This is a genomic window from Vibrio aquaticus, assembly GCF_003970385.1.
In the GTDB taxonomy this organism is placed as follows: Bacteria; Pseudomonadota; Gammaproteobacteria; order Enterobacterales; family Vibrionaceae; genus Vibrio; species Vibrio aquaticus.
Genome location: NZ_RXZH01000002.1, coordinates 461,371 through 519,041, shown reverse-complemented (window position 1 = coordinate 519,041; position 57,671 = coordinate 461,371). Strand labels below are relative to the sequence as shown.

Here is a 57,671-nt window from a genome sequence, read left to right as displayed (position 1 = left end):
TCAATAAGCAGCTTAATTGTTGGGATTGCTTGTCGCCACTGCTCTAACTGAAGCTGAGACGCTAACTTAAGCGATAACGGCTGTAATCGCTCTATCGATTGGTCACCTAAGGCTTTGTTTGCCGCTGCAATCACTTTTGACCACTCGCTAAGTTGGTAATGAGCTTGAGCAATACGCAACCAAAGGTCTTTCGACTTTTCTTTTGCCAATGAGTTTGAGCTTAATGCATAGTAATGCTTCAGCGCTGATTTGAACTGTTGCTGATTGAGGTAGAGGTCCGCCAACATTCTCTGAGTAAGCCAAGCTTGCTCATCTTGCAGTAATCCGCTCGACACCGCTTGCTCTAAATGACGAATCGCAAGCGCCTCTTGCCCATTCTGCCAATGAAAAACGCCTAACATTCTGGCGATAAACGCTTGGTCATAACTGCGACTGGTTTCGGTTTCTTTGAGTAAAGCGATCGCTTGTTTTACCTGTTCATTTTGCGCCATTTCATTCGCTTTCTGAACGCGTATCGCTGTGTATTGACTCAATTGTTCAGCGTGTACTGTTGCAGAAACAAACAGCACTGCCAACGTCATTAATCGTTTGATCATTGTGCTAATTTAAACTCCAGTTTCACCGTTTGACCCAGTTGAGCCATTGCCTTCCCATCCACAACTTGTGGTTGGTACTTCCACTTCTTCAATGCGCGTACGGCTTCACGTTCAAACATGCGTTTAGGCTTCGCTTCCAACACTTCAATATCGGTTGGTTTACCCGTAGGACCAATCGTAAACTTCATCACTACATAGCCCTCTGCCCCGCGTTTTAGCGCCTTAGCCGGATAACGAGGTTCAACTCGGTACAGCGGCATAGCCTGTTGGCTACCACCAAAATCACTGAATGTCGGTGCATTAATCGCAATTCCTGAGATCGCGGTATCCAAGCTTAGTGGAGAATGCGACATTGAGGTAACTTGCGTCAAGGCGGTTTCAACACTTTGCGTTGGCGCTTGATCTGGAACTTGAGGAGGTTCTGGCTGTTCTGGTACAGAGCGCTGCCTTCTTTGCACGTCTTGCTCGTTCTCAACCATCACCATATTGAAGCTCAGTGGCGCTTGCGATTCGGGCGCTCGGCGATGACCGGCATCCACCATCCAAGCCATCAAGCTGAATGTAGCGACTGCCAATAACACCGCTATTGGCATTGCGATCAATAAACGACGCACTAGATCTTCTCCGCTGCGAGCGCGATGTTCTTAACACCAGCGCCTTTGGCCGCATCCATGACTTTTACCACGGTACCGCTGTAAGCGTGCTCATCAGCTTGGATAACTAGTGAGGCATCAGGCTTATCCAGTAGGAGGTGTTCCAACGTGGCTTGAACACGCTCAACATCGACCATGCGTTTATCAATGTAGATATCGTTTGATGATGTTACCGCAACGAAAATACCGGCTTCTTTTTGGCTAACCACATTGCTGGCTGTTGGTCGATTGACCTCAACGCCAGATTCACGAACAAAAGAACTGGTTACGATAAAAAAGATCAACATGATAAAGACGATATCTAGCATCGAGGTAAGATCAATTTGCGCTTCGTCTTGTTTAGAATGACGTCGACCGAGTCTCATCGTTGACTCCTTAAAGATTTTTCTAATTTAACTTCTTGTCTTTGGCACACTTTCACCAAGCGTGCATGACAAAACATACCGGTAAGCGCTGCAACCATGCCCGCCATTGTCGGCAGCGTCGCTAACGAAATGCCAGAGGCCATTAACTTGGGATTGCTGCTGCCTTGGGCGGCCATCACATCAAACACGCTGATCATTCCCGTTACCGTGCCGAGTAGACCGAGCATTGGGCAGATCGCAACCAGTACCTTGATGATATTTAGGTTCTGAGTCAGCAACAGATTCGCTTCACTTAACCAGCCATCACGAATGGAAAGTGCATACCACGAGTGCTGTTCTTCACGCTGCTGCCAGGCTTGCACCCACTGACGTCGGTGGTTTGGGAACGAAAAGCACAGAAAGACGATACGTTCTATGATGAGTAACCAGCACAAACAGACAACCGCCAACAACCACCAAAGAACTGGTCCTCCTTGCTGCATAAATGCTTGAAGTGACAGAGCCCACGAACTGGCTGCAATCACTTCAGGCAATAAGGAGAGTACAGAATCCATTACGCTGCATTCCCAAGTGGTGCTTTTTCAGAATCCATCGCTTTTTCTGCTTGCTGCGCCACTAAAGCAATGCCCTGCTTTTCAAGAATGTTGCGAATAGACTCCGCTTGAGAGCTAAGAATGTTGTGTGCTAATAGGAGTGGCATTGCTGCAATCAAACCGAGAACCGTAGTAACAAGTGCCATCGAGATACCACCAGCCATCACTTTCGGGTCACCATTACCAAACTGAGTAATCACTTGGAAGGTTTCGATCATGCCTGTCACCGTACCCAACAAGCCAAGCATTGGCGCTAACGCAGCAAGAAGCTTCAGCATTGATAAGCCTTTTTCAAGTTTCGATTGCTCATCAACCACAGCTTCCAAGAGTCGCAGCTCGAGTGCTTCAACGGTTTGTGACTTATCTTTCGAGTACACAGATAACACACGACCTAATGGATTGTCGGTTGGGGTCTGTGGTGATTTAAGTTGACGACTGATCTTTTGACGCGCAGACATCAAGCTCAAACCGCGAACCAGTGAAATGGCTAAACCAATCAATAGAAGCGCAATGATGACTTTACCCACTGCGCCGCCCGCTTGGAGTCTATCCCAAGCACTTGGTGTTAAAGCAAGTTGTTCCAACATGATGCCGCGAGATGGGTCAACAACAACATTCTGTGTAGCGCCTTGAGTTAGAGACGTTAACTCGGTACTAACCGGTCCATTTTCTGGCTGTTTTGGGTATAGCGTCGCGATCTCTTTCGAACCATTCCATTTTAGGTAGCCCGCCTCTCCCACGAGTGCGAATGAACCTAATCTAACCGCTGATACCGTTTCTCTTTTACCGTCACCATTGAGCTGAACGATCTCTGTCTGTTCAAACTCACCAGAGGCATCAATTTGCTCTTGCATTGCTTGCCAAAGCGCCGTCAGTTGGCTCATTGATGGCAAGTGAGTAGCCGCGACAATTTGCTCAAGATCTTGACGGAAACTTTGTTTTCCAGCGCCAGTCACAGAGTCATGCAGCTCTGAATCTAACTCTTTCGCATTTTGACGAACAACGCCAAAGACTTCACCTAAGCTACCCGTTTCTAAACGAAGATCTTCTTCAAGACGAGCCAATCTGTCTTCATTTTCACTGAATGTTGCTGCGAGTTTTTCATTCTCGGCTTGTAAGGTACTACGTTGTCTTACCAGCTCCGCTTTAAGTGCTAACAGCTCTTTTTCTGTCTGCTTAAAGCCTGACTCACGAACTTGGTTATGTTGGCGTTGCTGTTTCGACTCTTGCTGCGATAACGACACGAGATCATCAGCAAAGACAGGTTGCGCTAACATCGATAGAGCGATTGCCGTGGAGATCATCAATTTTTTCATTAATTGCTCTCCGCTTGAGTAAGAGAAACTGGCAACGTAATTAGGCTTGGAGCACTTTGTTTGGTGGCAATGCTGAACGCTTTATCGATATCTGTCTTCATCGATGCATCAAGCTCTTGCCAAGCGTTACTCGCTTGATTCCACGACCAAAAATGCGTGCCGTTTAGGCTTCGTGCAACCAACGAAAGACGTCCTAGGTAAAGAACGTCCGTTTCCAAAGACTCGCCATTCACAACAATTTGACCTTGGTAGTGGCCAAGTTTCGTACCGTAATCCAGTTCAATTTGGTAAGCCTCGAGAATACGGCGATATTTCTCTGCGTCACTGACATCAGCTCGAGTCATCATTTGCTCTAGCTTTTCGACTCGTTGCTGACGCTGTTCGGCTTTAATCGGCATGTCTTGTTCAACATGCTCTATTAACCCATCAATCATTTGGTACATCAAAGGTACAATGCCTTGACGGGTTTCTTTAATCTGGTCGATTTGACGATCAAGACTGTCCACTTCCGCATTTTGGCTGTTCACCAATGCCGTTAAGTGATCTCGGTAAACAGAGAGGTTTTTCACTTCTTCCTGGAGTTGTTCAATTTCAGCTTGCAGTGCTAACGTTTTTTCTGCACTTGCATCAATACGTTTTTGGCTAGATGCAGAAGATGAGTGAGTCTGACTTTGAATTTTCTGCGCTTGGTCTAGGCTTGTTGCCATCAGCGTTGAGGAATACGTTGCGACAATAAGTGCAAAGCTGGATTTAACTAATTTCATAACTTAAGTATTCGTTTAATGAATGCAAGTGAGAACAACTCTCATTGCGAATATCACCATGATAAGATGGTTTTCTAGAATTGCAATTGTACTTACAATTTATACAAAATAGGGAGAAAAGCTAAGCTATTCTCCCTTCATCTATACTAATTGTTTATTGATAGGGTCTGTTGACCTTTCGAGATGATTTTTGCAGCAGTTTGTGGGCTTTTTATGCAAGGCAGAGGCTTTGAAGTGTAGTCGCCCTACCTGATAAGCCGATAACGCAGCAGAAAGAATCCACAAACGCTGCCCGAAGGGTTCGGCCAAAAGCATTTTATACTTTGTTGAGTGTTTTTTACTTAGACCCACTAGGCTTCAAACCACTCGCCGCGTCTAAAATGCTTTTTGCTCGAACAAAATTTAACCACGAAAAATCAACAGACCCTAGTATTTAATCTGTACTGTTGCCATGTAGTTGCGGCCCTCACCGACTACAACATCTTCAGCATACTGGTGCTTGCTTGACGTTGAACCACCACCTGCTAGGTAGTCGGTATCAAACAGGTTTTCAACGGTGAAGCGTGCAATCATGTCTAGGTCAGCATCGTACTTATATGTGTATGCTAGGCCCATATCAACACGAGTGTAAGCGTCTTTCTTGAACGTATTTGCTTCATCGCCGTAGCGAGAACCTTCGTAAATTACACCTAGGTTAACATCAACATCGTTTGTTGCTGCATAGGTAGACCAAACTGTTGCTGCAAACTCAGGTACGTCAACTGGGCGATTGCCTGCGTAAGTCTCATGGTTTTTGATTTCTGCATCAATGTACATCGCAGAACCTGACAGTGACCATTTGTCTGTCAAGAAACCTTGTGCGGCAAGCTCTGCACCACGGTGTTCTTGTTGACCGCCTTGTGTGACAACGTAATCACCTGATGCTGGATCTTCTACATCAAGCTCAATGTTCTCTTGGGTAATATCAAATAGCGCACCAGAAACAAACAAGCGTTCGTCTAGTAGCTCCCACTTTGTACCCACTTCGTAGGCTTTACCAATTGCGGCATCCAGTAGCTCACCGTCATTAATGTAAGTACGGCTGCCGCTTGATACTTGGCCTTGCGGCTCAAAGCTTTCAGAATAAGAAGCGTAAATGCTGCCGTTATCCGCAGGGTGGAAAATCACACCAAGTTTCGGCGCTACGTTCTCTTCAGCTACGCCATCTTGAACTTTACGGTCAAAACGTACACCCGCTAGAAGCTGCCACTGATCGTTCAATGTCATCATGTCTTGAGCATAGAAGCCCCAAGTGTCGTAACGGCCTTTTGGTGCTAGGTTTGTTTCGCCTGGAACTTGTACAGGTACGGTAGCACCTGGGGCGTACTCACCGCTATTAAAGCTATGCATGCCACGCTCGTAGCTATAACCTAACCAGTTGCCACCGAACAGAACCTTATGATCCATACCTGCAAAATTAGTATCTGCAACTAAGTCTAGGTAACCGGTTCTAAAACGCCATTTATCATGACGGTAGTTACCACCTTGCGTGACAGTTCCGCTGCCATCAGGGTTTAGATTGGCAAAGCTTGGGTAACTTTCAACGTCAATTCGCTCAAAGTCTTGATAGTTGAAGCCTGTGTTTAGTGTCCAAACGTCAGAAAGGTTGGCATTAACATTGAAGCCGACGTTTTCTACATCATTCTCGATCTTCGACCACTGTGCGTCCCAGATGTGCTCTTTGCTACCCACACGCTGACCATCGAGCGTGTAAAGCGCGCCTGAGTCTACGCTGCCTTCATCGTTAGTCTTATCATAATGAACAGACACAGTGACATCGTCAGTGAGGTCGTAATCAACAAACAGACCCGCAACTAGGCGTTCCGTTTGTGGTTTAGAGCCATCACCATAGGTGCGCCATGAGCTGTAGCTCTCTTTTGAGATTATAGTACGAGCACGAAGCGTCTCGTCATCGTTCAGTGCCCCACTCACATCTACTGTAGTACGCGAATGGTCATTTGAACCAATGTCTTGGCTAACGGTAACTTGTGTGTCGTATGTGGGTTTCTTAGTGACCATATTGATCAGACCGCCCGGCGCTGACACGCCGTACAGAAGACCAGATGGACCTTTTACCACCTCAACACGTTCAAGCAATTCAACCGGTTGACGGTAATGAGACCAATGTTGATGACCGTCACGCAGGAAACCAGAAGAGCTTTGAACTTCAAAACCACGCAATGAGAAACGCTCGCGATTTCGGCTTGTACCACCCGCGCTCACACTCGCGTCGTTCTTTAGTACATCACCAAGCGTACTTGCTCGCTGTTCGTCAATTAGCTGCTCGTCGATAATAGCGATTTGCCCAGGGGTCTCTAACTGAGTCGCCTCCATACGCATAGCACCGGTATTCGTATCAGCCTTGTAACCATAATCACGGCCTTCAACCACCATGTGCTCATCAGTTTTCATCGTCTCAGCAACCACTGCTGGAGTCGCGAGTACCGCACCAATAACAAGTGCTAACTGACTCTTAGTGAACATATTTCTCTCCATTTTTTTAATGGCAGCATTTATCTTCGCTGCTTCATTTTTTCAACGGATCGGAATATAAGTGATAACCAATATCATTTGCATTAAATTTACAAACTTTACGGTTTATAGAATTGTAAAGATAAGAGATGGGTTTAAGGAAAAGCCACTCGCTAACAGTCAGTATTGGAGTCATTCGGTACCATGCCTAGGCTTTCACTGGGGATGGTCGTTTCGAAACTTGGCATATCAATCACTCCACTCTCACCAATGAACGAAAGCAAAGCAACGAATCGGTAATCCATATCTTTGGCTCTTGCTCGGACAAAACGAACGTCTTCTGAATCAGGCGCGACGAGCACAGTCCCACTCCCATCCAAGTATTCTATTTCTATGTTTTCTGCGACCATGGAAGAAATATAGGCATTGTCAGAGATGAAAGTGTTGATATCGGAATCGTGCATTTGGCATACCGAAGCCATTCTAGCGGCAGCTCTGACTGACTCACTCACCGCTTGCATTGAAAACATAAAGTAACCAATCGACGCAATCGCAAGCAAAATTAGCATCAAAAACGACGACATCAAGGTAAATTCCACAATGGTAATACCACGCTCGTTTTTCATGGGTCCAACCTCATTACAGTCGTCGCATTCATTGGTAGAGCCAAAGAAAGCTCACTATTGGGTAGCGTATCTCTGAAGAGCGGTACAAAGGTGTGGGACGCGGTCACCGTAACGAATTGGTTGTTTTCGCAACTGACCGTGACATCGTTCGTCGTTAGGCTATCTATTCGCGCCGCAGCACCTGCCTCTAATGTGCCATAAACGACCAATTGTTTGATGTCACCTTGTTCGTTCATCACCGGGCCACAACCAGACATTTCACTGACGCTCATCGCATATCGAGCGCCTACTCTCACGGCCTTATTAAGCGTGTTCATTTCGACATAGATACGCGCGATTTCAATCACCGCCACTAGAAATAGCATCAGGACGGGTAATCCAATGATCAGCTCAACGGCGGCTAGTCCTTTCTGCTTATTCTTCACGTTCACGGCTAAGATCCTCCTCCTACTGACGACGGATCTTTATAAAGGACAATTCGAGTTACCCCGGTATTGGCGTCTGACGAACCGCCTTCGACCACAGAGCAATTCTCAATAAACTCACCGAAAATACTTTGTTGACCTTTTTTTCCTGATTCTTGAGATGAATCGTAACGCTGAATCATGAAAAAGCAGCCAATACTCGTTACGGTAAACTCGATTTTACCGCCAGATTTAGAGGCTGAATCACAATCCAAAATGGGAACAGGAAGGACTCGTCGCCAAGCCGAACCACCAGCGGAGTTACAGTCGCTGTCAGTCATGCAGGCATTAGTTTGGGTGACATATTCCTCGTAAGTCCACTTATCGACAGCGCTCGAGTCATTGTGATCGGCGATATTGTCGGTGGTTATGGCTGGACTCGGCTCCGTTGTCACCAAATCAGGTGGATAATAAACGCTATCTACCGTGCCACCATCAAAACGAGTATCAATATCTTCTGTCGCCCCAACTGCATTACCAGTTTCAGAATCAATATCGTCACCAATTGAAACGACCACGGTATTTTTCCCAACCAATGCATCACTTACCGCTGATTTACCACTACCTACATCCAAAAGGTGGTAGTTACCTGCACCTAATCCATCAGGATCATCCGACTGGCTGCCCGTTTTGATCTCATAGGCCTTACCGACCTCGTACCCCGACGGGCCGACATCGCTCCCTTCGCACATCCCTATCGGAAGAATGTTCGCTGTCCCATCGATATACACCGGGCCTGCGACAGCACTTGCTGAAACGGTTTTACTGATCCCAAACAGGTCGAGGAAAAAATCGTTAAGCGCGACATCAGAGACTTCTACCCTGACATAAACCATGTCAGCAGAAGCTGGGAATGTAGAAGAAAACCCACTATTAGGGGTATCGGAGTATTCAATGGAGAGGGAATTGAGGGTATCGCCCGAAGCCGTCAGTTTTATTTCATCGTTACCGTCAGAATCCGTCACTTTATTATAGGATTCAACGATCGCTGCTTGTGTTGTCGAGGCTTGCTGACTTCGATTGGCGACGGATGCACCCGCTATCGCAATCGTATCTACGGCATTCTGGAGACGAGTTTGGTTAACAACAAAGTGAGAGACATCAATCGAAAGCGCCGCAATACCAACAAACGCAATCATACTCATAGACATAAGGACTAATGTTAAGCCCTTCTGTTTCCCTTTAGGTTTTGGGTAGTCGCATGATTCCATTGCTCCCCCTCTACCGCTTATGCGGTCAATTTACTAGCCTTACACGGTAGCAATCATCACAAAGGCTGAGGTTGTTGATACTCCTCATTCTATATAATGAAAAAGCCACTCTCACTAGGTAAACTATAGTTCAAACCAATGATAGTGACTAAATTATAATCAACGGAAAATGGTAGAAAGTCACACCGCTTAATTCATAAAGACAAGCTGTATTCTCAGGCCACCTTCACTGCGGTTCGAGGCCCTTACTTCCCCTTTCATTAACTTCATCGACTCTTTGACAATCGCAAGCCCTAATCCATAGCCGCCACTCTGTTTATCTCGTGCCGATTCAAGTCGAGTAAAAGGTAGGAAGATCGTATCGAGTTGATGTTGAGGAATGCCACCACCGTTGTCCGAGACTTCAATCACTACCTTATCCATTGGGTGTTCACTCAATGGGTACATCGATACATCGATTTGGGCAGTATCACCTGCATATTTGATGGCGTTAGAAAGCAAGTTGCTCAAACACCGTAATACCAATCGTTCATCCGCCATCACTAATGGTATAGGCTCACTTCGGTTGACATTAATTTGTTGCGACTCTTTCAATTGAAGGCGACTTTGCGCGACTTGGTTCGAGATGATTCCTTCCAAGCTGACCGGATGACACTGCGACGCATAACGAGAGTTCTCTAAGCGGCTAAACTCCAATATTTCTCCCACTAACTCATCCATTTGATCGACCTCTCTCTCTAGCCTGTCGACAATGGCGTGACTAGACGAGGGGGACTTGGCTCTCAACAGGTGAAGTGCTAGGTTCTGACGTGCCAATGGTGTTCGAAGTTCATGTGAAACATCGCGTATTAAACGTTTTTGTCTTTCAGACAGAGCATGAATCTCTTTCGTCATATCATCGAAGTCACGCGCTAAATCATTAAATTCTGTGGTTTTAGAATTGAGTTCAGTAACGACATTCACGCTAAAGTCACCAGACGCTAATCGGCGGCTGGCCTCTCTAAGTCTATCGAGTGGGGTTTGTAATTTTCGCGCTAAGATCAGTGAAAAGAGCGACAACATCGCCACGACGATCACGACCTTGATGATCGCAAAATAGATAATAAACTGATGGGCTGGGTGCTGCTCACTGGGCAGTTGAACCACCAGTGTATTGCCTTTCACCAACCTGACACCAATTAGCGGCTTACTGACTCTATCGTTAAGCGGGCCATTGAGCTCTCGGAGAAAACGTAGCTTGAACTCAAAGTGAGGGTGCATTTTTCGGTGCGAGAGTGGCTGATTATGATCATTAAGTACAAATAGATAAAAAGGCTGAGCATTGCCCCAATCCGCAAGTTCATCCATGTCACCTTCTTCAATCAAGATATTGGCTTGCTGAGCAAGTGATTCGATTTGATGTTTTAGCTCGGAAGGCACTTTCAAGACTGCGCTAACCAACGCTTTTTCCGCTAGAGCTTGCAAAAGAATAATGCTGATGATCACCGCTGACATATAGCTAAAAAGCTGAAAAAACAGCGAGTCTTTGCGCTTTGATATGCTCAATGGGCACTTCAAGGTCATCATTGATCGTTAACCTACATTGCCAACAAAGCTATATCCTTTACCACGAACCGTTTTAATGTGCTGCTTGGATAGCCCAGCTTCAATAAACTTACGGCGCAAGTTGCTGACATGCATATCTAAGTTTCGGTCGAATGGGCTTAACTCTTTTTTGAGCACTTCTATTTGAAGTTCTGCTTTCGAGATGACCATCCCCTCTCTATTCACAAGATAGTGAAGCAAATCCGCTTCTGTTCCTGTTAGAGGGAGATTTGGGATCTCCGCTTGCACACCATCGCTAAAACTGAAGGAATGACGCTGCTTTTCAAGACCCACTCGGCGAAATATAGCTTTAATTCGAGTCAGCAGTTCTGGCACTTTGAAAGGCTTGGTGATGTACTGGTCGGCACCGGACTGATAACCATCTAACGTCGATGCCTCGTCACTGAGCGCGGTTAGCATTAAAATGGGGGTTGCGAAACGTTGGCAAATTTTTCGCGCGACTTGCATGCCATTGAGCTTAGGTAGCATCACGTCCAGTAGTACAAGATCGACTGGGGTCTTCTCGATGAACCTCAGAGCACTCTCTCCACAATGGACACTCTCGACTTGATAACCTTCTACTTCCAATACATCGGTAAGTAGTTCACACAGCTCGACATCATCGTCAACAACTAACACTCTAGACATGAGAATAACAGTACAATTGAAAAAGGTTCGCATTCTAATCTTGAAGCACGATAAACACAATCAAGAAACGATAGAATACCCCGCTAACTGACCGTTATTTGTTTTTGATCATAAGCTTTCATCGTGTTACTGCCGCTAGCAGGCGACTGACAGCGTTTATTTCGTTGGTGTGCGTTTAATGAATTTCAGCAGTTTACCGTCAGTGCGGTAAAAAATCAGCGCCAATAAGATCAAGCTACAGCCAATCAATTTATTTCTAGAGAGCTGCTCGCCATACCAAAGGATACTTAAGATGACGGTCCAAATCGGTTCAAGCAGCATGATAAGCGCTGCATTGCCTGGATTACATCCCTTCTGTCCTAGCGTTTGCATCACATATCTCAAACTGGTTGCGAGCAAAGCACTCAGAGCAAACCAACCCCATATTGAGGTCTCAACATGACTTGGGATGGTTTCAAAAAATGCTGACGCTATTAATGCAATCACACCAGTCACACATAGCTGAATGGCCGTTAACAAAAGTACTGGGATCTTTTGGGCAAGTTTACTGTTCACATTAAAATGCAGCGCAAGTAGACAAGCATTTGCTAAAAACCAAACTTGGCCAGTAGAGTTATTCCAACCATCGGTTAACGACAGCATGGCCAAGCCACTGACGGCGATAGGCATTGAAATCCAAAATGCCCGTTTAGGTCTTTCCTTATAGAGTACCCATGCAATGATTGGCACAATGATCATCGATAAGCTCACAATGAATGCCCCCTCACCCAAGGTTTTACTTATCGAAATCGCGTATACCCAACTGAGTAGCGCAAGCGCAAGGATCATTCCGCCCCCAACGGCTTGCGAGAGCAGTTCAAGTGTCAGTTGAGGCACTTGCTTAAAACATAGGGGGAATAGACACATAGCGGCCACTAAGAAGCGCAACCCTACGAAACCAAACGGTGGTAATCCTTGAATGGCTTCCTTAGAAAAAATCCACCCAAGCCCTGCTAATGCAGTGGTGGCGACGAGTATCCAAGCAGCTTTATTTTCAGCGTTCAAAGTCGAGTCTCTTTATTGTAATAATTTTATAATTTATGAGCCGATAGTGTCAGATTCATCAACGAATAGCTACGACATATCTACTCAAAATTTTCATTTAGAGTTACTCTATGTAGCACGACTATTCTATCGAATTTCACTATGATTATTGTTGGGCACCGAGGCGTAGCAGGACGCTTTCCTGAAAACACGTTAGCCAGCATTCAAGAGGCTGTAACACTGGGTTTAGATTGGGTTGAAGTCGACGTTCAGCCCACACTAGACAATCACTTGGTCGTTTGTCATGACCATACCGTTGACCGCTGTTCCAATGGCAGCGGAAGAGTCGATGAGCTCACCCTTGACGAGTTAAAGACCTATGACTTTGGTTCTTGGTTCAACTCATCCCATAATAATGAGGAAATACTGACTCTGCCTGAACTCCTCTCTATCGCCAAATCACACAATCTTTCCCTCAATATAGAAGTCAAAATCGATCACCACGATCCGAGTAAGGTGTGCGATTTAGTTCAGGAAGTGATTGTCCAATCCGATGTGAGCCTCGATAAACTTATTTTTTCGAGCTTTGATCATGAGGTAGTGCGTCAGTTACGAATTCGTCTGCCACAAGCACGTTTAGGCGTATTGAGCGAACGGCTCAAGTCAGCAGACAAAGCATTGCTAAGAGAAGTCGCGGCATTTAGTTGTAACTTAAACTACAAATCAGTGACCCAGCGCCAGATCGCACAGCTAAAAAAAGAGGGCTATCAGGTGTGGTGCTATACCGTGAATAACCCCAACTCTTTGCGATATAAACACGGGCTAGATGCAATCTTTAGCGACTATCCCGAACGTTTCCTCTAATTTAATTACTCCTTTCTTTTATCCAGTGTTATACAGCACTACTGTATAACACTGTATAAAACCACGTGCGCTTTATCACATTTCTACTTTTCAAATTGAATACTCCCCATCACAAGAAAATCCTCATAACTATTTACAATCAATAACTTAAATAAAAACCCATGCTTATTTTCACTTTTTTACGCTGAAAAAATACACAAAAAAACTTGATCATAAAGCCAAAAATAACTACTGTATAAGCATACAGCATGTACAAAGGAACAGTTATTATGATTCAGGCACAACAGACAGCTCGCGCATTCTCTAAGTTTAATGCTCTTGCTCAACCAACTCAGCCAATGAATATTGACCATTCTACGTTACATCGTCTTGCAGGCCTGTCCGATCAGAGCCAGTGGATTTTATTTACCTCTGAATGCCCTCGCCCTAATTACGACCAGTTTGCTGCGTCTCATATTAGCTGCCAAAAGATCATTCAGATGAAACCTTCTCATACTCAGAGCGAGTTTGAGATTGTAAAAAAAGCGATTCAATCTGGTAATGCGAGTGCTGTAGTCGCATCGACCAATATTCCAGCTGTCGAGCAGAGTTTGCTAGTCTCACTTGCTCATCAGTTTCAGTGTGAAGTCTTTTTCGTTGAGGGCAGAGTTAACCAGTACCATTAACAAGCTCAACGATAGTCACTGCCTTTTGCCCCCTCCCTACGAGGGGGTTTTCTTTTTTGGCTAATCATCAAGCGAACTTTAAGCGATAAGTAAAAAATTAAGCAAACGTTTGCTTTTTCTCTGGTAGCCACAAATAGTTCTGGTATCATGCGACTCAAATCCATTATCTCTAATGATAATTTCCACGTTGCTTTAAGATAGGAATGTCTAGATGAGTCTCGCTGACCAAGTTCTTGCCGTAAATGATGATCTTCCAATTCGTACTGATAAACCGGTTCACAGTGGCAAAGTTCGCTCTGTATATTGGCTAACAGAAGAAGACAGCAAACGTCTGATTAAAGAGAAAGGCTACGACGTAGCACCAGATGCCCCACTTGCTATCATGGTGATCAGTGATCGCATCTCTGCATTCGATTGTATTTGGCACGCTGAAGGTGGCTTACAAGGCGTACCGGGTAAAGGCGCTGCACTCAATGCTATCTCTAACCACTGGTTTAAGCTGTTTAAAGATAATGGCCTTGCTGACAGTCACATTCTAGATATCCCTCACCCGTTCGTTTGGATTGTTCAAAAAGCCAAACCGATCATGATTGAGGCAATTTGTCGCCAATATATCACTGGTTCAATGTGGCGTGCATACGATAAAGGCGAGCGTGAATTCTGTGGTATTCAACTTCCAGAAAATCTACAAAAAGATAAAGCTCTGCCAGAACTGCTCATGACACCATCAACGAAAGGCATTTTAAAAGGGATTCCGGGCGTACCTGAAGCCGATGATGTCAACATTACTCGCCAGAACATTGAAGATAACTTTGCAGCCTTTAACTTTTCAAAAGCCGAAGATATCGCATTATACGAAAAGCTACTTCGCGAAGGGTTTGTCGTGATTAGCGATGCACTCGCGCAAGTTGACCAAATCTTTGTAGATACCAAGTTTGAGTTTGGCTACGTGCATGACGCAGCTGGTAATGAAAAGCTTATCTATATGGATGAAGTCGGTACCCCTGATTCCTCTCGTATTTGGGACGAGAAAGAGTATGAAGCTGGTAACATTGTCGAAAACTCAAAAGAAGGGTTTCGTCAGTTCTTACTTAACCACTTCCCTGACCCAGATATCCTGCTAAACAAAGAGCGCATGGATGAGCGCGAAGCGCTTGCTCGCGAGAATGCCCTTCCTCTTGACGCACTACAGGCAATTTCTAAGACATACATTGGGCTCGCAGAAAAGATTACCGATGAGAAGATCACGTTAAGTGAGAACCCTAAACAAGAAATCATCGACGTTCTTGCTCGTGACTATGGCTTGATTGATTAAGCTTTACTCGCTGAGAGTATTTTAAAACGCGCTCTTTTTTTGAGCGCGTTTTTGTATTCACTATTTATCTTTGCCGCCTTTATTACTGCTCCCTCCCCCTTTATTACCACTATTCCCTTTATTACCACTATTCCCTTTATTCCCGCTGTTTCCTCTATTACCTTGGCTACTGCTTTTATTTTGCCCTTTAGACTCCGCACGATTCGAGTTCGTTTGAGCCTCTTGCTTAAGGGCTTTCAACTCCCCTGTGCCATTGCCTGGATTAGAATATTTGGGGTGGGCGGCTAGCTCTGCTTCAGTCACGACGCCGTCTCGATCCCTATCGAATGACGCAAAGGCGCTAAGGCCACCATCTTCGTCTTCCTCTTCTTCCTCACCACTTCCACGGAATAGGTTAAACTCTTCTTCTGACACGACCCCATCGCCATCAGTATCAAGTTCACCAATCGCAGGTGGTGATTTAGTTACGTCAGATTCGTCTTCGGTTTCTTCTTCTGCATAGCTGCTCAACGAAACTGCCATTACCCCAATCATCAACACTCGTAATAATCGTTCCATCATTCATTCTCCTTGCTCTTACTCTAAAAGTTTAGACCACGGATTAGCTGCTGAGGCTAATGACAGACATAAAAAAGCCCCGAGGAACGGGGCTTGGAAGTCTGTGAGTAAGAGTTACAACTTAAAGCGTTGAATCTCTTGCTCTAGCTCATGAGAAAGTTCTGAGAGCTGGGCAGCTTGTGATGCTGCATCGTGTGCTTCATCAGCCAGTTCATTTGACACATCACGAATACCAACCGTATTGCGTGTAATCTCTGACGTTACAGATGCTTGTTCTTCCGCTGCAGACGCAATTTGTGTCGCCATATCGCTAATTCGTTCAACAGCTGTCTGAATTTGAGTCAGGCTAACCGCCGCTGAATCTGCGTCAGCCACGCTCGTATCGGCAAGCTGACGGCTATCGCCCATAATGCTTACTGCTTTACCAGTCGTACCTTGCAGCGTTTCAATCATCTGTTGAATCTCTTGCGTTGAAGCATGAGTGCGTTGGCTTAGAACACGAACTTCATCGGCTACTACTGCGAAGCCGCGACCTTGTTCACCCGCACGAGCCGCTTCAATGGCTGCGTTAAGTGCAAGCAAGTTTGTTTGCTCAGCGATGTCTTGGATTGTCGACAAGATCGTGTTGATGCTGTTGCCGTGAACTTCAAGCTCTTGAATAACTTCCGTCGCCACTTGAACTTCAGTCGCTAGGTTCTGGATCGAGCCTTGAGTTTGAACAACTTGCTCACCACCATGCACACACGCAGTCACGGCTTCAGAAGAATTTTGCGCCGTGTTGTCAGCATTACCGGCAATCTCTTGGGTAGCTGCTGCCATCTCGTTGATCGCGGTAGCTACCATGTTAATCTCGTCTTGTTGTAGACGGATACGTGCACTACGTTCTTCCGCTTGTTGCGCGGTCTGCTTTGACTGCTCGGAAAGAGAAGCAGAAACCACACTCAGTTTGGTTACCATCGCATGCATATTGCCTACAAAGATGTTGAAGTTGTTTGCCAATTGGCCGACTTCATCATCACTGCGTGGTTCTAGACGTTGAGTAAGGTCACCTTCACCAGAGGCAATTTCTTCCAGTGCGTCAGAAACTCGAACTAAATCTCGGAATAGGAAGTTAACCAACCAAGAAACCACTGCGATTACAATAAGCGTAATAACGATTGCTGTGATGATTAGGCTTTGTAGTAGCTCGGTATGGGCAGCTTCTTCAGTCGCACGGTCCATTTCGATAGCAAAAATCCAATCGGTACCTTCCACTTTAGTGAAGTAATACAGTTTTTCTACACCGCCACGTTTCACAATCTCTATCGAACCAGAATTCGCTGCGTCTTCTATCGCACGTAAGCTTAATTCTTTAGACAATGCTGTAACCGGTTGTAGTGAAAGTGCTTTATCCGGGTGAGCGAGGAACGTGCCGTCTTGAGTACCGATCAGCATTGCGTAAGCATTATCACCCGCGTCTAGGTTAATAACGTCATTGATCAACTGGTCAATCAAAACATCGGCACCCACAACACCAACAAATTGTCCATTGCGACGAATCGGCTCTGCGATCGTGACAAGGAGTGCATTGGTGATCGCATCTTTATACGCGGTCGTTACGATTTGTTTGCCCGCATTGTTTGCATCGATATACCAAGGACGTACGCGAGGGTCATAGTCAGCTCGATTACGCTCAGGGTGTGAACGGTACATACCGCCTTCCGGTGTACCTAAGAAAATATCATCGAACCCACCCGCTTTGCGAGCTTGCTGTAAATAGGGAACAACATCAGCTTCTTGGCTGTAATCGTTAAATGCAGTCGCGATGTCTTTTCGAATTTCAATCCAATCAGAGATGCCTTCTGATGCCGCGGTCGCTAGGCTGTCAGCACGAGCATAAACGCCGTTTCGTGTTTGTTTATATAGCTGGTCCGCAGACAGCCAAGTCAGTGCACTTGCCATTAGCACAACAGCCAATAGGCTAGCGCCAATCAGTTTCTGTTTTAAAGAAAGTTTCATAGTGTCAATAAAAGGTTTGGGAACAGTTAGGGAGCGCTGAGTTTACAAGTAAGAAAACACTTACGCACGAAATTTCGACTATTTTTAATAAATTTAATAGATGCTTGTATTTACGGCATTTTTATGGCGTCAAGAGCCTGACAAATACTCAAAGTTGACACTTAGCCATGAAGAAATATGAATAAAAAATTCAGCTCGGTTACCGTTTGAGTAACGATTCGAATTCGTTAGGTAAGATTGGTTTTGAGAAAAGGTAACCTTGAAACTGATGGCAGTTTTCTGCTTTTAATAGCACGAGCTGCTCATTCGACTCGACACCTTCAGCAATGGCTGTTTTACCTAGGTTATGCGCCATTTGGATGATGGTACGCACAATCATGTGGTCAGTCTTATCCTGAACGCATTCATCAATGAATGACTTGTCTATTTTCACCACATCGATAGGCAGTTTCTTGAGGTAATTGAGTGAAGAGTACTCGACACCAAAGTCATCGATCGCAATGGAAACCCCAATATCTCTGAGCTGATGGCAGGTTTCAGCAACGTGGGAATACTTATCCATCATGGCAGTTTCTGTAATTTCAATCTGTAAATACTGAGGGGGGAGCTGGCAGCGTTCTAGGGTTTCTTTGATAAAGGGAAAGATATCGTCGTGAGAAAACTGAACGCTCGATACATTAATCGAAATACAGATATTGTAGCCCTTATGATGCCATTCGCACCCTTGTCGAATCGCCTCTTCAATAACCCATCGGCCGATCGGAATAATCTCAGCGGTTTTTTCAGCAATACCAATAAAGTCGAACGGCGGTACTAATCCAAGATCAGGGTGCTGCCAACGTAAAAGGGCTTCAGCGCCTATGATGCTGCCATCTTTAACATTGACCTTAGGTTGGTAAACCAAATAGAGCTGCTTATTCGCGATCGCACCTTTCAGCTCAATCTCAACTTGGTGATCTCGGATGGTTTCATTCATCAACTCATCGTCATACCATTGGATAGTGCTATCCCCTCGCTTCTTACTTTTCGCCAAAGCCACATCGACATTTTTGCCCCATACCTTGATGTTGTTCTGTGCGTCACTCAGTAACGCAATTCCCGCATAATATCTTAGGCGGTGGGAAGTATTATGAATGTTACAAATTGAATCGTAATCCAAGCGTAAGCCATCCATGATTTTCTCAACTGGTGCTAGATTCCCCGAATGTATTGGAATAATCGCGATAAGATCATCCCCTCCTAATCGATACAAGCTGATATCGTCACCAACGACACTAGCCACTTTCTGTGAAAATTTGAGAAGCAATTGGTCGCCATATCCGTAGCCAAGATTGTCATTAACATTCTTCAGGTTATCCAGCCCAATTTGCAATGCGGCATAATCAAGCTCCCCTTTGCTTTCAAGGCGTTCCACCGCAGCGAAAAATGCTTTTCTGTTAGGTAACTTGGTTAAGTAGTCGGTTAAACTTGCCCTTTTATACTGGTAAGACTGCTTTTCAGATTTTTGTTGAAAGTACGTCATGATCGTCGCAAAGACCGTAATGAAGGCGACTTCTATCGCATCTTCAATGAATTCGTCAAACTCTTCAGGTGGTAGGTCGACTAAATAGCTAACAATAAGGCCTGCACAAATCGCAATTGGCCATAGAGAGCCTGGGAATAGAATGATGTAGCAAAGTGGTAAGACAATGAATGATTCTTCTATGGCGTCGAGCTTTAATGGCTCAACAATGCCACCGCCAAATAAAACGATGAGTGAAAGAATGGAGGCGCTTAGTTTCACCTTGTGACTTTGACTAACGTAGGCCACCAGCATCGCAATAGGAAAGATGAGATAGAACCAACTAACCAGTTGATGTTCCATAATGAGTGTGTAGGAAATGAGATAGACAGCAAGGGTGTAAACCGCCATTAAGCCATACTTAATGACTTTATTCTGTGTATTTAGATGTTGCAGCTCTTTGGTTATTCTCATTAATTATTCAATTCTCCCACTGAACACGAGTTTCATCATAATACGAATGTTCTAAATAGTACCCTATAGTTTAGCGACATAAATCGCATTTTCTATGGTCGTAGGTCGACCTCTATTAAATTTAGACAAAAAAAATGCCGAACATAAAGTTCGGCATTTAAATTAGTGCTTTAGTATTACTCTTGAGAGTCTTCAGCGTTAGGAGTTTGTCCTTCCGAAGTTTCTACCGCGTTTGCTTCTGTTGCTTCCGCTTCTTCGCCTTCTGGCAATTCAAGCTCTTCAACTTCATCGATACGCTGAAGACCAACAACATTCTCATCTTCAGCAGTACGGATTAGCGTTACACCTTGTGTGTTACGACCCACTTGGCTGACTTCCGCTACACGTGTACGAACTAGAGTACCAGCGTCGGTGATCATCATCATCTCGTCGCCTTCTTCTACTTGTACTGCACCAACGACAGGACCGTTACGATCAGAGACCTTGATAGATACAACGCCTTGAGTCGCACGACCTTTGGTTGGGTACTCAGCAAGTTCAGTACGCTTACCGTAACCATTTTGTGTCACTGTTAGGATATCGCCCTCATTAGAAGGAACAATCAGTGAAACGACTTGGTCTTCGTCAGCAAGCTTCATACCACGAACACCCGCTGCGGTACGGCCCATTGCACGTACTTTATCTTCGTTAAAGCGAACAACTTTACCCGCTTTAGAGAACAGCATGATGTCGCTGTTACCGTTAGTGATATCAACACCAATCAGTGAGTCATCATCACGTAGGTTAACGGCAATTAGACCGTTTGCACGTACATTCGCGAATTGATCTAGAGACGTCTTCTTAACCGTGCCGTCACCTGTCGCCATGAAGATGAACTTCTCTGGTGAGAACTCATCAACAGGTAGGATCGCTGTAATGCGCTCACCGTCTTCTAGAGGAAGAATGTTGACGATAGGCTTACCACGAGCAGTACGACTTGCTAATGGCAATTGATACACTTTCAGACGGTAAGTCTTACCGCGAGTAGAGAAACATAAGATGTTGTCGTGAGTGTTCGCGACGAGAAGACGTTCAATGTAGTCTTCTTCTTTCATCTTAGTTGCACTCTTACCTTTACCACCACGACGCTGAGCTTCGTAGTCGCTTAGGATCTGATACTTAACGTAACCTTCATGTGACAGTGTCACTACAACATCTTCACGAGCAATAAGCTCTTCCATGTCGATGTCATGGCTGGCTGCTGTGATTTCAGTACGGCGAACATCACCAAACGCATCACGAACTGTTTCTAGCTCTTCACGAATCACTTCCATCAGACGCTCAGTGCTTGCAAGAATATGCATTAGCTCTTTGATTTCGTCCAATAGGGCTTTGTATTCGTCTAGGATCTTCTCGTGCTCTAAGCCCGTTAGTTTGTGTAGGCGTAGATCAAGAATCGCTTGTGCTTGAGTCTCTGTCAGGTAGTACTGACCGTCACGGATACCGTATTGTGCTTCTAGCCAATCAGGGCGAGCCGCATCCGTACCAGCGCTTTCAAGCATTGCAGCAACGTTACCAAGATCCCAACCGCGAGCAACTAAGCCAGCTTTTGCTTCAGCAGGTGTTGCAGCATTACGAATCAGTTCGATGATTTCATCAATGTTCGCCAGTGCAAGTGCTAGAGCTTCAAGGATATGTGCACGATCGCGCGCTTTCTTAAGTTCGAAGATAGTACGACGTGTTACCACTTCACGGCGGTGATCAACGAAGCACTTCAACATATCTTTTAGGTTGAATAGCTGTGGCTGACCATTGTTCAGTGCAACCATGTTGATGCCGAAAGTCGTTTGCAGTTGAGTTTGTGCGTATAGGTTGTTTAGAACCACTTCGCCCACTGCATCACGCTTACATTCAATAACAATACGCATACCGTCTTTATCTGACTCATCGCGTAGTGCACTGATGCCTTCTACTTTCTTATCTTTAACCAGTTCAGCAATTTTCTCGATCAGACGAGCTTTGTTAACTTGGTAAGGAATCTCAGTAACAATAATGGTTTCTTTGCCATTCTTGTCCGCTTCGACTTCCGCTTTAGAGCGCATGTAGATTTTACCGCGGCCAGTTTTGTACGCGTCTACGATGCCTTTACGACCGCTGATCAGCGCCGCTGTAGGGAAGTCAGGACCAGGAATGTAGTCCATCAGTTCATCAATAGTGATCTCTTCATTATTGATGTATGCAAGACAGCCATCGATCACTTCACCAAGGTTATGTGGTGGGATGTTGGTTGCCATACCTACTGCGATACCAGAAGCACCGTTTACCAATAGGTTAGGAATTTTTGTAGGAAGAACTGCAGGGATCTGCTCAGTACCATCGTAGTTCGGTACGTAATCCACAGTCTCTTTGTCTAGGTCAGCCAAAAGTTCATGGGCGATTTTCGCCATGCGAACTTCTGTATAACGCATTGCCGCCGCTGAGTCACCATCGATCGAACCGAAGTTACCTTGACCGTCGACTAGCATGTAACGAAGCGAAAACGGCTGAGCCATACGTACGATAGTATCGTACACAGCGCTATCACCATGTGGGTGATATTTACCGATTACGTCGCCAACAACACGGGCAGATTTTTTGTATGGTTTATTCCAATCGTTACCTAGTACATTCATCGCGAATAAAACGCGGCGGTGTACAGGCTTTAGGCCATCACGCACATCTGGAAGAGCACGACCAACGATAACTGACATCGCATAGTCTAGGTATGAACCTCGAAGCTCATCTTCAATGTTTACGGGCGTGATCTCTTTCGCTAGATCGCTCATAGAGCCATTATCCCTCTATTTATAGATCGTATGTACAATACGCTTAAGGTGCAAAAATATAACACAGTTTTCAGTGGTTCGGCATCACTTTCCCTCTCCTTTTATGAGGTTGTGAGGTTGGTTGTGAATCAAGTGCTGACAATTTGCACACTCGAAATTTATCTTGCTGATAAATGGCTATATTTTATCCACCAATTGAGAAAAGTGATCCCGTCTATGGAGTGTTAGTGTTTAACGGGTATAATGCCTTCAATCCAAGGATGCTGGTTAATAAATAGAGTTGTTATGACCCAATCACAAAATGTCGATCCTAACGAGATCAAAAAGTTCGAAGATATGGCCTCTCGTTGGTGGGATCTTGAAGGTGAATTTAAACCACTTCACCAAATCAACCCTCTTCGTCTTAATTATGTGTTAGACAATGCCAACGGCTTGTTTGAGAAAACGGTTTTAGATGTTGGCTGCGGCGGCGGTATTTTGGCTGAAAGCATGGCTAAAGAAGGTGCAATCGTCACAGGGTTAGACATGGGGAAAGAGCCTCTAGAAGTCGCCCGCCTACACGCACTAGAAACCGGAACTAAGCTCACCTATATCCAAAGCACGATTGAAGATCACGCGGTTGAAAACGCCGGTAAGTATGACGTAGTGACTTGCATGGAAATGCTAGAACACGTCCCTGACCCACTTTCGGTAATCAAATCATGTGCAGCATTAGTTAAGCCCGGCGGTCATGTGTTCTTTTCTACGCTGAACCGTAACTTAAAATCTTACCTATTTGCGATTGTCGGCGCAGAGAAGCTATTAAAGATAGTGCCAGAAGGCACGCACGACCATGACAAATTCATCCGTCCTGCAGAGCTAATCAAAATGGTCGATCACACTGACCTTACCGAGATGGGTATCACTGGTCTGCACTACAATCCTTTGAACGACAGTTACAAGCTTGGTACTAATGTGGATGTAAACTACATCGTTCATACTCAGAAATTTTAACATTTCTCACATACCATATATTGTGTCTAGATATCAGGCGGTAGCATAAGCTCACCGCCTTTTTTAGTGCTTTTTTAACCAAATTATGCGGTGTTGATTCCATTTTAACCACCCCTTTTTTCACACGAATAAATCATCAAAGATCAAGAAATTTTTTTTTTTTGTGGTTACTTATAAACCAAATATATGTCGGTAATTTTATCCATTATTGTCAGCTCTATCGCTATCAGTTAGTAGACACTTACTGTTTTTTTTAAATTTGTCACTTATCCACAAGTTCCCCAAGATCTGCGCCTTGATAATTCGTTTCGATAGCACTATCTTGTAACCCGAAAACCGATACACCCCTATATGTTGTGTTTGGTACTACAATATATAGATAGATTTTGATCACAAAGCCGGTACAAATTTTACAACAATTACACAAAAATACGGCTTTTATCAGTTTTGTTAGGGAAATGAAGCAGAATGAACCAACAACTTACCGTTACAAAGCGTAACGGACGCAAAGAAAGTATTGATCTTGAAAAGATCCACCGAGTGATCACTTGGGCCGCTGAAGGCCTAGATAACGTGTCTGTCTCTCAGGTGGAACTTCGCGCTCACATTCAGTTCTACGATGGCATTACAACCTCAGACATCCATGAGACTATCATTAAGTCTGCTGCCGATTTGATCTCTGAAGAGACGCCAGATTATCAATACCTAGCCGCACGCTTAGCTGTTTTCCACCTACGTAAAAAAGCCTATGGCCAATATGAGCCACCAAAGCTTTATGATCACGTAGCTCGTCTTATCGATATGGGTAAGTACGATCAGCATATCCTTGAGGATTACACAAAAGCTGAGCTAGAAGAACTTGATGATTACCTAGATCATAAACGTGATTTAGATTTCTCTTACGCTGCCGTAAAACAGCTCGAAGGTAAGTACTTCGTACAAAACCGTGTATCCGGTGAGATCTACGAAAGTGCTCAGTTCCTGTACATTCTGGTTTCTGCTTGTCTGTTCGCGAATTACCCGAAAGAAACTCGTCTTGATTACATCAAGCGTTTCTACGACGCAACGTCAACGTTCAAAATTTCCCTACCGACACCAATCATGTCAGGTGTGCGTACCCCTACTCGTCAGTTCAGTTCATGTGTTCTGATTGAGTGTGGCGACAGCTTAGATTCTATTAACGCGACAGCAAGTTCTATTGTTCGTTACGTTTCTCAACGTGCTGGTATTGGTATCAATGCTGGTCGAATCCGTGCACTCGGTTCTGAAATCCGCGGTGGTGAAGCATTCCACACGGGTTGTATCCCATTCTATAAATACTTCCAAACAGCGGTTAAGTGTTGTTCTCAGGGTGGTGTTCGTGGCGGTGCAGCAACGGTATTCTACCCACTATGGCATGGTGAATCTCAAGCGCTCATGGTGCTTAAGAACAACCGTGGTGTTGAAGAGAACCGTGTACGTCACATGGATTACGGTGTTCAGCTTAACCGTCTTATGTACCAACGTCTGGTCGAAGGTGGCAACATTACACTGTTCTCTCCTTCAGACGTACCAGGCCTATACGACGCGTTCTTCGAGAACCAAGATGAGTTCGAACGTCTATACGTTAAGTACGAGAACGATCCTTCAGTTAAGAAAGAGACTGTGAAAGCGGTTGAGATGTTCTCTTTGCTAATGCAAGAGCGTGCATCGACTGGTCGTATCTACATCCAAAACGTTGACCACTGTAACACTCACAGTCCATTCGACTCTGAGGTTGCACCGGTACGTCAATCTAACCTATGTCTTGAAATTGCACTTCCAACTAAGCCACTGGCTAACGTTGAAGATGACTCTGGTGAAATCGCACTGTGTACACTGTCTGCGTTTAACCTCGGTGCTATCAAGTCTCTGGATGATTTCGAAGAGCTATCTGATCTAGTAGTCCGTGCCCTAGATGCCCTACTGGATTACCAAGATTACCCGCTTCCAGCTGCGTATAAGTCAACAATGAACCGCCGTACTCTGGGTGTGGGCGTTATCAACTACGCTTACTACTTAGCGAAGAATGGCGTGAAGTATTCTGATGGTAGCGCAAACGGTCTAACTCACCGCACGTTTGAAGCGATTCAATACTACCTATTGAAAGCCTCTGTTGCTCTAGCTAAAGAGCAAGGTAAGTGTCCTTCGTTCCACGAAACGAACTACGCGAAAGGTTTGCTTCCAATCGACACCTACAAAAAAGATGTCGATCTAATTTGTGATGAAGAATTGCATTACGATTGGGACGGTCTACGCGAAGAGATCGTAACGCACGGTCTACGTAACTCAACATTGACTGCGCTAATGCCATCAGAGACATCTTCACAGATCTCTAACGCAACGAACGGCATTGAGCCTCCACGTGGCTACGTTTCAGTAAAAGCCTCGAAAGATGGCATCCTGAAACAAGTTGTGCCTGAGTTTACAGAGTACAAAGATAACTACGAGCTGCTTTGGAACATCGGTTCAAACGATGGTTATCTTCACCTAGTGGGCATCATGCAGAAGTTTGTTGACCAAGCTATCTCAGCCAACACTAACTATGACCCAACGCGTTTTGAAAGTGGCAAAGTGCCTATGAAGAAGCTTCTTCAAGACCTTCTGACCGCATACAAGTATGGTGTGAAGACGCTTTACTACCACAACACTCGTGACGGTGCGAGTGATGACCAGAAAGACGCAGTGCAACCAGCAGATGACGATTGTGCTGGCGGCGGTTGTAAGATTTAACCCATAATCCCCTATCGGATTATCAAGGCTTAACAAAATTTAACGCCCCTCTTTTATAGAGGGGCATAAAAGGAATTGAGGCATCATGGCTTACAGTACTTTTAACCGAAACAAAAACGACCAACTGAAAGAACCAATGTTTCTTGGTCAATCGGTAAACGTGGCTCGCTACGACCAACAAAAATTCGAAATCTTTGAGAAGTTAATCGAGAAGCAACTATCTTTCTTCTGGCGTCCGGAAGAAGTGGATGTATCGAGCGATCGTATCGATTACAACAAGCTACCAGACCACGAAAAACACATCTTCATCTCGAACCTGAAATACCAAACACTGCTTGATTCAATTCAAGGCCGTAGCCCTAACGTTGCGCTGCTGCCGCTTGTTTCTCTACCAGAAGTAGAAACTTGGATTGAGACTTGGTCTTTCTCAGAGACTATTCACTCTCGTTCGTACACACACATCATTCGTAACATCGTGAATGATCCAGGTCTTGTGTTTGATGACATCGTAGAAAACGAGCACATCCTTAAACGAGCGAAAGACATCTCTCGTTATTATGATGACTTAATCCAGATGACAAACGACTATCATCGTTACGGTGAAGGCACGCACACTATCAACGGTGAAGAAGTCACTGTTAAGCTTCACGACCTAAAGAAAAAGCTGTACGTGTGCCTAATGTCGGTGAACGCACTAGAAGCGATCCGTTTCTACGTAAGTTTCGCATGTTCGTTTGCATTTGCTGAACGTGAACTGATGGAAGGTAACGCAAAAATCATCAAGCTAATTGCTCGTGACGAAGCGCTACACTTAACCGGCACACAGCATATGATTAACCTGCTTCGTAACGGTCAAGATGACTTCTCATTCATGCAAATCGCAGAAGAATGTAAACAAGAGTGTTTCGACCTATTTAAAGAAGCCGCTGAGCAAGAAAAAGAGTGGGCAGAATACCTATTCAAAGATGGTTCAATGATTGGCCTGAACAAAGACATTCTTTGCCAATACGTTGAGTACATTACGAACATTCGTATGCAAGCGGTTGGTCTTGGTGCTGCTTACCCAGAAGCAACATCAAACCCGATTCCTTGGATCAATGCATGGCTATCGTCTGACAACGTTCAGGTAGCGCCACAAGAAGCGGAAATCTCATCGTACCTAGTCGGTCAAATCGACAGTGATGTACGTGCAGACGACTTCAAAGGCTTCGAGCTCTAAGGAATATTGAAAGTTATGCCTACGCTTAAAATTAACGGTTTTACCCCTATTCAGTCTCACCCGTCGAACACCATCTTAGAAACGATGGAAAACGCGGGGTTGGAACCTGAGTATAATTGTCGAGATGGTCACTGTGGTGCATGTCGCTGCAAGCTTATCTCTGGCGAAGTGGAATACGTTGGTTTTGCTATGGCCTATACAGAAGAACAAGAAATTCTGCCGTGTATTTGTAGAGCCAAGTCTGACATAGAAATCGAAGACGTAAATTATGCTCTAAAAGAGAAACGCGCGTAATATTCCCCTTCTCTATGAAAAGCCCTTTAGTGAATTGCTAAAGGGCTTTTTTGTATCAAAAAAATCACCACCAGCACGAACGTCAAGCGAAAACCTTTCGAAACAACTGAATAAGTACGCACATAAAAAATAGCCAGCATGAAAGCTGACTATTTTTATGTATAAGTTAATTAAGCTCGAGACAAGAGCTCATCGGCCGTTAACATCGAAACCGCTTTGTCTCCAATTTCACGACCATCATCGTCAAACAGTGATAAGTGATAGCCTAGGCTATTTTCTACCGGCTTCTCTTTGGGTGCTTGTCGCCATAAAGAGAGGACATCTTCACAGTCATCCCTAAGCGCCTCACCTAAAACAACTTTTTGGCTAGCAACTTGGTACCATACAAGGATTTTTGATTGACTGAACATACTCTCCCCCTGAGAACGTGGCAAAACATGCAGTCAGTTTATCGTTTAAAAACCCAAAAGTATGTTTCAGAATCGAGACATTTTCGGGTTCTATTTAAAATCATCAGGTTAAGCTTTATACGATTACGTTATTAAAAAATATTTAGTCGCCCACTTTGAAATAACTTTTGCAATCATTTGCTTATTACCGAATGGGGAACCAGTCACTTTTGACAAACACTAAAAAGCCTTCACATGAATACTTATGCACTGATAACACTGACGGGTACAAACAACTCTTTGCTCCTTGTTAATGAGCTGTATGACGCAAACATTGGCTTATTGCTGAGATAACGACGCAGCATATCGGCCGCTAAGGTTGTTATGACTAAAGTACGCTCACTGCGTGAGTAATCTCGATTAAAAGACAGGGTTTGTCCCCACTCTCCTTCTGGCGCGGCTAATGCTATGGAAAAGGTTTTATCGGTCACCTTACCGGTAACAATGGACACATCCGTAGAGCATTTGTCTTTTGTCGCTCCAGCTAACGCCAATACGGCGGCGAGCGCATCTTCGCTCCCTTCCTGCAAAGCCACTCTTTCGCCTAACACCCAGCCATGACCGCAATATTGTGCTGACAGTTCTTGTGACTGTAGCCACTGTGACAACGAGCCGTAAGTGGACTGTTCCGCAGTAGAGATAGACAGCTTTTTCTCTTCGATCAAATGGCCAACGTGCTCTTGCATTGACTCATCAATACTCACAACGTTGCTTTCAATCAGACTAAAAATGAGCTGAAGCAGCTTTACTCTGGTGTCCAAGTCATCTTTAGGGCCGAAAAGCTTTACTTCGATATACGGTAGGTAAGAACGGTATCCGAGCATGTAGCCTTGCGGTAATTGCATTCTATCAAGCTTATCTGACAACGCAGACTCTGACGTACCAAAGGTATAGAGCTTACTGCACTCCTGTCCGACAACTTGAGGAAACGTTCGACGGATATCTGGCAAGATTTGTTGATCGACCATGAGTTTAAACTCACTCGGCACGCCGGGAGTAAAGTAGAAATCACAATCATTAAAATTCAATTTAAAGCCACAAGCCGTCCCGATAGGGTTGTCTAGAATAAAAGAGCCTGTAGGCAGCATCGCCTGTTTTCGATTGCTTTCTGGCATCGTAACGCCACGTGCAGTGAAGAATTGCTCTAAACGCTGTAACCACTCTGGGTATAGCTCTAACTCAAGCTCAGCCGCTGATGCAGCAGCCTCGGCACTCAGATCATCAGATGTTGGACCCAAGCCCCCATTAACGACCACGATGTCACAGTTAAAGCTCAACATCATCAATTCTTCAACAAGCGCTGGTAGCTCATCTCCAACTGTTGAACGCTTCGTAACACTGTAACCACTTTCAAAGAAGCGTTGAGACAACCACGCTGCGTTAGTGTCAACGATATCTCCATGAAGAACTTCTTCTCCAGTACTTAGCATGGCTATTTTCAACATTTTGTATCCTTAATGGGAAATCTCACACATTTAGATGGTTAACTTATTAAATACAATGGAAATCCACAGAAAACCGTCTAAGTTTCTAATTTAGAACAAATACTGGTTCCCATTACTCCGACTTTAATAGATAATTGTGAACCCGATCATTAAAAAACCGTATCAGTGGAGTTTTCCGTGTTTAAAAAAAGCATCGCCGCTTTATTAATGTCAGCATCTGCATGTGCCAATGCCAATATTTATGATTCAAATCAGCATATTGAATTTTCGTACACAGTAGATCAAGCGGAGCTAGACACGCTTTACTACAACTCTTACCAATTTAAATCCGATCCGTATTCTCTGAGTCTAACCGAGAATGACCTAAAACTTGAAGAGCCAGGGATTCCTAAATACCTTTCTGTTTCAAGTGAGAAAGATTGGGATTACCTGATGGGTCAAACGTACACGATTTTGGGTTTAAGTGTGGCAACGGTGGGTTTGATGACACTGCTACCCGAGTCTATCACTAAATGGGACGAAGAAGATCGTAACCTCAGCGGTCTAGGTTCAAAGTGGAAAGACAACGTGACTTCAGGCCCAGTTTGGGACCGTGATGAGCACTTCCTAAACTACATCATGCACCCTTACTTCGGCGGTGTGTACTACACAGCTGCACGTCATGCTGGTTTTAACGAATTTGAGTCGTTCCTGTATTCAGCAACCATGTCGACATTCTTCTGGGAATACGGCGTTGAAGCGTTTGCTGAAGTACCCTCATGGCAAGACATTTTCATCACACCTTTCTTCGGTGCGGTTGTTGGTGAAATGATGTTTGAGGCCGAGCAAGATATCGTAGCTTCAGGTGGCGAAGTGATGGGCTCTGAAACCATGGGTGGTGTAACACTCTTCTTCTTGAACCCTGTTGGTCACATTCACGGTTGGGTGAGTGATGCTTGGGGCGGAAGCGCTGAATTCCAATACAGCAGCAACCCTTGGTTCGGTAATCAAGACGCCGCTAAATTTGCAATGGATGCTGGTGCAAGCTACGACAATGTTTTCTACGGTGTAGAAATGAAGATCAGCTTCTAACAGCCAAAAATAAGAATCCGAAAAAGCAGCGAATCATCGCTGCTTTTTTTGTGTCTGGAGCACAATAATCATAATACCGACAATAGATTAGATAAGATATTTGACCTAGCTCAAACCTAAATATTGGCAGCTTTCTACACTGAACGTAGGCACCCGTTCGTCTTTCATCGCTGTAGAGATTGAACAATCACGCCTTACTCAGCGCTAGGAGGCTCACATGAACAGTACATTTATTGTTAACTTTGTCGGGAAAGCAAACCCTGCCACAATCAAGCAACTTGCCGCCGTCACCCATGAGAACGATGGTAAATGGTTAATCAGTAAGATTAACTTTATCGAAAGCCAAGTAGCCGCTGTTATTAAGATTGAGCTACCAGAAAAAAACGCAGCACTGGTTAAAGAGTCCTTTACCCAACACCCGGATTTATTGGTACAAATCACTGACTCTGATGCACACAGTCATAGTGCCGAGACCATCTACCAAGTGCGTCTAGATTCAAGCGATCGTGCCGGTATCGTCAACGAAATTACCCATGCTCTGGATGGACAGGGGATCAGCATTCTTGATATGGATTGCCAGCGTGTCTTCATCGCTGGTGGTGGTGGGGTAAGTTCAAGCTTATTCACCGCAAACATCGCTATGAGACTGCCAAGAGAACTGCTTATTGATGATGTTGCAAAAGAGCTGGAAGCACTCAGTGAAGATACACGCGTGATGGTAGATGCCTAGTGTGGGCTCTCCTATCAACTCGATAAACAATATAAAAAACCTCGCGCTTGCGAGGTTTTTATTCATTTTAGAAGATTACTTCACTGACCACTGTGACAGTGAACGCTTGAAGTCTGAATAATCAAATTCATTCAGCTTTTGAACATCACCGTTCGAGCGTTCACAATATACTGAAGGCATTCTCAGGCCATTAAACCAGTTCAATTTCACCATGGTGTAGCCTGCACTATCAAGAATATGCAAACGTTGACCAATCTCTAGTGGCTTGTCGAAGCTCGCTTCACAGAACTGATCGCCAGCAAGACATGAACATGAACCGATCACATAGTTGTGTTCACCCTCTTCTGACGCCTCAAGAATAGAGGCTGGCTCATCATAGATAAGCGTATCTAGACGGTGTGCTTCGGTTGCTGAATCTACAATCGCGGTCTTTTTCACGTTATCTACAATATCGACCACAGTCACCACAAGATCCGTGGTCTTAGTGATGATGGCTTCACCTGGCTCTAAATACATTTGAACGCCGTGCTTCTCAGAGAAGGCTTTAAGCGCAAGACCAAGCTTTTCGATGTCGTAACCTGGCCATGTAAAGAACACACCACCGCCCATGCTTACCCAATCCAGTTTATCTAGGTACTCACCAAACTGCTCTGAGATCGCATCTAACAAACCAATGAATGCGTCTACGTCTTTGTTTTCGCAGTTCATGTGGAACATCACGCCATCAATATCTTCAAAGACTTCTGGCTTAATGTGATCAGCTTGTACGCCAAGACGTGAGAACTGTCGTGCTGGGTTTGCCAAATCTTGCCCTGCGTAACTTACGCCTGGATTTAATCGCAGGCCGATTGAAGCTTTGCCCTCTACAATATTACGGTACGCCGCAAGCTGAGACTGTGAATTGAAGATCATCTTATCGCAGATGTCAGCAACTTCACGTACATCATCTTCGCTATAGCCCACACTGTATGCATGAGTTTCACCACCAAAAGTTTCGTGACCTAGCTTTACCTCGAACGGACCAGAGCTTGTCGTACCATCTAAGTAAGGTTTGATGATGTCGAAAACACCCCAAGTCGAGAAACATTTCAGCGCTAGCACTAGCTTCACGCCAGAGATCTCTTTTAGCTGTTTTGCTTTCTCAAGGTTCTCAATCAACTTATCTTCGTTGATCATAAAGTATGGGGTTTTAAGTTCGCTCTTTTGCATTATTTATTCACCATGAAGTCGAACAAAGCCGACGCTATTGCATCGGCTTTATAAATGTAGACAAATAGAATATCCCAATACGCTAATAGAGATTCCGTATCACGCTCGTGCCTCACTGTACGGAATGACGGACTCTAGCTCGTCATTCCCGATAGGGACGAAGGACTGTAATCGGGAATCTCATGCGTGTTGTAGATTACTTGTTCAGTTCGTGGATAAGCGGTAAGCCTTGACCTGCTTCAAGCTCCTGTACATGCCAATCTAGACCAATGCCAGGCATCGTTTCTAGGAACGGGTCTGGGTTTAGCTGTTCCATGTTGAACACACCTTTGTCAGCCCACTCGCCACGGAAGAACTGAAGTGCAGCTGTGATCGCTGGAACACCTGTAGTGTAAGAGATCGCTTGGTGCTCTACATCTTCGTAAGCGACTTCGTGGTCAGCGTTATTGTAGATGAATACACTACGCTCTTTACCATCTTTCTTACCTTGAACCCAAGTACCGATACACGTTAAACCACTGTAACCCGGTGCTAGTGACGTTGGGTCAGGAAGAAGTGCTTTCAGTACGTGCAGAGGCTGAACAACTGTACCATCATGTAGTGTTAGCGGATCTGGGCTAAGTAGGCCGATGTCACGCATACAGTTGAAGTAGTTTAGGTATTTGTCACCAAAGCCCATCCAGAACTCGATTCGTTTTGCAGGGATGAACTCTTTCATTGAGCGAACTTCGTCGTGCGCCATAGAATACACTTTGTGCGTACCACAGTTTGGAAATTCAAACTCGAGCATACGAGAGTGACAAGGTACTTGTTTCCACTCTTCGTTTTCCCAGTAGAAAGAGTCGCCTTGGATCTCAAGCATGTTTGTTTCTGGATCGAAGTTAGTTGCAAACTTCTTACCGTGATCACCTGCGTTAACGTCCATTACGTCAATTGTATCGATCTCATCGAAAAGGTGCTTCACCGCGTACGCTGCGAAGACAGAAACTACGCCCGGATCGAAACCCGCACCTAGAATACCTGTGATGCCCGCTTCTGCGAACTTCTCACGGTAGCCCCACTGCCAATCGTACGCTTGTGGTACTTGCTGGCCTTCAGAGCATAAGTCAACCGCAACAGATGTATCTAGGTAAGACACCTTCGCTTGGTAACACGCTTCCATGATGGTCATGTTTACCCAAGGAGGACCAGCGTTGATTACTAGGTCAGGCTGAACTTCTTTAATAAGCGCAACAAGTGCATCAACATCATCAGCGTTCACTGCACGAGCTTCTAGTTTCTTAGATGCATCTTTCAGGTTATTTTTCTTCTGAATCGATTCAATGATTTTTTCACATTTACCCACGGTACGTGATGCGATTGTGATATCACCTAGTACGTCGTTGTTTTGTGCTGCTTTGTGTGCAACAACCCAGCCAACGCCGCCTGCACCAATCTGTAGAATTGCCATTGTTTTGTTACCTCTATTTCGCTAGCTCAGCCGCTAGAGTATGGATTTTTGTTAGTAAAGATTCGAAGTCTGAAATCGTTAAACACGGGTTCAGAATCGTAAATTTGAGCGCAGACTTACCATCCACGACGGTTTCCCCAAGCACAGCGACACCACGAGTGAGTGCCTCTAGTCTTAGAGTTTTATTCAGTTCGTCTAAATCCGTGACCTTATTCCCTAACTGATCAGGGAGTACTGCGCGAAACAGCACTGTAGACAGTGACGGCTGCGCGAGAAGCTCAAAACCTTCATGGCTTTGCACTAAAGATGCGACTCGCTGAGTTTGATCAAGCAAGTGATCGTACATTTCACCTAACGTATCCGGACCGACACTTTGCATCGTCATAAAGACTTTTAGTGCATCGAATCGTTTTGTGGTCGCAATTGATTTATCCACTAAGTTAGGCAGTTCATCATGCTCACGATTTAGGTAATCGGCATGATGCAGCAAGTACTTAAAGTTCGTTTTGTCTTTCAGTAGCACTGCACCACAACTGATCGTTTGATAGAACAGTTTATGGAAGTCAACGCTGACAGAATCGGCACGTTCAATGCCTTTTAGGCGTTCTTTGTGACTGCTTAAAATCAGAGCACCGCCGTAAGCACTGTCTACATGGAACCAAAGATCATGGCTAGACGCTAAGTCAGCAATTGCATCAAGATCATCAATTGCACCATGGTCTGTTGTGCCTGCCGTCCCAACAACGGCGAAAGGAATAAGACCATCGGCTTTCAACGCTTCAATTTCTAACTTAAGCGATTCAGCTTTGATCGTGCCATTGTCATTAGCGTCAACACAGCGTACCGCATTTTCGCCCAATCCTAACAAAGAAGCCGACTTTTGCACAGTGAAGTGAGACTTTTTAGAGCATAGGATACGTAATTTTTTAGCGTACTCAGGTAAACCTAGCTTTTGAATTGAGTGCGAGTCAGTTTTGTCTGCAATCCAGTCACGTGCCAGCAGCAGCCCCATTAAGTTACTTTGCGTTCCACCACTGGTGAAGATGCCGTCAGCCTGAGGGCCAAGGTCGTACTTGTCACACATCCAATCAATGACTTTCTGCTCAACGTAAGTCGCCGCAGAGGCTTGATCCCATGAATCCATTGATTGGTTAAGCGCTGCAATCATTGCTTCTGCGGCAACAGAAGGCATGAGCGGCGGCGTGTGTAAGTGGGCAATGCAGTCCGGGTGTTGGACAATGATGGAGTTCTTAGCTACAAGCTCTGCGGTATCACCAATCACATCAACCAGTGACGCATTCTTGTTATCTAAATCGACAGCGTTGATTGCTTGCTCTAGCAGCGCTGGCTCTAAACCAGAATAAGGGGCATCAACTTGCTCGAAGACTGACTTCATTGCTGCTGTGGTGTGGTTCATCACTTTAGCAAACTCGTTACTGCCGGCCTCACCTGCGTGAATGAAGTGCTTTTTCCAAGATTGATTCGCTTCTTGTTCTGAAACCTGGTGACCACCAGCCGCAAGAATCGCTTCTTCTAGAACTCGCAGAGCAAAATCAATCTGTTCGAATGAAATGATCAATGGTGGTAGGAAACGAATCACCGAACCATCACGGCCACCTTTCTCTACCATCAAGCCGCGTTCTAATGCAGCTCGTTGAATCTTGAGGGTAAGGTCACCATCAGCAACAGGCTCTCCAAACTTATTCAGTTCTGTACCCGGCTTGCGAATTTCAACACCTAGCATCAAACCTTTGCCACGAACATCTGCAATACAATCTACGCGCTTTTGAATCGACTCTAAGCCTAATCGTAAGTATTGACCTGCGATATTGGCGTGATCAACAAGGTTGTCTCGTTCAATGATCTCTAACGCCTTCGCACCTGAAATCATCGCCAACTGGTTGCCACGGAATGTTCCGGTGTGTTCACCCGGCTTCCACGTATCGTGTTCTTTATTAATAACCAGCAGCGACATTGGAAGGCCACCACCGATTGCTTTTGAAAGACACAGAATATCTGGAACGATCCCCGCTTCTTCAAACGCAAAGTTGTAGCCTGATTTGCCAACGCCACATTGGATTTCATCGAAGATCAGAAGGATACCGTGCTCATCACAGATTCGACGCAATTCACGTAACCAAAAAGCAGGAGCTGGTACAACACCGCCCTCACCTTGTACTGGCTCAACAATCATCGCAGCAGGTTTCATGATGCCAGCTTCGTCATCATTGAGCAGACGTTCGATGTAACGAATGCCGGCTTTGGCACCTTCGTCACCGCCAAGACCAAATGGACAGCGCAGGTCATACGGGAAAGGCATAAAGTGAACATCAGACATCAGCCCAGTACGGCGGGCCTTTGTTCCTAAGTTACCCATCATGCCCATAGTACCGTTGGTCATACCGTGGTAAGCACCGCGGAACGCAAACATGGTATTACGACCAGTGGTTTGTTTTGCGAGTTTAATCGCCGCTTCAACGGCATCGGCACCTGATGGTCCACAAAACTGAATGACGCTATTGTCAGCCAATTCTTGCGGTAAGAAATTCTTCACCGACTTGATAAAGTGAGTCTTAGCTTCTGTCGGTATATCAAGTGTTTGATAAGGCAGACCAGAGTCCAGTTGCTCTTTTAGCGCTTGATTGATTTCTGGGTGGTTGTAGCCCAATGCCAGAGTACCCGCGCCAGCTAAGCAATCTAAGAAAAGTTGTCCGCGTGTATCTTCCACCAAAGCCCCATAGGCTTGTTTAATCGCGATTGGTAGACGACGTGGATAAGAACGAACTTCAGATTCATGCAGTTCTTGATCAAGCAGCACTTGATCTGGCGTTAGGTCATACAGACCGTCCAACATTGGAGTCTGAGTAGAAAATGGGGTTGCGATCTCAGCGTTCAATGCTGAGTATTCGACTTCAAAGGCAGTGCTCATGATTTAGTCCCTTGATATGTCATTTACCCTTTCCCTCGGTCATTTCTGAGAAAAAGGTACAACAACGCCTCGCACGAGATTGCATTCAAGCGTTTAAAGAGCCCAAATGATGGATGTGCGAAAACGATCCATTACGAAAAATGGATTAGAAATCGAGGAATTAGATCAAGGTTCAGTAATACAACTGTCTTGTAAGACAGGGCATTGAGGAAGAACGAAGCTGATTAATATGTGTTTGTTTAGTGAGTTCAATGTTGGGTTTCCCATTCGTATGCCACGTACATGACATTAGTATCCCGTCTATCGACAAAAGAGCTTGCCGATACCTACCCTACGCAGTAACACTCAGCCCGAATATTACCACGCGTATCCCCCAGAATATCGAATTTCGACTCATCTCCGAGATTGCCGCGAAAATTATCATAAATTGAAATCATCTGGCAATATTTTTTCATCTATCACGATCAAATATTGATTTATTTATCAAAAAGGCCAGCCGATTGGCTGACCTCTTAGTTTAGGCTGGTAGTGTTAAACTGCGTCTGTTTTCAGCACTTGTGTCAACATATCTAACTCATTGGTAATTGAACCCGCGGCAATAAAGCCCGCATCTTCGAAGGATTCTCTGACACCTTCTAAGATAATGGTTTGCTCTCTACCTTCATCTGTCACTGTCAACACGACATCATCACCATCGACGCCTGAGTTAACAATCGCCGCAAGGTCATCAATATCCACACTGACATCATCTTCCAAAATTCCAGTTAGATCGATTTTATCCAGGTCGTCGAGACTAAAGTTGTCCACTACATCGGTACCATTGTCGATAGTCGAGTCTAACCAAGTAAAGATGTTGGCATTCTCGTCACCTAGCATCATTTGATTACCTAAATCCGCATTAAGGTCGTCACCCAATTCAGCAGACAATACTTCATATTCCGGAGATTCATCGACATCTATGGTCACAGTAGATTCGTTACTCACGACTAGTTCAGAGTCTACTGCAACGTAGTCGAAGGTAACGTCTTCGGTGATATCTTCTGTCCCTGATAGGTAACGCAACTCCCAGCTCCCACCGCTGCTTGATAGCTCCATGGAAACAATCGGGTTGTCAGGTGACGAGTAGCTAAATTCGTACAATATTTGTGAGTTACCCACATCCCCTTCGTCTTTCTGGTATTGCTCAACATGCGTTGTTCCATCAGCAAGTGTATAGGTCACTTCAACATAAACATTACTATTGGTATTGAATGCCCCACCCATCCCATCGAGTCCAAATGTTACGAGCCCAAGAGGGTTGTTAGCTAGATTGACGATTAAGGTCTCTTGCTTATTCATACCTCTACCATCGGTGTCTCCAATACCCCAGCCCACGTGAGGTTGACCACCGGTGTATTGTTTAAGAGGTTTGTCGTTATTGTCCTCTATGCTCACTGTGATGGTGTTACCGTTTTCTAGCGTAATTTCTCTTTCGGTATCTGATACATACACGCCCCAATTGTAGAAGCCATCTTCACCAAGGACGATGTCTTCAGGATCACCGCTATACCCCATTTCAAACTCGTCCCCGACGCCTGGTACATAGGTAAAGTTATCAGGGTCAAAGAGTTTGTTTGCGTCGATCTCTTCACCTAAAACGTGTAAGTCTGATTCCGTAATAACTCTTGTATCACCAAAGTCGTCCGTGTAGAGCAATGTGCCATATTGAGGTAACGATGTGATCATGACATTCAGTTGAATACCATTGAAATCATCATCTTGATCGGAGATATGATCGAGTTCCTCAACATCCGAGTCGAAGATAATCGGCACGATGATGGCATCACCCGCATCGACATTGAAGTCTTCAGTCACTGGCGCTTCATTCACATCTTGCTCATTCAGCACTACGTCAATCTGGCTGCTTAACCCCGTAGCGTCGGTCGCAATCACGGTGATGCTGTGGGAATTGTCGTCACCCCATTCAAAGTCATTGGTAAAGGTTTCAGCACCCGCTTCGGTGAGGCGAATTGTCCCGTCTGGATCGATGGAGAACAGGCCATCTAACGTTGGGTCATTAGTAAAGTCCAAACTGTAGGTGACCGTCGTTTCTTCCGGATCGTTGGCCGGGACTGAACCGACTTCTGCACCCACTTCACTATTTTCTGGATAGGTGAAGACATAACCGACTTCTTCATCTTCAGGCGGCTCGAAGATTGGGGGCTCATTGACGTTTTCTTCATTAAGAACCACGTCAATCTGGCTGCTTAATCCCGTTGCATCGGTCGCGACCACGGTAATGCTGTGGGAATTGTCGTCACCCCATTCAAAGTCATTGGTAAAGGTTTCAGCGCCCGCTTCGGTGAGGCGAATTGTCCCGTCTGGGTCGATGGAGAACAGGCCATCTAACGTTGGGTCATTAGTGAAATCCAAACTGTAGGTGACTGTCGTCTCTTCCGGATCGTTGGCTGGAACAGAGCCCACTTCTGCGCCCACTTCACTGTTTTCTGGGTAGGTGAAGACATAACCGACTTCTTCTTCTTCAGGCGGCTCGAAGATTGGTGGCTCATTGACGTTTTGTTCATTAAGAACCACGTCAATCTGGCTGCTTAATCCCGTTGCATCGGTCGCTATCACGGTGATGCTGTGGGAATTATCATCCCCCCATTCAAAGTCATTGGTAAAGGTAGCGGCGCCTGCTTCTGTTAAACGAATCGTACCGTCTGAATCGATGGAGAACAAACCGTCTAACGTAGGGTCATTAGTAAAGTCCAAACTGTAAGTGACCGTCGTTTCTTCCGGATCGTTGGCTGGAACAGAGCCCACTTCTGCGCCCACTTCACTGTTTTCTGGGTAGGTGAAGACATAACCGACTTCTTCATCTTCAGGCGGCTCGAAGATTGGTGGCTCATTGACGTTTTGTTCATTAAGAACCACGTCAATCTGGCTGCTTAATCCCGTTGCATCGGTCGCGATCACGGTAATGCTGTGGGAATTATCATCCCCCCATTCAAAGTCATTGGTAAAGGTTTCAGCGCCCGCTTCGGTGAGGCGAATTGTCCCATCTGGGTCGATGGAGAATAGACCATCTAACGTTGGGTCATTAGTGAAATCCAAACTGTAGGTGACTGTCGTCTCTTCCGGATCGTTGGCCGGAACAGAGCCCACTTCTGCGCCTACTTCACTGTTTTCAGGATAAGTAAACACATAACCCACTTCTTCATCCGCTGGTGGCTCAAAGATTGGTGGCTCATTGACGTTTTCTTCATTTAGCACCACGTCAATCTGGCTGCTTAACCCCGTTGCATCGGTCGCTATCACGGTAATACTGTGGGTATTGTCGTCACCCCATTCAAAGTCATTGGTAAAGGTTTCAGCGCCCGCTTCGGTGAGTCGGATTGTCCCGTCTGGATCGATGGAGAATAGACCATCTAACGTTGGGTCATTAGTAAAGTCCAAACTGTAGGTGACCGTCGTCTCTTCCGGATCGTTGGCTGGAACGGAACCTACTTCTGCGCCCACTTCACTATTTTCAGGATAAGTAAACACATAACCCACTTCTTCATCTTCAGGCGGCTCGAAGATTGGGGGCTCATTGACGTTTTCTTCATTTAGCACCACGTCAATCTGGCTGCTTAACCCCGTAGCATCGGTCGCGATCACGGTAATGCTGTGGGAATTATCATCCCCCCATTCAAAGTCATTGGTAAAGGTTTCAGCACCTGCTTCGGTGAGACGAATTGTCCCATCAGGGTCGATGGAGAACAGACCGTCTAGTGTTGGGTCATTAGTAAAATCTAAACTGTAGGTGACTGTCGTTTCTTCCGGATCGTTGGCCGGGACTGAACCGACTTCTGCACCCACTTCACTGTTTTCAGGATAGGTGAACACATAACCCACTTCTTCATCCGCTGGTGGCTCGAAGATTGGTGGCTCATTGACGTTTTCCTCGTTAAGTACCACATCAATCTGGCTGCTTAACCCCGTAGCATCGGTCGCGATCACGGTAATGCTGTGGGAATTGTCGTCACCCCATTCAAAGTCATTAGTAAAGGTTTCAGCGCCCGCTTCGGTGAGGCGAATTGTTCCGTCTGGATCGATGGAGAACAGGCCGTCTAACGTTGGGTCATTGGTAAAATCTAAACTGTAGGTGACTGTCGTCTCTTCCGGATCGTTGGCCGGGACTGAGCCGACTTCTGCGCCCACCTCGCTGTTTTCTGGGTAGGTGAACACATAACCCACTTCTTCATCTTCAGGCGGCTCGAAGATTGGGGGCTCATTGACGTTAGTTTCTGAAAGAACAACGTCAACGTCAACGGATTGAGGCTCACCAATGCCATCGCCCTCAGTCACCGTCACCACAAGGTTATGCACGTTATTTAAAGTTTCAAAGTCATTGGCGTAAGACTCAGCACCTGCGGTAGTTAGCGAGATTTCGCCTGTTTCTGGGTCAATATCAAATAGCGGCTCTCCACCTTCGTTTTCTACGTTGGTTGAAATGGAAAAGATGAGCACATCATTATCCGGGTCGGTTGCAGCAACCTGGCCCACTACTGTTCCTGCAGGGCTATTTTCTTCAAACTCAAAACTATAAGCACCATCTTCAAAGGCAAACGTTGAGACTTGCTCTTCACTATCGCCCCCATCAGGCACAAAATCATTTGTTCCAACAAATTGAGGTAAGTCATTAGTACCGTTGATAGTGACAGTAACGCTGCCTAACGTCCCATCTGCTGATTCAATGGTGAACACATCAACAAGTGAATCACCGATATTAAGCTCATCAAATGCGCTGTTTGCAACATATGTCCAATTACCACCTGCATCAATAGAGAAAACACCATTGTCACCCGCGACACCTTCCTGAACGACAAAGGTTGGGGTGTCCGTTTCTGTCGCTTCTACAGTGCCAGTAATCGTCCACGGCACATCGGTTTCAAACACCGTTACCGCGTCATCCCCCACAAAGATGGCTTGGGCAAGCACTTCAAGAAGCGTTAAACTCTGTGTTTCTGAGAGCCCTTGCGACTCAAGTCCACCGGTTTCAAACTCGGTTTCAGCAATAGTTTCCGCACCGGTACGATCAATATCACCACTGCCCGTCAAGCTTGACCCATTTTGACCACCAGCGGCAGTTGCGAAGTCATCGTTTTGAGTCGGGTCCACCCCTTCTTCAATTTGCGAAATGATCGAGGCGATCTCGTTATCTAAATCCAGCCCCAGATTGCTGCCATCATCCCCGACAAGCTGAGCTTGAATATCTGGCTCTGCTGATGCAGTCGCACCTTGCCCGACAATAACAATCACTTCCCCTGGCCCAGGGACCTCTCCTGGAAGCAGCTGTCTGACCTCCCCATTAATATCAATGACCACTGTTGAGTTGTTTAGCATCAATAGTGACAGACTTTGTGCATTCATAAGAAGATCCCCCTTTTTGCGTCAAACTCCCCCCTCCCCAATCAATAGGGGGAGCCACATCGCAAGCACTGCATCTCTCTAAATCTAGCCACACAATTAATGACAAACCAGTCAATAACAAAAAAGTCCTAACGAAAGTTCAGATTTTCTCACTAAAACTCATCGCTTTTATCCAGTCGCGTTTCTCACTTTCTCATTTCGTCAACTAAGCTTGCATTAACTTAAGCCTGATGTCTTAAACACGAGACTAGTCAAACCATTAACGTTCCGACTTCATACTAATTTAGGAGGCTCCCTTGAATTGGAAAAAGTCCGTTATCGCCAGCTGCATAACGTTGTGCAGTTTCTACGCCCACTCACAGACTCTTGAACAAGCTGTCGCGATTACCCTCGCAACGAACCCTGAGTTAAAAAGCACTTACAACGAGTTCCAGAGTGCCGTAAAGCAAAGTGATGCATCAACTGGCGCCTATCTCCCTAGTCTCGACTTAGATGCCGGGATTGGTTACGAAGGTATTAACCCCGCAGAATCCACCGGAAGGCCAGACACTGATTTAACGCGGAAAGAAGCGACAGTCAGTCTTACCCAGCTAATTTGGGACGGTAATGCAACGCTCAACGACATGGACAGAACAGCAGCTGACGCAGAATCCATAAGATGGCAATTACTCGCGAACGCCTCTGACTTAGCTCTAGAAGTAACGCAGATTTATTTAGATGCGGTGAAAGCGACAGAAGTTCTTGCTCTATCAGAAAGTAACCTAGCCGTTCACAAAAAGATTTATCGTGACATTAAGAAACGAGCGAGTTCAGGCATAGGATCAACCGCCGATGTCTCACAAGTCGAAGCTCGTATAGCGAAGGCTCACGGTAACTTATTGGCTGCTCAGAATAACCTCGTTGACACACACACTCAGTTTCGCAGATTGGTTGGGCAAGAGCCTTTAGGACTCATTTATCCAAGAGCCGATGAAACCAAACTGCCCCTTTCTCTTAGTGACGCGCTTGTCGAAGCATTTGATAAACACCCTGTTATCAATGTTTCTAAGGTCGATGTAGATTCCGCTCGGTTCCAATACAAACAATCTAAAGGCAATTACTTCCCTACCTTATCCATCGAAGCAAGCCAAACTTGGCGAGATGATGCCGGTGGCGATGAAGGCAGCAGCGATGAAACCCTAGCAATGCTGCGAATGCGCTACAACCTTTACAACGGCGGATCAGACAGTGACTTGTCTGAACGTGCCGCTTATCAATTGAATCAAGCCAAAGATTTACGAGACAGCGCCTACCGCCAAGTTGAGGAGAGCTTACGTCTTTCATGGAGTGCTCTGGACCTGACTCTGCAACAAAAAAACTTCCTAGCTGACCATGTGGATTCTGCATCGGAAACAGTGATTGCCTATGAGAAACAATACCGCATCGGACAACGAACATTACTTGATTTGCTTAACACCGAAAACGAGCTGTTCGAAGCTCGCAAAGACTACCTTGATGCGCATTACGCTGAACAATACGCCAAATACCGTGTAATGAACGCAACAGGTAACTTGCTAGATGCACTGTTAGTCGATACGCCTAACGAATGGACTGAGCGTGTGGAGTACTAATATGAACATGAACTATTTAATACCATTATTCGCGCTCTCTTCCCTTCACTTTAGTGCTATTGCAGAAGATGAGTATGACTACATTGAAACGCCATCAGCGACCCAAATCTCAGATCTTACTGATAATGATAAAGATGGTGTCGTTAATGCTAGGGATCTTTGCCCTGGTACTCCTCTCAGCGCTCAGGTTGACAATGATGGGTGCGGTGCATCTGTTGTTGAACAAGAAGAAAGGCAGCTAAGAATTTTGTTTGCCAATGACTCTTATGAGATCAACCCTATTTTTTCTAACCAAATTCAGACCATGGCTGACTTCCTCGATACTTACCAAAGTGCATCGATTCAGATCCAAGGATACGCAAGTAAAGTCGGCAATCCTGAATACAACCTAGAATTGTCAAAAAAGAGAGCGCATGCTGTCGAAGACGAGTTGCTCTCGTATGAAATCGATCCTAAGCGAGTCACTATTGTTGGTTATGGCGAAACTCGATTAGAGTCTGAAGGTGATGATGAAACGTCTCACGCATTAAATCGAAAAGTAACGGCAACCGTTGTAGGTCTAACCGAAACTGTTGTGGATGAATGGACTATCTTTACCGTCATTGAAAAATAACCGGATTGCCTAAACTAAAAAACCCCACAATCTTACATTGTGGGGTTTTGTTTATTTGGTACTAAAACTAGTATCGGTTGGGATCTAACTGTTCACTATTCTCTGCAATCGCCGACTTTTTCGGTAACGACACATGCAGCAGGAAGTAACCAATCAATGCCGCTGTAGTTGAGCCCATCAGAATACCTAAGCGAGCATAAGTATCGAATTCTGCGTTTACAGAACCAAACGCCAGTGAAGAGATGAAGATAGACATAGTAAAGCCGATACCACACAGAACAGAGACTGCAAAGATGTGGATAAAGTTAACGCCGTGAGGCAACTTCGCAATACCCGACTTAACCGCCAACCAGCTAAAAGTAAAGATACCTAGAGGCTTACCAACCAATAGACCCAGTGCAATCCCCAGTGGTAGCGCCGAACCTAAGCTAGACAAGGAAATACCTTCTAACGAGATACCCGCATTTGCCAAAGCAAACAGAGGAAGAATACCGAATGCTACGTATGGGTGCAGGGTATGTTCCATATGTTTCAATGGGGAATGGCCTTCTTTCTTACCTTTTAGTGGAATTGCAAAACCAATCACCACACCCGCTAACGTTGCGTGTACACCAGACTGGAGCACGGCGAACCACAAGATTGCACCAACGATGATATAGGGTGTCAATGAAGTCACTTTCTTAGCATTGAGCATAAACAGCGCTGCAGTCATCGCGAAACCAACCGCTAATGCTGTTGTCGACAAGTCACTTGTGTAGAACAATGCGATAATTACGACAACACCAAGGTCATCAATGATCGCTAGAGCCAATAGGAATACTTTTAGGCTCACCGGTACGCGATTACCCAGCAGTGCCATAATACCTAAGGCAAAGGCAATATCCGTTGCTGCTGGAATTGCCCAACCTTGAATCGCCTGTGCATCGCCATAGTTAAATGCGACGTAGACAAGTGCTGGTGCCAACATACCACCAACCGCTGCAATTGCAGGGAAAATAGCCGTCTCTTTAGATTTAAGAGCGCCTTCTAGAAGCTCACGCTTCACTTCCAGACCAATGATCAAGAAGAAAATAGCCATTAGACCGTCATTGATCCAGTATGAAACTGTCATACCGAGAACGTAAGACTGAAGAATACCTTGATAGGTGCTGTATAGATCTGTATTTGCGATTGTCATTGCTACCGCAGCAGCGATAACCAACAGAATACCGCCTGCGGATTCCATTTTGAAAAAATCGCGAATCATATCATTCATGCATATTGCCCTTATATTTATTATGTTAATAAGCGATTAACAAAGAATACAAATGAGTTTATAGAGTTACAAACCTAAGGAATAATCGCTTGTTTAGTGTTTTTAACTCGGTTTTTCCGATAAAAAACACCCAAATAGCCTTAATTTTCCTTAGTTAATTATAGGCAATTAAATGAAATTACCATATAAAAACACCAGAGCCACTTCCCATCTTATGAGAAGTGGCTCTGGCCAGTCAGTCTGTAGTCATCAGTTTGCGATTAATAACCCGTTAACTGCATAAACCCTCTCGCCTCATGGCTGCCTTGCGTTTTCACTTCACCCTCCCAATATGGAATGATGAAAGGCAACCATTGCTCCTTATGGACAGCCGACGTGGTAAGGTTAATGCCATAATCAGGAACACGAATAGACCAACGATCAGGAATCGTTTTGCCATTTTTCAATTGCACTTCGCCCAATTCACGCAGTGTTAATTGCTCTTGGCTTAGCGGTATCACCTTTCCATCATTGGTTGCGAGTGTCCCAAATACATATGGAAGCTGATGTTCGTGACGGTAGCGACTGACAGAAAGTGTTGTCTCATCGCCTAAATGAATGACAAACCAATCCCAACCTTGCTGTTCCTGAGCGAGTAAGCCACTGCCCCACTCTTTACTCATCCAGCCTTGGCCTTCTACCGAAATGCGTTCTTCGTCTCCCATTTTCAGCTCACCTCGAACGGATAAAAAAGGAGCCGTCATGTTATGAGATGCAATAGGCAGCAAGTCATGCTTGCTGACATAGCCTTTGTCACCGGGTATCACAAAAGGACCACGGGTTATCGATTTAAGGTTAACGCTGAACGTATCCGTTGCGACATCCAACTGCCCTGGGAATGGCGTTTTACCCAATGAGCGCCAATACCAGTTATCAATCCAAAGCCTAAAAGGCTTCACTGTCATCCCAGCTTGCCCGATCCCGCCTCGCGCAACACGCTGCTCTCGCCATACCCCTTCATCAGACGAAATGACAATATGAGAGACATAAAGCTGAGGATTTAGCCAACCAGAAAGGTTACTGTCATTAATCGCCACACGGAAGTAGCTCCATTGAACACCATATCGTTTTCCTTTGCTGTCTTTTACGTTAGCAAAGAAGTGCCACCAGCCGTGCTGAAACTCATCTTGAAATGAAAAATCTCGCGGTAAAACCACCGGATTATCGGGCAGAACGGGTTCAAAGACTTGGTCTTTACTAGTACGGAGAACTTGAGAGGTAGGCGTATGATTGGTATTCCAACCACCAAAGACTGAAGAATAAAGATAAAGAGCACCACTCACAACCAAGAGCAAAATAACCATGAAGGCAGTTGAAACGACTCTCTTTATCTTCCTATCCATTTACAACGCATCCCTTAGCGATTTCATTGGTGTTTGGCGAATCATCCTGATAACAGGTATCGCTCCTGCTACCATCAAGGACAACATGGCCAGCAAGCCTGTTTGCAAATATTCTGATGGCACAAACTGAATTTCTAACGTCCACCCAAATGATTGCTTAATAATGATATCGACCACCAGCCTTGCTAAAGCAATACCGAGTGGCATTGCAATGAGTAGCGAAATGGCACCAAACACGAAGAGCTGTAAACTGCCCATGACAATGAGCTCTCTTCCTGACATGCCCAAACATCTGAGTAGTGCGACATGCTTCTGACGAGAGACTTCTCCCCCCACTGTCGCGAAAAATATCCCGAAGACAGCAATAACCAAGGTGATGTTACCTAAGGTATCGGCGATAGAGAACGTCCGATCGAACACTTTCATCGCTTGGTTATGAATATGGCTATTGTCAAATACGCGGTCAGAATCAATTCTAAAGACGGATTCTAAACGTCGTTTCAGCCCTATAGGATTCACCCCTTCGTTCAATAAAGTGCCCAGAGCCACGCTGCCACTTCCTGCGAAGGCATATAACCAATTACGATGAGAGATCAATGCTTGGTTGTACGGGTTACCATAATCGTAATAGACCCCAACCACTTGCCAACCCTGACCTAACTTACCGGATAAATCGAGGTAATCGCCAGGGCGGATATTAAGCTTGAGCGCCATCGACTCACTGATCATCACCCCTTTAGAATGGTGTAAATGATACCAGTAATTCGGTACACCTAACTTCACCGTCAGAGCATCAAGCTCACCCTCCGAAGGGCCAGTACTGACAACCTGTAAAGCACCTTGTGGTGTAGAAAGTTCTTTTTCCCAACGCCACCAAACCGATTCAACTTCTGGTTGCTTAGCGAGCCAACTGCTCATTCGAGCCGCAGCACTGCTGTTTGGATAAATATAAAGGTCGGCGGCAAGACGTTGGCTTAACCACTTGTCGGTAGTATCTCGGAAGCTGCCTACCATTGTCTCTACACCGATGTTCGCTGACATCGCGAGCATGAATGCCATAGTCGCAACGCCACGATAGCTCATACTTGCCGCTGCATCAGCGAAGAACCAACGAACCTTCACCCAACGTAATGTATAAGAGAAGCTTTCGAACACTTTCCATACGATAAAAGGCGTAAAAAGCGCGACACTTAACAGCATTAAGGCAATGATGACAAAGCCCGACTCTTGCGTTTGCGGCGCTTGATAAATCGCGATAGCCGCAACACACAAGGCGCACGCTAACAAGGCTTGGATGGTAAACTCAGTACCAGTAAATCTCGTCAGTGATAGTCGAGTGGTGAGTCTGACCGGCTGCGAACGCAACAGTCGAACTAATGGCCAAGCACAAGCGACAATTGCCCCAATAGCCGATAAATAAAAGCTGTATAAGCTGGTTTGCCACGTCCAACTAATCGATAAACCAACGTTCGCGTCATACAAATCGCCTAAACTTGCCGAAACGGCTGGAATCAATTGGTTCGCAAGTAGCATCCCCAATGCATTACCACATAGCCAGCTCACAAAGACCAGAACCAGTAACTCTAGCATCAAGGCTTGCGCTAACTGCCAACCCGACACACCCGTTTGACGCAAGATGCCTACCAAACGCTGGCGTTGAGTTAATGAAAGTGACATCGCTTGGTAGAAAATAAACAGACCAACTAAAAACGCCAACATCCCCATCGCGCTCAGGTTCATGTGGAACGCTTGAGTCAATGACTCTAACTCAGCGCGAGAACTGCGCTTCAGTTCCATACCACTAGGCAGCATGCTCTTGAGTTTTGCTAGCTTCTCTTTGGGCATTTCACTACACGCAATGGTCGATATACCCGAGCTTCGTTCAAGCATACGTAATAACGACATGTCTGCGATGATGCGGGTACCGTTTAACTGACCGTTACGCTCAATGACAACAGGCCCTAGCTGACTACCATCCGCCAAAGTAATCGAATCACCATTCTTCCACTCCATGTGGCTCGCGAGATCTGTGCTGACTAAAATAGGATATGGTGGCTGCATCAACGCCAGCGAGGTGATGTCTTCAAGTAGTACCTGTGGCTGAAAACGAATCAGTGAAGCCGGATCAATGCCGACCAAAACTAAATCAGCGCCATCGGCCGTGTTCACTGTCAGAGCTTCAAAAGGCGCACACTGATTGAAGCCTTCACGTCGCAGCTGAATATAAAAACCCTGAGGAATTTTATTTGAGGTGTGCTTAGCGCGAATTCGATAAGGCAGAGGGTTAGAAAATAGCTTTTCACCATGCTCATAGCTTTGACGCGCATGATTGTTGATCGATGTAACACCAACTAAAAGAGAAACACCAAGAGTGAGGCCAAGCCAGACAAGAATGATTTGAAAAGGGTAACGTCTGTAGTGACCAAGTAGTGCTTTAACTACGGGCCATAACATGAAGTTGTCCTCCTTGAAGTCGGATCTTACCTTCCATATGTTCCGCTACACGTTCACTGTGTGTCACCAGCAACAAGGTACACTCTAGTTGTTTGGTTAATGTTGTTAAGAGCCTCATTACGGCTTCGGCATTGCGCTCATCCAAACTGCCCGTTGGTTCATCCGCTAGCAGGAGTTTAGGTTCCATATAAAGCGAACGAGCGATCGCAGCACGTTGCTGTTGACCACCAGACACTTCTTCTGGATAACGTCCTAACAGTGGCATGAGATCAAGCGCTGATAAGATCTGACGCCATAAGCCTTGATCTTCCGGCAAGCCTTTTAGCTGACGGCAGAAGCGAATGTTATCGGCAACATTCAGCGTAGGGAGTAAGTTAAACTGCTGGAAAATAAGGCCAATATTGTTTCTTCGATACGCTGTGCGTTTGTTCTCTACCACGTCATGCATCGAGAAATTAGGAAACAATACTTCACCGGAATCTACGGTATCTAGGCCAGCAATTAGGTTAAGTAAGGTACTTTTACCTGAACCGCTTTCACCCATCAAAGCAACTTGCTCGCCTTGTTTCAATGTCAACTCAGCACCTTGTAAAACGGGATGGAACTCTCCCCCGTCCACATAGCCTTTGCATAGGTCTGTTAGCTGTAACATTGTTTCTCTCGTCAACCTTTAAAATAGGAGTGTGAATCTACACTAAATCCCTGCTTCAAGAAAGCTATTTGGACTATAGATCACAAATTACGCACCCAAATGCATACCGAGTGCGTTTCATGTCTAATTTTCAATCAGATTACGTACCCATTTCCGTGTTCTCATGCGATAGCTTGAGCCAAACCACTTGATCAGCTCTTCCGTTAAAAACAGCAAGTAAATCCACTCAGGTGGCCACCCCAGACCAATGGCAGCAAATGCGGCCAAAGGAATACCAATCAACCATTGAGCCACAAGATCTTGATACAAGCAGAATTTCACGTCCCCACCCGCTCTTAACACTCCGACAATCGCCATCATTGGCAGCGAGCGCAATATAATTCCGACACACATAACCAACATGAACTTTTCAGCCAATAGTCGGGTTTCTGTCGTAAGCGCACTGAATGCGTCAAGCACTAACCCCTGAACTAGGTAAAGCAGAATTGCGACGATAATTCCGACCACTAAGCTTAATAAAGTCACACCAATTGCTTGGTAATACACTGCATCGTAGTTTTTGGCCCCGATCTGGTTACCCACCAACACCGCTGCGGCATTAGACATACCAATCAACAACGCAAGAGCAATGGATTCAACCGGGCTCATCACTGAGAGTGCCGCCAAACCTTGAACGCCTGATTGACCCATGATCGCATGATAAGCAAATAGGCCACCAGCCCAAGCAAGAAAGTTAAATGTGGTAGGAAGAGAAAGGCGCAAGAACTTACTCACACGTTGCCATTCAAGCACTTGGCGAATATCAGTAATACCAAACGCCAACAAGTGCTTCTTCGCATAAAGGTAGCCAAATAGCGTCACCACTTCGATCGTACCACTAAGCACCGTTGCGATAGCGGCCCCTTTAATCCCCATAGCAGGGACGCCGAACTTACCAAAAATAAACACCCAATTGAGGAAGATGTTCGACAGAATACCAATACCACTAAAGAAGGTACTTAACCCCGGTTTGTGCATTGCTCGAAGCCCAACCGACATACTCGCCACACAAGCAACCGCGAACATAGTGACAGAGGTAATCACTAAGTATTCACTGCCAAGTTGGTTAACTTCCGAGTCGCTTGTTGCAAGCCCCATAATCTGAGTTGGGAAGAAAATAAACAGTAAGGCAGTCAACGCGGCAAAGACCGTACAGACCAACCAGGTCAACGCGGTACTCTCTCGGACGCCTTTCTTATCGGCGGCTCCCCAATACTGCGCCGTCAATAACGCGCCACCTGTGGTGACACCAACCAGCATAATCGTCGTGACAAACGTCGCACGTGCAGCAACACCTACCGCGGCGATTTCTGCTTCACCGAGCTGACCCAGCATCAACACATCCACTAAGCTACGGCTAGAGAACATAATGCTCTGCAATGTAATTGGCATTGCAATGGCTATTAGGCGGCGGAAGAAATCACCACGAGTATGGTATAAAACTTGTGAAAGCATGTGGCGAAACACCTCTAACAGCAACAGTATGAAATTTAGGAAAAAACAGGCTGTTTATTATATGATCAGTTATCAAGTGAGACCATAAAAACTAAAGGGATTAAGATGAAAAAGGTTTTGGTTTTAGGCGCATCAGGATACGTGGGCTCCCAATTGCTCCATCAACTTTGTGATCAAGGCTATTCCGTAACAGCGGCGTCTCGTCAGCTTGATTACCTGTCGGCACGTATTGAGCCGCACCTTAACCTTTCTCTGTGTTATTTGGATCTCGCAGACCGACAAGCCACACTGGATCTTATTCCACAGTTTGATCTGGTGTATTTCCTCGTTCATGGCATGGCACACGGTCATGACTTTCTAGATTATGAAATAGGGCTGGCAGAAAACTTCCGTGATGCCCTGAAAGAAAGTTCGGTCGAACATGTTATCTACTTGAGCGCAATCCAACCTCAAACCGGTGACTCTGAACATTTAAAAGCACGCAGAATGACCGGTGACATCATTCGTCAATCGAACACTCCTATTACAGAGCTTAGAGCTGGTGTGATCATTGGACCAGGATCGGCCGCCTTTGAGATAATGCGTGACTTTGTTTATAACATGCCACTGCTCATCACACCGAAATGGGTCGAGTCTAAAGCTAACCCTATTGCGTTAACAAACTTAAACCACTACTTACTGTCGCTAGCGGAAGAGTCTCCAGCCAAATCCAACACATATGAAGTTGGTGGCCCAGACACCCTATCGTACCGTGAACAATTTCATGTCATCGCACGAGCGGTCAGCAAACCCATCAAAATATTCCCTACGAGGCTTCTTACGCCGAAAATGGCGTCCCAGTGGCTCGGCGTTGTTACTTCTGTCCCGTCCAGTATTGGGCGTGCTTTATTGTCGGGTTTAGAACATGACTTTGTCGCTGACTCAAACGATATACGACAAAAGTACCCGCAAGCGATGATCCCCTTTATTCAGATGGTAACGGAATCCATCGAAAGCGAGGGGGAGTTTGTACAAAGCAATGTTTGGGGTTTTGATCCGGCAGCACTATCTCGCTGGCAACCAGGCTACGGTTATTACCCAAAGCAAACAGGTGCTTCAATTACCACCACTCTTGAAGCTAGTCAGTTATGGAAACTGGTGCGAAAAATTGGTAGCCGTGAAGAAGGTTATTTCTTTGCCAATAGTTTGTGGCGTACGCGAGAATGGCTCGATCTCTTTTTTGGCGGCGGAAAACCTGTTCGCCGTTCCCCTGAAGGGCCAGAACTCAAGGTGGGCGACTTTATTGACTCTTGGAAAGTCATCCGCTGTGAAGAGGATCGCTTCATATCACTACTTTTTGGTATGAAAGGCCCTGGTCTTGGCCGATTAGAGTTTTCTATTGAGGATCTTGGGCAAGAAAGACGCTTAACGGTGACCGCTTGGTGGCACCCACAAGGGTTTAGAGGGTTACTCTATTGGTTTGCCATGATGCCAGCGCACCTATTCATTTTTAAAGGCATGGTCAAAGCGATTATCAGAAAAGCAAAAGAGCTTCCATAGTGGAAGCTCTTAAATAGCAGCTTAATCGTTCGTTAAACCTTTAAACCACTAAACTCAATGGGATTTCAGCTAACTGATCACCACGGTTTCCTGGGAAGATAATGTACTCACCGTGATATTTCACGTTTGATTTATAATCTGTCACCTTGTGTAGCATGAAGCCAGCCGCAGATGCCTTTTCTACAAAATCAGCATGGTGGCCACGAACAAACCAGCTCATTGGTTTGATCATGTCTTCACCATCAAAACTGCTTTCACACTGCTCAGTACACATGGCTAGAGAGTTTGGCCCTTCCGTAAAGATCTGAACTTTACCGCAATTAACCAACTCTTCAGATGTTGTCACTTCCCAGTTGTTTTCTTCCATCATATCGATGAAGGCATTGATCTCATGATCCTTAATCACTCGATCCTCTTGCCCTTCCGGAAAAAACTCAGCGTAGAACTTTGAAATTCTCTGAAACGTTTGCATCAGATTGGCACTGTTGCCTTTTGATCGACCCGTTTTCTGCCAACGAATTAAATCGTCTGCCACGATACGTGGAAATTGCTGAGACTTAATCGCCTTTGTGATCCAACGAACCAAATATAAGTTGTTCGCTGTTGGGCCATTCGTTAATTTGCCAGCCGCATGTTCTTTTGCAATTTCGTCTAATGCTTTATTAACCAGCTTTTGTATTTCTACTGTGTATTGAGACATTACGCCTTTCTTCCAAATAACCAATAACAGGCCGCAGAGACAATCGAACATGCACTCATGACGATGACCATCGGCCATGTAACACCGCCTGGCAAAAATGCCACGACAGCTCCTATAATTGAACCCGTACCAAAACGCAGTGTTCCTGCGAGCGATGAGGCTGTACCCGCCATTGACGGATAGCTACTTAATAATAAACCCATGCTATTACTGCCGATGGTCGACAGTGTGCCGATAAACATGACAACAAAGACAACCGTGCCCCACAAGCCTGCATCAAGTAGCCAAGTCACAAACAAGCCAATCCCTGCAACTAGCTGAACCGCCAAACCAAAACGCAGCATAGTGTGTGAGCCTACTTTTTTCACCAATCGGCCGTTGATGCTGGTCATGACGATCATCGCCACGATGTTCAAAGCAAATAAGTAACCAAATTGATCGGGACGAACACCATAGATATCAATATAGACAAACGAACCTGCAGTTAAAAACGCAAACATACCGGCAAATGAGAACGCACCAGAAAAGATAAGGCCCATTGCCACGGGATTTTTAAACAGGCGCATATAGTTTTGCAGCGTTGTTCTAACCCGCAGTGGCTGCTTATTCTCTTCGCTGAGTGTTTCCGGAATTTTCCAAAGCACCAATGCAATAACCACGACAGAAAACGCAGCCAATATCCAAAAAATTGCTCGCCAACCGAACCAAACCGCGACATAACCCCCAATCATAGGAGCAATTAATGGCGCAATGGTAATCACTAACGTGACAAACGACATCGCCCTCGCAAAGTCTTCGCGGTCAAACATATCTCGCACTACGGCTTGAATGATCACAGCTGCGGCTGCACCGGCAAAACCTTGCGCAGTTCGTACCCATGTTAAGGCTTCAATACCGGTTGTGGTCGCACTGACAATAGAGGCGATACCAAAGAAAAACACACCAAGAATAAGGACAGGGCGGCGACCATAACTGTCTGCTAATGGGCCATGGATAAGCTGACCAATTGCAAAACCCGCCGTATAAGCGGTTAAGGTAATTTGCACCGCCCCTTCCGTTACCCCCAAATCACGCGCAATGGTAGGCATGGCAGGTAAGTACATATCGATGGCGAGCGGGGTTAAAGCGCCGATGGCTCCTAAGACTAAAAAGAGCAAAAAGCCAATTTGAGGAGTGGACGACTCCAGAGTTCTTTCAGACATACTTCTCCGACTCGGTTGCGGATGAGTGCAGCTTCCATGCTGCAACCAAACAGAAAATCATTTCGCCGTTCATGGCGTTTCGATCCGATCTATCCTCAATCAAATCGGCCTAAAAGACTAGTTCCTAATAGGAAATAAACTAATTCCAAAAATGAGTATTACTTCCAGACAGACACCACTTCATCTTCACTGAGGTAACGATATTCACCCGGCTCTAGTGACTCGCACAGTTCAATGTCACCAATGCGCTCACGGTGCAAGTGCTCGACTTTATTACCTAACGCCGCGAACATGCGCTTAACTTGGTGATATTTGCCTTCAGTGATGGTTAGAAGCACTTCGTTCTCTTCTTCATCGACGATTTCTAGCTGCGCTGGCAGTGTCAGACCTTTTTCATTGCGAAGCTGAATGCCTTGCTCGAATTTCTCGGCATAGTCAGCCTGAATTGGGTCTGCGAGCCACACTCGGTATGTCTTTTCACACTTGTGTTTAGGTGACGTGATTCGATGAGACCATTGGCCATCGTCAGTAATCAGGACAAGACCCGTTGTATCAACATCTAAACGGCCAGCAAAATGAAGTTCTTCCATTTTCACTTCATCAAGCAACATAAATGCCGTCTGATTAAAGCCATCTTCATGCGAACAAACAAAACCATCAGGCTTAAATAACATAATGTAACGAGGCCCAGCTTTGTGAATCTCACGCCCTTGCCATTCCACCGTACAGTCATCAGTGACTTTCACTGAACCGCTTTTTTGTACAATGTCATTAACCGTTACATCACCACTTTTGATGATCTTTGTTGCTTCTTTACGTGTTGCACCTAATGCATCACACAAGTATTTATCTAAACGCATGAATACCTCATCTTTGTCAGGTCATGTATTATAGTGCGACTAAACTAAATAGTTGAGCTATTTCACACAATTTATGTATACACTGCGTCCATATCAGGCTGATTCTGTCAAAGCTGTCATCCATTACTTTCGTAAACACTCTAGCCCTGCGGTCTTAGTCCTCCCTACCGGTGCAGGCAAAAGTCTCGTCATTGCTGAACTTGCGCGCCTAGCCAAAGGGCGCGTGTTGGTTATGGCACACGTTAAAGAGCTGGTTGAACAGAACCACGAAAAGTATGAAGGTTATGGGCTAAAAGGCTCCATTTTTTCTGCAGGCCTTGGGCGAAAAGAAACCGATCAACAAGTGGTGTTTGCTTCTGTTCAATCGGTCGTGCGCAATCTTGATCAATTTAAAAACCAGTTTTCTCTGCTTGTTATCGACGAGTGCCACCGAGTGCCGGATAACAAAGAGACCAGCTATCAAAAAGTAATAACCCACCTAAGAGAACAAAACCCCGGCATTAAAGTGCTCGGCTTAACCGCCACCCCTTATCGCCTTGGAATGGGTTGGATTTATCAATACCACACCCGTGGTTTGGTGCGTACTGAAGAGCCGCGTTTCTTTCGAGACTGTATTTTCGAGTTGCCGATTCGTTACCTACTCGATGAAAAGTTCTTAACGCCTGCGAAAATGATGGACGCGCCCGTATTGAGTTATGACTTCTCTCAGCTTAAGCCTGCAAACACTGGCCGTTACAAAGAATCCGAAATGGACATGGTGATCGACAAAGCGAAGCGAGCTACCCCGCAAATTGTCGAACAAATCATTGAGCTATCAAAGAGCAAACAAGGCATTATGATTTTTGCCGCGACCGTTCGACACGCCCAAGAAATCTATGGGCTACTTCCACAAGACCAAGTGGCGATTGTGATTGGTGATACTCCCACGCCTGAACGCGATGCCATCATTCAAGACTTCAAAGACCGTAAGATAAAGTACCTTGTCAATGTCTCGGTACTAACGACGGGGTTTGACGCCCCACATGTCGACTTAATTGCGATATTACGCCCAACCGAATCAATCAGCCTGTATCAACAAATCGTCGGCCGAGGACTGCGCTTATCGCCAGGTAAAGAAGAGTGTTTAGTGCTCGATTATGCGGGCAACAGCTATGACCTCTATCAACCTGAAGTGGGTGATGCCAAACCCGACTCTGATAGCGAGATCATCACCATTCCCTGCCCCGCTTGCGGCTTTAACAACAACTTTTGGGGCAAACTCGACAGCAATGGCTTTTTGATCGAACATTTTGGCCGTAAATGCCAAGGTTTCTTTGAAGATGATGAAACTGGCGAACGAGAACATTGCAACTACCGTTTTCGCGCCAAGTATTGTGGCGAGTGCGGCGCTGACAATGATATTGCTGCTCGAATTTGTCATGAATGTGATGCCACTTTGGT

The 57,671-nt window shown here is 45.4% G+C and carries 44 protein-coding genes (2 of these 44 only partly in view); 13 read left to right on the top strand and 31 right to left on the bottom strand.

Going from position 1 to position 57,671, the window contains the following annotated elements:
• From EJ063_RS08245 to EJ063_RS08180, 13 genes are all read right to left on the bottom strand, one after another.
• Positions 1-596, bottom strand: the 5' portion of a protein-coding gene (locus EJ063_RS08245) for a tetratricopeptide repeat protein (protein ID WP_126573796.1). Its footprint begins 574 nt before the window's first position; 596 of the gene's 1,170 nt are visible here — the first part of the coding sequence; it begins with the start codon at positions 594-596; its stop codon lies off the left edge, out of view.
• Positions 593-1,210, bottom strand: a complete 618-nt coding sequence (locus tag EJ063_RS08240) for an energy transducer TonB (RefSeq protein WP_126573795.1) — start codon at positions 1,208-1,210, stop codon at positions 593-595. Before EJ063_RS08240 ends, EJ063_RS08245 begins: the two co-directional genes overlap by 4 nt.
• Positions 1,210-1,614 carry an ExbD/TolR family protein gene (locus tag EJ063_RS08235; RefSeq protein WP_126573794.1) on the bottom strand — a complete coding sequence of 135 codons (405 nt, stop codon included), beginning with the start codon at positions 1,612-1,614 and terminating at the stop codon, positions 1,210-1,212. Before EJ063_RS08235 ends, EJ063_RS08240 begins: the two co-directional genes overlap by 1 nt.
• The gene (locus tag EJ063_RS08230; RefSeq protein WP_126573793.1) at positions 1,611-2,168 is read right to left on the bottom strand and encodes a MotA/TolQ/ExbB proton channel family protein; all 558 of its coding nucleotides are present in this window, start codon (positions 2,166-2,168) and stop codon (positions 1,611-1,613) included. The genes EJ063_RS08235 and EJ063_RS08230 overlap by 4 nt, the downstream gene beginning before the upstream one ends.
• Positions 2,168-3,523 carry a MotA/TolQ/ExbB proton channel family protein gene (locus EJ063_RS08225; RefSeq protein WP_126573792.1) on the bottom strand — a complete coding sequence of 452 codons (1,356 nt, stop codon included), beginning with the start codon at positions 3,521-3,523 and terminating at the stop codon, positions 2,168-2,170. The genes EJ063_RS08230 and EJ063_RS08225 overlap by 1 nt, the downstream gene beginning before the upstream one ends.
• Entirely contained in the window at positions 3,523-4,287 is a 765-nt protein-coding gene (locus EJ063_RS08220; RefSeq protein WP_126573791.1) for a DUF3450 domain-containing protein, read from the bottom strand. Before EJ063_RS08220 ends, EJ063_RS08225 begins: the two co-directional genes overlap by 1 nt.
• A gap of 426 nt (positions 4,288-4,713) precedes the next feature.
• Positions 4,714-6,810: a TonB-dependent siderophore receptor gene (locus tag EJ063_RS08210; RefSeq protein WP_126573789.1), complete on the bottom strand. Its 2,097-nt coding sequence runs from the start codon at positions 6,808-6,810 to the stop codon at positions 4,714-4,716.
• Between the two features lie 161 nt (positions 6,811-6,971).
• Positions 6,972-7,424 (bottom strand): TadE/TadG family type IV pilus assembly protein, encoded by a 453-nt coding sequence (locus EJ063_RS08205; RefSeq protein ID WP_126573788.1) that lies wholly within the window; start codon positions 7,422-7,424, stop codon positions 6,972-6,974.
• Positions 7,421-7,855 carry a TadE family protein gene (locus EJ063_RS08200; protein ID WP_244225165.1) on the bottom strand — a complete coding sequence of 145 codons (435 nt, stop codon included), beginning with the start codon at positions 7,853-7,855 and terminating at the stop codon, positions 7,421-7,423. Before EJ063_RS08200 ends, EJ063_RS08205 begins: the two co-directional genes overlap by 4 nt.
• Positions 7,856-7,857: 2 nt before the next feature.
• A complete protein-coding gene (locus EJ063_RS08195; protein ID WP_126573787.1) occupies positions 7,858-9,099 on the bottom strand; it encodes a TadE/TadG family type IV pilus assembly protein in 1,242 nt (413 codons plus the stop codon).
• Positions 9,100-9,288: 189 nt separating this feature from the next.
• The gene (locus tag EJ063_RS08190; protein WP_126573786.1) at positions 9,289-10,665 is read right to left on the bottom strand and encodes a sensor histidine kinase; all 1,377 of its coding nucleotides are present in this window, start codon (positions 10,663-10,665) and stop codon (positions 9,289-9,291) included.
• Positions 10,666-10,671: 6 nt separating this feature from the next.
• A complete protein-coding gene (locus EJ063_RS08185) occupies positions 10,672-11,331 on the bottom strand; it encodes a response regulator transcription factor (RefSeq protein ID WP_126573785.1) in 660 nt (219 codons plus the stop codon).
• A 156-nt stretch (positions 11,332-11,487) separates the two neighbouring features.
• A complete protein-coding gene (locus EJ063_RS08180) occupies positions 11,488-12,375 on the bottom strand; it encodes a DMT family transporter (protein ID WP_126573784.1) in 888 nt (295 codons plus the stop codon).
• 141 nt (positions 12,376-12,516) lie between these two features.
• Here EJ063_RS08180 and EJ063_RS08175 point away from each other — a divergent pair, with 141 nt between their 5' ends.
• The 3 genes from EJ063_RS08175 (at position 12,517) to EJ063_RS08165 (ending at position 15,198) form a co-directional block, all read left to right on the top strand.
• A complete protein-coding gene (locus EJ063_RS08175) occupies positions 12,517-13,218 on the top strand; it encodes a glycerophosphodiester phosphodiesterase family protein (protein WP_126573783.1) in 702 nt (233 codons plus the stop codon).
• A 269-nt stretch (positions 13,219-13,487) separates the two neighbouring features.
• The gene (locus EJ063_RS08170; protein WP_126573782.1) at positions 13,488-13,883 is read left to right on the top strand and encodes a SulA-like leucine-rich domain-containing protein; all 396 of its coding nucleotides are present in this window, start codon (positions 13,488-13,490) and stop codon (positions 13,881-13,883) included.
• Between the two features lie 211 nt (positions 13,884-14,094).
• Positions 14,095-15,198: a phosphoribosylaminoimidazolesuccinocarboxamide synthase gene (locus EJ063_RS08165; RefSeq protein ID WP_126573781.1), complete on the top strand. Its 1,104-nt coding sequence runs from the start codon at positions 14,095-14,097 to the stop codon at positions 15,196-15,198.
• Positions 15,199-15,258: 60 nt separating this feature from the next.
• Here the strand turns inward: EJ063_RS08165 and EJ063_RS08160 are convergent, their stop codons facing one another.
• From EJ063_RS08160 to gyrA, 4 genes are all read right to left on the bottom strand, one after another.
• Complete coding sequence (locus tag EJ063_RS08160; protein WP_341866948.1) at positions 15,259-15,759, bottom strand: EF-hand domain-containing protein; 501 nt, start codon at positions 15,757-15,759, stop codon at positions 15,259-15,261.
• Between the two features lie 111 nt (positions 15,760-15,870).
• Positions 15,871-17,754: a methyl-accepting chemotaxis protein gene (locus tag EJ063_RS08155; protein ID WP_126573780.1), complete on the bottom strand. Its 1,884-nt coding sequence runs from the start codon at positions 17,752-17,754 to the stop codon at positions 15,871-15,873.
• A gap of 199 nt (positions 17,755-17,953) precedes the next feature.
• Positions 17,954-19,729, bottom strand: coding sequence for a putative bifunctional diguanylate cyclase/phosphodiesterase (locus EJ063_RS08150; RefSeq protein WP_126573779.1), 1,776 nt, complete (start codon positions 19,727-19,729; stop codon positions 17,954-17,956).
• 176 nt (positions 19,730-19,905) lie between these two features.
• Complete coding sequence (gene gyrA / locus EJ063_RS08145) at positions 19,906-22,533, bottom strand: DNA topoisomerase (ATP-hydrolyzing) subunit A (RefSeq protein ID WP_126573778.1); 2,628 nt, start codon at positions 22,531-22,533, stop codon at positions 19,906-19,908.
• 285 nt (positions 22,534-22,818) lie between these two features.
• Between gyrA and ubiG the strand changes: the two genes are divergently transcribed.
• The 4 genes from ubiG (at position 22,819) to yfaE (ending at position 27,790) form a co-directional block, all read left to right on the top strand.
• On the top strand, positions 22,819-23,526 hold the full coding sequence (gene ubiG / locus EJ063_RS08140) for a bifunctional 2-polyprenyl-6-hydroxyphenol methylase/3-demethylubiquinol 3-O-methyltransferase UbiG (RefSeq protein WP_126573777.1): 708 nt from the start codon (positions 22,819-22,821) through the stop codon (positions 23,524-23,526).
• A gap of 468 nt (positions 23,527-23,994) precedes the next feature.
• Positions 23,995-26,277: a class 1a ribonucleoside-diphosphate reductase subunit alpha gene (gene nrdA / locus EJ063_RS08135; RefSeq protein WP_126573776.1), complete on the top strand. Its 2,283-nt coding sequence runs from the start codon at positions 23,995-23,997 to the stop codon at positions 26,275-26,277.
• Between the two features lie 85 nt (positions 26,278-26,362).
• Positions 26,363-27,496 (top strand): class Ia ribonucleoside-diphosphate reductase subunit beta, encoded by a 1,134-nt coding sequence (nrdB, locus tag EJ063_RS08130; RefSeq protein WP_126573775.1) that lies wholly within the window; start codon positions 26,363-26,365, stop codon positions 27,494-27,496.
• Positions 27,497-27,511: 15 nt separating this feature from the next.
• Complete coding sequence (yfaE, locus tag EJ063_RS08125) at positions 27,512-27,790, top strand: class I ribonucleotide reductase maintenance protein YfaE (RefSeq protein ID WP_126573774.1); 279 nt, start codon at positions 27,512-27,514, stop codon at positions 27,788-27,790.
• 170 nt (positions 27,791-27,960) lie between these two features.
• Here yfaE and EJ063_RS08120 read toward each other — a convergent pair whose 3' ends face one another.
• Both EJ063_RS08120 and EJ063_RS08115 read right to left on the bottom strand, forming a co-directional pair.
• The gene (locus tag EJ063_RS08120; protein WP_126573773.1) at positions 27,961-28,200 is read right to left on the bottom strand and encodes a 30S ribosomal protein S6 modification protein; all 240 of its coding nucleotides are present in this window, start codon (positions 28,198-28,200) and stop codon (positions 27,961-27,963) included.
• A 242-nt stretch (positions 28,201-28,442) separates the two neighbouring features.
• A complete protein-coding gene (locus EJ063_RS08115; RefSeq protein WP_126573772.1) occupies positions 28,443-29,684 on the bottom strand; it encodes a CinA family nicotinamide mononucleotide deamidase-related protein in 1,242 nt (413 codons plus the stop codon).
• A 177-nt stretch (positions 29,685-29,861) separates the two neighbouring features.
• Between EJ063_RS08115 and EJ063_RS08110 the strand changes: the two genes are divergently transcribed.
• Both EJ063_RS08110 and EJ063_RS08105 read left to right on the top strand, forming a co-directional pair.
• Entirely contained in the window at positions 29,862-30,755 is an 894-nt protein-coding gene (locus tag EJ063_RS08110) for a DUF3943 domain-containing protein (RefSeq protein ID WP_126573771.1), read from the top strand.
• A 217-nt stretch (positions 30,756-30,972) separates the two neighbouring features.
• Entirely contained in the window at positions 30,973-31,485 is a 513-nt protein-coding gene (locus tag EJ063_RS08105) for a glycine cleavage system transcriptional repressor (RefSeq protein ID WP_126573770.1), read from the top strand.
• Positions 31,486-31,560: 75 nt separating this feature from the next.
• Here the strand turns inward: EJ063_RS08105 and nspC are convergent, their stop codons facing one another.
• The 4 genes from nspC to EJ063_RS08085 form a co-directional block, all read right to left on the bottom strand.
• A complete protein-coding gene (nspC, locus tag EJ063_RS08100; RefSeq protein ID WP_126573769.1) occupies positions 31,561-32,694 on the bottom strand; it encodes a carboxynorspermidine decarboxylase in 1,134 nt (377 codons plus the stop codon).
• Between the two features lie 196 nt (positions 32,695-32,890).
• Complete coding sequence (locus EJ063_RS08095; RefSeq protein ID WP_126573768.1) at positions 32,891-34,144, bottom strand: carboxynorspermidine synthase; 1,254 nt, start codon at positions 34,142-34,144, stop codon at positions 32,891-32,893.
• A gap of 13 nt (positions 34,145-34,157) precedes the next feature.
• On the bottom strand, positions 34,158-37,073 hold the full coding sequence (locus EJ063_RS08090) for a pyridoxal phosphate-dependent class III aminotransferase (RefSeq protein WP_126573767.1): 2,916 nt from the start codon (positions 37,071-37,073) through the stop codon (positions 34,158-34,160).
• 531 nt (positions 37,074-37,604) lie between these two features.
• Positions 37,605-42,470: a cadherin domain-containing protein gene (locus EJ063_RS08085; RefSeq protein ID WP_126573765.1), complete on the bottom strand. Its 4,866-nt coding sequence runs from the start codon at positions 42,468-42,470 to the stop codon at positions 37,605-37,607.
• Between the two features lie 296 nt (positions 42,471-42,766).
• On the opposite strand from EJ063_RS08085, the gene EJ063_RS08080 reads away from it, so the two are divergent.
• Positions 42,767-44,080 carry a TolC family outer membrane protein gene (locus EJ063_RS08080; RefSeq protein ID WP_126573763.1) on the top strand — a complete coding sequence of 438 codons (1,314 nt, stop codon included), beginning with the start codon at positions 42,767-42,769 and terminating at the stop codon, positions 44,078-44,080.
• Between the two features lies 1 nt (position 44,081).
• On the top strand, positions 44,082-44,693 hold the full coding sequence (locus EJ063_RS08075) for an OmpA family protein (RefSeq protein WP_126573762.1): 612 nt from the start codon (positions 44,082-44,084) through the stop codon (positions 44,691-44,693).
• Between the two features lie 67 nt (positions 44,694-44,760).
• Here the strand turns inward: EJ063_RS08075 and nhaA are convergent, their stop codons facing one another.
• From nhaA to EJ063_RS08050, 5 genes are all read right to left on the bottom strand, one after another.
• Entirely contained in the window at positions 44,761-45,948 is a 1,188-nt protein-coding gene (gene nhaA, locus EJ063_RS08070) for a Na+/H+ antiporter NhaA (protein ID WP_126573760.1), read from the bottom strand.
• A gap of 260 nt (positions 45,949-46,208) precedes the next feature.
• Positions 46,209-47,330 carry a lipocalin-like domain-containing protein gene (locus EJ063_RS08065; protein WP_126573758.1) on the bottom strand — a complete coding sequence of 374 codons (1,122 nt, stop codon included), beginning with the start codon at positions 47,328-47,330 and terminating at the stop codon, positions 46,209-46,211.
• The gene (locus tag EJ063_RS08060) at positions 47,331-49,784 is read right to left on the bottom strand and encodes an FtsX-like permease family protein (RefSeq protein ID WP_126573756.1); all 2,454 of its coding nucleotides are present in this window, start codon (positions 49,782-49,784) and stop codon (positions 47,331-47,333) included. It lies immediately after the preceding gene.
• Positions 49,765-50,436, bottom strand: a complete 672-nt coding sequence (locus EJ063_RS08055; protein ID WP_126573754.1) for an ABC transporter ATP-binding protein — start codon at positions 50,434-50,436, stop codon at positions 49,765-49,767. Before EJ063_RS08055 ends, EJ063_RS08060 begins: the two co-directional genes overlap by 20 nt.
• A gap of 123 nt (positions 50,437-50,559) precedes the next feature.
• Positions 50,560-51,930: an MATE family efflux transporter gene (locus EJ063_RS08050; RefSeq protein ID WP_126573752.1), complete on the bottom strand. Its 1,371-nt coding sequence runs from the start codon at positions 51,928-51,930 to the stop codon at positions 50,560-50,562.
• A 105-nt stretch (positions 51,931-52,035) separates the two neighbouring features.
• Here EJ063_RS08050 and EJ063_RS08045 point away from each other — a divergent pair, with 105 nt between their 5' ends.
• Entirely contained in the window at positions 52,036-53,469 is a 1,434-nt protein-coding gene (locus EJ063_RS08045; RefSeq protein ID WP_126573750.1) for a DUF2867 domain-containing protein, read from the top strand.
• A gap of 40 nt (positions 53,470-53,509) precedes the next feature.
• Here the strand turns inward: EJ063_RS08045 and EJ063_RS08040 are convergent, their stop codons facing one another.
• The 3 genes from EJ063_RS08040 to rsuA all read right to left on the bottom strand — a co-directional run bounded on the left by EJ063_RS08040 (position 53,510) and on the right by rsuA (position 56,231).
• On the bottom strand, positions 53,510-54,169 hold the full coding sequence (locus EJ063_RS08040) for a DUF2913 family protein (RefSeq protein ID WP_126573748.1): 660 nt from the start codon (positions 54,167-54,169) through the stop codon (positions 53,510-53,512).
• Positions 54,169-55,371 (bottom strand): Bcr/CflA family multidrug efflux MFS transporter, encoded by a 1,203-nt coding sequence (locus EJ063_RS08035; RefSeq protein WP_126573746.1) that lies wholly within the window; start codon positions 55,369-55,371, stop codon positions 54,169-54,171. The genes EJ063_RS08040 and EJ063_RS08035 overlap by 1 nt, the downstream gene beginning before the upstream one ends.
• A 158-nt stretch (positions 55,372-55,529) precedes the next feature.
• Complete coding sequence (gene rsuA, locus EJ063_RS08030) at positions 55,530-56,231, bottom strand: 16S rRNA pseudouridine(516) synthase RsuA (RefSeq protein ID WP_126573744.1); 702 nt, start codon at positions 56,229-56,231, stop codon at positions 55,530-55,532.
• 73 nt (positions 56,232-56,304) lie between these two features.
• On the opposite strand from rsuA, the gene radD reads away from it, so the two are divergent.
• Positions 56,305-57,671, top strand: partial view of a DNA repair helicase RadD gene (radD, locus tag EJ063_RS08025; protein ID WP_126573742.1) — the 5' portion only. Its footprint extends 373 nt past the window's final position; 1,367 of the gene's 1,740 nt are visible here — the first part of the coding sequence; it begins with the start codon at positions 56,305-56,307; its stop codon lies beyond the right edge, outside the window.

What these genes read in the sequence shown, in the direction of transcription:
- EJ063_RS08170 (WP_126573782.1), top strand. Translation starts at nt 13,488, where the DNA reads ATGATTCAGGCACAACAGACAGCTCGCGCATTCTCTAAGTTTAATGCT.
- EJ063_RS08120 (WP_126573773.1), bottom strand. Translation starts at nt 28,200, where the DNA reads ATGTTCAGTCAATCAAAAATCCTTGTATGGTACCAAGTTGCTAGCCAA.
- nhaA (WP_126573760.1), bottom strand. Translation starts at nt 45,948, where the DNA reads ATGAATGATATGATTCGCGATTTTTTCAAAATGGAATCCGCAGGCGGT.
- EJ063_RS08165 (WP_126573781.1), top strand. Translation starts at nt 14,095, where the DNA reads ATGAGTCTCGCTGACCAAGTTCTTGCCGTAAATGATGATCTTCCAATT.
- EJ063_RS08075 (WP_126573762.1), top strand. Translation starts at nt 44,082, where the DNA reads ATGAACATGAACTATTTAATACCATTATTCGCGCTCTCTTCCCTTCAC.
- EJ063_RS08195 (WP_126573787.1), bottom strand. Translation starts at nt 9,099, where the DNA reads ATGGAATCATGCGACTACCCAAAACCTAAAGGGAAACAGAAGGGCTTA.
- EJ063_RS08115 (WP_126573772.1), bottom strand. Translation starts at nt 29,684, where the DNA reads ATGTTGAAAATAGCCATGCTAAGTACTGGAGAAGAAGTTCTTCATGGA.
- EJ063_RS08095 (WP_126573768.1), bottom strand. Translation starts at nt 34,144, where the DNA reads ATGGCAATTCTACAGATTGGTGCAGGCGGCGTTGGCTGGGTTGTTGCA.
- EJ063_RS08210 (WP_126573789.1), bottom strand. Translation starts at nt 6,810, where the DNA reads ATGTTCACTAAGAGTCAGTTAGCACTTGTTATTGGTGCGGTACTCGCG.
- EJ063_RS08055 (WP_126573754.1), bottom strand. Translation starts at nt 50,436, where the DNA reads ATGTTACAGCTAACAGACCTATGCAAAGGCTATGTGGACGGGGGAGAG.
- rsuA (WP_126573744.1), bottom strand. Translation starts at nt 56,231, where the DNA reads ATGCGTTTAGATAAATACTTGTGTGATGCATTAGGTGCAACACGTAAA.
- EJ063_RS08205 (WP_126573788.1), bottom strand. Translation starts at nt 7,424, where the DNA reads ATGAAAAACGAGCGTGGTATTACCATTGTGGAATTTACCTTGATGTCG.
- EJ063_RS08040 (WP_126573748.1), bottom strand. Translation starts at nt 54,169, where the DNA reads ATGTCTCAATACACAGTAGAAATACAAAAGCTGGTTAATAAAGCATTA.
- EJ063_RS08220 (WP_126573791.1), bottom strand. Translation starts at nt 4,287, where the DNA reads ATGAAATTAGTTAAATCCAGCTTTGCACTTATTGTCGCAACGTATTCC.
- EJ063_RS08225 (WP_126573792.1), bottom strand. Translation starts at nt 3,523, where the DNA reads ATGAAAAAATTGATGATCTCCACGGCAATCGCTCTATCGATGTTAGCG.
- nrdB (WP_126573775.1), top strand. Translation starts at nt 26,363, where the DNA reads ATGGCTTACAGTACTTTTAACCGAAACAAAAACGACCAACTGAAAGAA.
- gyrA (WP_126573778.1), bottom strand. Translation starts at nt 22,533, where the DNA reads ATGAGCGATCTAGCGAAAGAGATCACGCCCGTAAACATTGAAGATGAG.
- nrdA (WP_126573776.1), top strand. Translation starts at nt 23,995, where the DNA reads ATGAACCAACAACTTACCGTTACAAAGCGTAACGGACGCAAAGAAAGT.
- EJ063_RS08160 (WP_341866948.1), bottom strand. Translation starts at nt 15,759, where the DNA reads ATGATGGAACGATTATTACGAGTGTTGATGATTGGGGTAATGGCAGTT.
- EJ063_RS08105 (WP_126573770.1), top strand. Translation starts at nt 30,973, where the DNA reads ATGAACAGTACATTTATTGTTAACTTTGTCGGGAAAGCAAACCCTGCC.
- EJ063_RS08085 (WP_126573765.1), bottom strand. Translation starts at nt 42,470, where the DNA reads ATGAATGCACAAAGTCTGTCACTATTGATGCTAAACAACTCAACAGTG.
- EJ063_RS08230 (WP_126573793.1), bottom strand. Translation starts at nt 2,168, where the DNA reads ATGGATTCTGTACTCTCCTTATTGCCTGAAGTGATTGCAGCCAGTTCG.
- EJ063_RS08035 (WP_126573746.1), bottom strand. Translation starts at nt 55,371, where the DNA reads ATGTCTGAAAGAACTCTGGAGTCGTCCACTCCTCAAATTGGCTTTTTG.
- ubiG (WP_126573777.1), top strand. Translation starts at nt 22,819, where the DNA reads ATGACCCAATCACAAAATGTCGATCCTAACGAGATCAAAAAGTTCGAA.
- EJ063_RS08090 (WP_126573767.1), bottom strand. Translation starts at nt 37,073, where the DNA reads ATGAGCACTGCCTTTGAAGTCGAATACTCAGCATTGAACGCTGAGATC.
- EJ063_RS08190 (WP_126573786.1), bottom strand. Translation starts at nt 10,665, where the DNA reads ATGATGACCTTGAAGTGCCCATTGAGCATATCAAAGCGCAAAGACTCG.
- EJ063_RS08065 (WP_126573758.1), bottom strand. Translation starts at nt 47,330, where the DNA reads ATGGATAGGAAGATAAAGAGAGTCGTTTCAACTGCCTTCATGGTTATT.
- nspC (WP_126573769.1), bottom strand. Translation starts at nt 32,694, where the DNA reads ATGCAAAAGAGCGAACTTAAAACCCCATACTTTATGATCAACGAAGAT.
- EJ063_RS08150 (WP_126573779.1), bottom strand. Translation starts at nt 19,729, where the DNA reads ATGAGAATAACCAAAGAGCTGCAACATCTAAATACACAGAATAAAGTC.
- EJ063_RS08185 (WP_126573785.1), bottom strand. Translation starts at nt 11,331, where the DNA reads ATGTCTAGAGTGTTAGTTGTTGACGATGATGTCGAGCTGTGTGAACTA.
- EJ063_RS08045 (WP_126573750.1), top strand. Translation starts at nt 52,036, where the DNA reads ATGAAAAAGGTTTTGGTTTTAGGCGCATCAGGATACGTGGGCTCCCAA.
- yfaE (WP_126573774.1), top strand. Translation starts at nt 27,512, where the DNA reads ATGCCTACGCTTAAAATTAACGGTTTTACCCCTATTCAGTCTCACCCG.
- EJ063_RS08050 (WP_126573752.1), bottom strand. Translation starts at nt 51,930, where the DNA reads ATGCTTTCACAAGTTTTATACCATACTCGTGGTGATTTCTTCCGCCGC.
- EJ063_RS08235 (WP_126573794.1), bottom strand. Translation starts at nt 1,614, where the DNA reads ATGAGACTCGGTCGACGTCATTCTAAACAAGACGAAGCGCAAATTGAT.
- EJ063_RS08060 (WP_126573756.1), bottom strand. Translation starts at nt 49,784, where the DNA reads ATGTTATGGCCCGTAGTTAAAGCACTACTTGGTCACTACAGACGTTAC.
- EJ063_RS08175 (WP_126573783.1), top strand. Translation starts at nt 12,517, where the DNA reads ATGATTATTGTTGGGCACCGAGGCGTAGCAGGACGCTTTCCTGAAAAC.
- EJ063_RS08155 (WP_126573780.1), bottom strand. Translation starts at nt 17,754, where the DNA reads ATGAAACTTTCTTTAAAACAGAAACTGATTGGCGCTAGCCTATTGGCT.